The 57,671-nt window shown below is 52.2% G+C and carries 37 protein-coding genes (1 of these 37 running past the window's edge); 25 read left to right on the top strand and 12 right to left on the bottom strand.

Annotated elements, in window-relative coordinates; genetic code table 11:
- On the top strand, positions 1–427 hold the 3' end of the coding sequence (locus BM123_RS20530) for an ABC transporter substrate-binding protein (protein WP_139212004.1). It extends 1,142 nt beyond the left edge of the window; the window shows 427 of its 1,569 coding nt (coding positions 1,143–1,569); its start codon lies off the left edge, out of view; its stop codon occupies positions 425–427.
- A 60-nt stretch (positions 428–487) separates the two neighbouring features.
- Here BM123_RS20530 and BM123_RS20525 read toward each other — a convergent pair whose 3' ends face one another.
- A complete protein-coding gene (locus BM123_RS20525; RefSeq protein WP_090172428.1) occupies positions 488–868 on the bottom strand; it encodes a four helix bundle protein in 381 nt (126 codons plus the stop codon).
- A gap of 244 nt (positions 869–1,112) precedes the next feature.
- Between BM123_RS20525 and BM123_RS20520 the strand changes: the two genes are divergently transcribed.
- On the top strand, positions 1,113–1,952 hold the full coding sequence (locus BM123_RS20520) for a histone deacetylase family protein (RefSeq protein WP_090172427.1): 840 nt from the start codon (positions 1,113–1,115) through the stop codon (positions 1,950–1,952).
- On the opposite strand, the gene manA is transcribed toward BM123_RS20520, so the two are convergent.
- Together manA and BM123_RS20510 are read right to left on the bottom strand one after the other, a co-directional pair.
- Complete coding sequence (gene manA / locus BM123_RS20515; protein WP_090172425.1) at positions 1,953–3,155, bottom strand: mannose-6-phosphate isomerase, class I; 1,203 nt, start codon at positions 3,153–3,155, stop codon at positions 1,953–1,955.
- A 42-nt stretch (positions 3,156–3,197) separates the two neighbouring features.
- A complete protein-coding gene (locus BM123_RS20510; RefSeq protein WP_090172423.1) occupies positions 3,198–4,472 on the bottom strand; it encodes a metal ABC transporter permease in 1,275 nt (424 codons plus the stop codon).
- Between the two features lie 147 nt (positions 4,473–4,619).
- Between BM123_RS20510 and BM123_RS20505 the strand changes: the two genes are divergently transcribed.
- Together BM123_RS20505 and BM123_RS20500 are read left to right on the top strand one after the other, a co-directional pair.
- Positions 4,620–4,862: a hypothetical protein gene (locus BM123_RS20505; protein ID WP_090172422.1), complete on the top strand. Its 243-nt coding sequence runs from the start codon at positions 4,620–4,622 to the stop codon at positions 4,860–4,862.
- Positions 4,863–4,957: 95 nt separating this feature from the next.
- On the top strand, positions 4,958–7,981 hold the full coding sequence (locus BM123_RS20500) for an aminotransferase class III-fold pyridoxal phosphate-dependent enzyme (protein ID WP_090172420.1): 3,024 nt from the start codon (positions 4,958–4,960) through the stop codon (positions 7,979–7,981).
- A gap of 163 nt (positions 7,982–8,144) precedes the next feature.
- Here BM123_RS20500 and BM123_RS20495 read toward each other — a convergent pair whose 3' ends face one another.
- The gene (locus tag BM123_RS20495) at positions 8,145–9,950 is read right to left on the bottom strand and encodes a hypothetical protein (RefSeq protein WP_090172418.1); all 1,806 of its coding nucleotides are present in this window, start codon (positions 9,948–9,950) and stop codon (positions 8,145–8,147) included.
- A 315-nt stretch (positions 9,951–10,265) separates the two neighbouring features.
- Here BM123_RS20495 and BM123_RS20490 point away from each other — a divergent pair, with 315 nt between their 5' ends.
- The 4 genes from BM123_RS20490 (at position 10,266) to BM123_RS20475 (ending at position 16,694) form a co-directional block, all read left to right on the top strand.
- A complete protein-coding gene (locus BM123_RS20490; RefSeq protein WP_090172416.1) occupies positions 10,266–10,838 on the top strand; it encodes an RNA polymerase sigma factor in 573 nt (190 codons plus the stop codon).
- On the top strand, positions 10,835–11,629 hold the full coding sequence (locus tag BM123_RS20485; protein WP_090172415.1) for a tetratricopeptide repeat protein: 795 nt from the start codon (positions 10,835–10,837) through the stop codon (positions 11,627–11,629). Before BM123_RS20490 ends, BM123_RS20485 begins: the two co-directional genes overlap by 4 nt.
- Positions 11,630–11,844: 215 nt before the next feature.
- Complete coding sequence (locus BM123_RS20480) at positions 11,845–14,004, top strand: S8 family peptidase (protein WP_090172413.1); 2,160 nt, start codon at positions 11,845–11,847, stop codon at positions 14,002–14,004.
- Positions 13,977–16,694 carry a CHAT domain-containing protein gene (locus BM123_RS20475; RefSeq protein WP_090172411.1) on the top strand — a complete coding sequence of 906 codons (2,718 nt, stop codon included), beginning with the start codon at positions 13,977–13,979 and terminating at the stop codon, positions 16,692–16,694. The genes BM123_RS20480 and BM123_RS20475 overlap by 28 nt, the downstream gene beginning before the upstream one ends.
- Positions 16,695–16,805: 111 nt before the next feature.
- On the opposite strand, the gene pheS is transcribed toward BM123_RS20475, so the two are convergent.
- Complete coding sequence (gene pheS / locus BM123_RS20470) at positions 16,806–17,888, bottom strand: phenylalanine--tRNA ligase subunit alpha (RefSeq protein ID WP_090172409.1); 1,083 nt, start codon at positions 17,886–17,888, stop codon at positions 16,806–16,808.
- Positions 17,889–18,146: 258 nt separating this feature from the next.
- Here pheS and BM123_RS20465 point away from each other — a divergent pair, with 258 nt between their 5' ends.
- The 6 genes from BM123_RS20465 to BM123_RS20440 all read left to right on the top strand — a co-directional run bounded on the left by BM123_RS20465 (position 18,147) and on the right by BM123_RS20440 (position 27,111).
- A complete protein-coding gene (locus BM123_RS20465) occupies positions 18,147–19,391 on the top strand; it encodes an O-antigen ligase family protein (RefSeq protein ID WP_090172407.1) in 1,245 nt (414 codons plus the stop codon).
- 150 nt (positions 19,392–19,541) lie between these two features.
- Positions 19,542–20,141 (top strand): TetR/AcrR family transcriptional regulator, encoded by a 600-nt coding sequence (locus BM123_RS20460; protein ID WP_090172405.1) that lies wholly within the window; start codon positions 19,542–19,544, stop codon positions 20,139–20,141.
- 65 nt (positions 20,142–20,206) lie between these two features.
- Positions 20,207–21,241: an efflux RND transporter periplasmic adaptor subunit gene (locus BM123_RS20455; protein ID WP_175489490.1), complete on the top strand. Its 1,035-nt coding sequence runs from the start codon at positions 20,207–20,209 to the stop codon at positions 21,239–21,241.
- 3 nt (positions 21,242–21,244) lie between these two features.
- A complete protein-coding gene (locus tag BM123_RS20450) occupies positions 21,245–24,322 on the top strand; it encodes an efflux RND transporter permease subunit (RefSeq protein ID WP_090172401.1) in 3,078 nt (1,025 codons plus the stop codon).
- A 5-nt stretch (positions 24,323–24,327) separates the two neighbouring features.
- A complete protein-coding gene (locus BM123_RS20445) occupies positions 24,328–25,671 on the top strand; it encodes a TolC family protein (RefSeq protein WP_090172399.1) in 1,344 nt (447 codons plus the stop codon).
- A 291-nt stretch (positions 25,672–25,962) separates the two neighbouring features.
- Positions 25,963–27,111 carry a DUF3095 family protein gene (locus tag BM123_RS20440; RefSeq protein ID WP_090172397.1) on the top strand — a complete coding sequence of 383 codons (1,149 nt, stop codon included), beginning with the start codon at positions 25,963–25,965 and terminating at the stop codon, positions 27,109–27,111.
- 100 nt (positions 27,112–27,211) lie between these two features.
- Here BM123_RS20440 and BM123_RS20435 read toward each other — a convergent pair whose 3' ends face one another.
- The 4 genes from BM123_RS20435 to BM123_RS20415 form a co-directional block, all read right to left on the bottom strand.
- A complete protein-coding gene (locus BM123_RS20435) occupies positions 27,212–27,511 on the bottom strand; it encodes a putative quinol monooxygenase (protein WP_090172396.1) in 300 nt (99 codons plus the stop codon).
- 144 nt (positions 27,512–27,655) lie between these two features.
- The gene (locus tag BM123_RS20430) at positions 27,656–28,252 is read right to left on the bottom strand and encodes a hypothetical protein (protein ID WP_139212002.1); all 597 of its coding nucleotides are present in this window, start codon (positions 28,250–28,252) and stop codon (positions 27,656–27,658) included.
- Positions 28,253–28,497: 245 nt separating this feature from the next.
- Positions 28,498–29,616, bottom strand: a complete 1,119-nt coding sequence (locus BM123_RS20425) for a TonB family protein (protein WP_090172393.1) — start codon at positions 29,614–29,616, stop codon at positions 28,498–28,500.
- Positions 29,617–29,912: 296 nt separating this feature from the next.
- Entirely contained in the window at positions 29,913–31,688 is a 1,776-nt protein-coding gene (locus BM123_RS20415) for an ABC transporter substrate-binding protein (protein ID WP_175489489.1), read from the bottom strand.
- A 212-nt stretch (positions 31,689–31,900) separates the two neighbouring features.
- On the opposite strand from BM123_RS20415, the gene BM123_RS20410 reads away from it, so the two are divergent.
- Entirely contained in the window at positions 31,901–33,010 is a 1,110-nt protein-coding gene (locus tag BM123_RS20410) for a TRAP transporter substrate-binding protein (protein WP_090172387.1), read from the top strand.
- A 146-nt stretch (positions 33,011–33,156) separates the two neighbouring features.
- Here BM123_RS20410 and BM123_RS24645 read toward each other — a convergent pair whose 3' ends face one another.
- On the bottom strand, positions 33,157–33,339 hold the full coding sequence (locus BM123_RS24645; RefSeq protein WP_245748635.1) for a four helix bundle protein: 183 nt from the start codon (positions 33,337–33,339) through the stop codon (positions 33,157–33,159).
- On the bottom strand, positions 33,296–34,240 hold the full coding sequence (locus tag BM123_RS20400; protein WP_090172383.1) for a TerC family protein: 945 nt from the start codon (positions 34,238–34,240) through the stop codon (positions 33,296–33,298). Before BM123_RS20400 ends, BM123_RS24645 begins: the two co-directional genes overlap by 44 nt.
- A 166-nt stretch (positions 34,241–34,406) precedes the next feature.
- Between BM123_RS20400 and BM123_RS20395 the strand changes: the two genes are divergently transcribed.
- The 9 genes from BM123_RS20395 to BM123_RS20350 all read left to right on the top strand — a co-directional run bounded on the left by BM123_RS20395 (position 34,407) and on the right by BM123_RS20350 (position 52,489).
- Positions 34,407–36,620, top strand: coding sequence for a DUF6851 domain-containing protein (locus BM123_RS20395; RefSeq protein ID WP_090172381.1), 2,214 nt, complete (start codon positions 34,407–34,409; stop codon positions 36,618–36,620).
- Positions 36,621–36,716: 96 nt separating this feature from the next.
- Positions 36,717–37,583 (top strand): DUF4846 domain-containing protein, encoded by an 867-nt coding sequence (locus BM123_RS20390; RefSeq protein ID WP_090172452.1) that lies wholly within the window; start codon positions 36,717–36,719, stop codon positions 37,581–37,583.
- Between the two features lie 132 nt (positions 37,584–37,715).
- A complete protein-coding gene (locus BM123_RS20385; protein ID WP_090172379.1) occupies positions 37,716–38,246 on the top strand; it encodes a hypothetical protein in 531 nt (176 codons plus the stop codon).
- 381 nt (positions 38,247–38,627) lie between these two features.
- Complete coding sequence (locus BM123_RS20380) at positions 38,628–45,446, top strand: DUF4347 domain-containing protein (protein WP_090172377.1); 6,819 nt, start codon at positions 38,628–38,630, stop codon at positions 45,444–45,446.
- A 293-nt stretch (positions 45,447–45,739) separates the two neighbouring features.
- Positions 45,740–47,437, top strand: coding sequence for a UvrD-helicase domain-containing protein (locus tag BM123_RS20375; protein WP_090172376.1), 1,698 nt, complete (start codon positions 45,740–45,742; stop codon positions 47,435–47,437).
- A 340-nt stretch (positions 47,438–47,777) separates the two neighbouring features.
- Positions 47,778–48,161 carry a GxxExxY protein gene (locus BM123_RS20365; protein WP_090172372.1) on the top strand — a complete coding sequence of 128 codons (384 nt, stop codon included), beginning with the start codon at positions 47,778–47,780 and terminating at the stop codon, positions 48,159–48,161.
- 333 nt (positions 48,162–48,494) lie between these two features.
- Positions 48,495–49,853, top strand: a complete 1,359-nt coding sequence (locus BM123_RS20360; protein ID WP_245748633.1) for an MFS transporter — start codon at positions 48,495–48,497, stop codon at positions 49,851–49,853.
- Positions 49,854–49,926: 73 nt separating this feature from the next.
- Positions 49,927–50,688 carry a Stf0 family sulfotransferase gene (locus BM123_RS20355; RefSeq protein WP_090172370.1) on the top strand — a complete coding sequence of 254 codons (762 nt, stop codon included), beginning with the start codon at positions 49,927–49,929 and terminating at the stop codon, positions 50,686–50,688.
- A 46-nt stretch (positions 50,689–50,734) separates the two neighbouring features.
- On the top strand, positions 50,735–52,489 hold the full coding sequence (locus tag BM123_RS20350) for a PKD domain-containing protein (protein WP_090172368.1): 1,755 nt from the start codon (positions 50,735–50,737) through the stop codon (positions 52,487–52,489).
- 48 nt (positions 52,490–52,537) lie between these two features.
- On the opposite strand, the gene tyrS is transcribed toward BM123_RS20350, so the two are convergent.
- Positions 52,538–53,854: a tyrosine--tRNA ligase gene (tyrS, locus tag BM123_RS20345; RefSeq protein ID WP_090172366.1), complete on the bottom strand. Its 1,317-nt coding sequence runs from the start codon at positions 53,852–53,854 to the stop codon at positions 52,538–52,540.
- A gap of 365 nt (positions 53,855–54,219) precedes the next feature.
- On the opposite strand from tyrS, the gene BM123_RS20335 reads away from it, so the two are divergent.
- Positions 54,220–57,671, top strand: a 3,452-nt coding sequence (locus tag BM123_RS20335) for an HYR domain-containing protein (protein ID WP_139211998.1), incomplete at its 3' end; no start/stop codon positions are given.

Raw genomic sequence — 57,671 nt, 5'->3', positions numbered from 1 at the left:
CGGGCGCAGCGTTGCCGTTTATGGCCTGCCGCAGTGGAAGGACTTTACCCGGATCAACTTTGATTATTACGAAGGAACGAACGTACACATCAGTAACAGTGTCTTTATCGACCGCCTGAACCCCGCCGTCCGTGCCTTCCGCCGTAATTTCTACGAGCGTTTTGCTGCACTGCCACGGGATGAAGCTTACGTTGGTTACGACGTTACCCGCTATTTCCTCCGCATGGCCGCTGAGCACGGTACCCGCTTTCAGTATGAACTGGAAAAGAACCCCGAAGACCTGCTGCACACCCGATTCCGCTTCGAACCCGTTGCCGTAGTTCCCGCTAATGCAACCAGCTTCGAGAACGCTACCCTTGACCGCTTTGAGAACAAGTATGTCAATATGCTGCGGTTTGCTGATTATAGCTGGAAGAGAGTGAATTAGTATGATAGTCGGGTAGTAGTGGTAGTATGATAGAAGCGTGAGAAAGGCGTAGACCGGTAACTATTTCCGCTTTCTGGTAGCATAGTGCTCCGGGTGAAATTCCATGTAGGAAAGTAGCTTGCCGACTTCTTCACTATCCTTAATTAGTTTTTGGTAAGTTTTCTTATCAATGTATTCTCTGTCTATGGCAAAGTCTAACCAGACTTGCGTTTCGTAGTTCTCTCCGCTGGCATCAGAAATCTTTGAGATGAAGTGCTTCGGGTATCTTCTTTTGGCAAAGCTCTCCCCCAGGCAACTGCACACTGACCGGGAAGATCGGGTGATCTGATCCGTCAACTTATACTTTTCTTTGGGTGGGAATTCTTCTGCAATTATTTCTATGTTTCGGGCCAGAATGAATCCCTTGCGATAGGCTGCCCACGTTCTAAAGTATGATGTCATATCTTTCTTTTTTTGCTAGGGCCAAACCTAAAGTAAGCGTAAAGTGCTAATCGTATTTTAAACGTATACTTACGTATATAAACGTTTACATACGGCTAGATCAAAACAGAAATAGCAATTTCTAGGTTGATACTACCATACTACCATACTACCATACTACCACTACTACCACTACTACCATACTATCAAGATCGCCTTTTCTCCCATCTACCGATACCAACTCCCGCCGAAGCACCGCTTCCCGATGGAGAAGTATACCCTGCTGCCAGAACAGTTGCTATATGAAGGGACGATCTCGGAGTCCGTCTTCTTCGCCCCCGAGCCGCTGCCCGAGGCAGCGATCCTGAGAACCCACACCCCCGGGTACTGGCATAAACTCAAGACGAACACCCTGGACCGAAAAGAAGCCCGCGCCATCGGCTTTCCCATGCGGCCAGAACTGATTGCCCGTGGGCGCGTCATTGCCCAGGGAACGCTGGACTGCGCCCGCATTGCCTTCCGGGAAGGCGTTGCCCTCAACATCGCCGGAGGCACGCACCACAGCTTCGCTGAGCGGGGGGAAGGCTTTTGCGTCTTCAATGATATTGCCATTGCGGCCAACGAACTCCTGCACAGCGGTGAAATATCTAAAGCCCTTGTCGTTGACCTCGATGTCCATCAGGGCAATGGTACCGCCAAAATATTCGAGCACGAGCCACGGGTATTTACCCTTAGCTTCCACGGGGAAAAGAATTATCCTCACCGTAAGACGACCTCTGACCTGGACGTTGGCTTTCCCGACAAAACGGGGGATGCGGAGTATCTGGCCCGACTCTACGAAGTACTGCCCAATGTACTGGACCGGGAACGCCCGGACATCGTTTTCTACCTCAGCGGCGTTGACATTCTCGCTACGGATAAGCTCGGCCGGCTCGCGTGTACGCTCGATGGCTGTAAGGAACGCGACCGCTTCGTTTTTCAGACCTGCTACGACCGTAACCTCCCCGTCGCCGTCAGCATGGGCGGTGGCTATTCAGAGAGACTGGCGACGATTATTGAGGCGCATGCGAATACTTACCGGGTTGCGGAGGGAATTTTCGGGTGATCATTCCCCCACCTCCGCCAAATAAACCACTGACTCCGACGCCGGCAGAAGGGAAAACTGAAGCCCCGCCGGGACGAACGCTATCCGGTCCTGTTCCGTAAGGGTAAGGGGGCCGTCTTGTTCCTTCACTTCACCGCTGAGGAGTAAAATAATGGCGGGCCCGGCTGTGGTATCGACGCTAAGCGTCTTGCCCGTTGAAGGCTTAGCTACCCGCAGTCGGAAATCCGGCGCCGGGGTAGGGTAGACGGACCATCCATCAGCTTGTTCCTGGGGTAACAGAACATTGGGGGTGACGGAGATGGTGTTCGTCAACCGAAGTAACTCTGGTACGTCGATGTGTTTAGGGGTAAGGCCTCCGCGTAGCACATTGTCGCTGTTGGCCATTAGTTCAATGCAAACGCCTTCGAGGTAGGCATGCGGGATGCCTGCGTCCTGAAAAATACCTTCTCCCGGGCGCAGGTGAACAACGTTGAACCAGAAAATGGAGAAGATGCCCCGGTCTTGATGGCCATCCTTTGCATACTGTTCAACGGCCCTGGCGGCCCAGAACTCAGGCTGATACTTTTCGTATTCGCCGCCGGCGAGTTCCATCAGGACCGGGGCAAGTAGTTCATCAACCGTCTCTTGATCTGCCTCCATTACGTGGCGGTAAAGACCGCTGACGCCCAGTTCATTAAAAATGGGGAGTAAAGCATCCCAGCCGGGTATTTCTACCAGCGTTTCCCGAATGGAGTTCTCGGACCGGAAGCCGTGCAGAAGGTAAAAGTCGGTCAGTGCCACGCCGAGTTCCGGCTTGTGGTTGTCGTCGCGGTAATTACGGTTGGGCGCGGAGCGCTCAGGGCCGGAGGCTTCTTCCTGCGCGAAGCCCCTTTCCGCGGAGGCCTTATCCGGGTGAACCTGAATGGAGAGCATCGCCTGAACATCCAGTATCTTGAACAGGAAGGGGAGGCGGTTGTCAAAACGGGATGCTACCCGTTCACCTAGTGTTTCTACAGCCGTGTCAGTAATGAGTTGGTCTAAGGTTTTGTCCGCACCATTAATTTGGGCGGGGCCTTTGGGGTGAGCTCCCATCCAAAGCTCCGCCATGGGCTCATTCTCGGGGTTCGTCTGGTGCAGGAACTCAGCCAGGAAACGATTCCCTCCCCAGGCGTAGGGTTGGATTACTCCTGAAATAGATAAAGGGGAAGCAGCGTCTGCAGGCATAGAGGTACGTCAAATTATTGGGCACAAAATACGGCAGTTTTGCTACACGCCCAGCTCCCCTCGTGGTATACGACTTCCGTGGGGGTCACTTTCCGGATAGCCCAGCTCTTCATCCACCCGTTCGAGCATTTCCGGTGTAAGCAGGTGTTCCAGCCGCTCGGCTTCTTCGTGGATTTGGTCCGGGGATAGCCCCACTTCTTTATTCAGGTAGGTTTCCCAGAGGCGGTGAGCCCTTACCATGCGCAGGGCCAGCAATTTCCCGGCATCGGTTAACCGTAGCTCGGATTTATCCATCAGCCCCTTTGTACGTAACCGCGCCAGCTGGCTGTTCCAGGCTCCGCTTCCCAGCTCTAACTGCTCGCGAATGATACCTGCATCCGCCACGCCGTCGCGCTGATTTTGGCGAAAGACCCGCTTGAGGATGTCTTCCCGAATGGTCTGTTGCCGGCGTTGCCGGCGAAACCAGGCTTTCGCCACCAGGCCCCGGCTGGGGGAAAAGACGACGGTTAGCCCATAGATGGCAGTGGCCACCAGCGCCATGGCCGGCCCGGGAGGCGTGTTGAGCCAGACGGCTACAATCATTCCCAAAATGGCGGATAACATGCCGATGCCACCAGCAATAAAGAGGACTACTTTTAAGCGTTGGCTCAACAGCAGGGCCGTAGCCGCTGGCGTAATGAGCATGGCAACCACAAGGATGACGCCTACCGTTTGCAGACTGGCTACTACGGCAAAACTCAGTAGTAACATCAGAAAGTAGTGCAGCACCTGTACGGGGATCCCCATCGTTTCGGCAACAACGGACTGGAAGGTAGACGCAAACAGATAGCGGTAAAAGACCGCTACGGAGAGGAGTACATACACCATGACGAGCCCGGTAAGCAGCAGGTCCGTGTCCGAAACACCCAGGGCGTAGCCAAACAAAAAGTCTTTCAGGTCCAGGTGTACCCCGTCATTGCGGCTAATGTGCGAGATCAGAATAACCCCCAGCGAGAACATGGACGTAAATACGATGCCGATGGCAGCGTCATTCTTGGTTTTTACCCGCTGCTGAATCCAGGTAATACCAACAGCAGTCAACAGGCCCGCCACTACCGCTCCGGTAAAGAAGGCCATCGTGCTGTAGCCCACCAGCATAAAGGCCACCACTACACCGGGGAGAATGGCGTGTGCCAGCGCATCCCCAACTAGAGACATGTTCCGCAACACAATGAAACAGCCCAGAACTCCACACATCAACCCCACCATGCTGGAAGCAACGATGGCCCGTATGGCCCATACTTCGGATAAGATTTCAAATAAGGAGGATTCAGTCATGCGTATCTGGGTCAAGTAACTCCTGCTCCGAGTTTCCAGCTACGAAGCAGTGTGTGGCTTAAAGTTTAGTTTCAATCTCAAAGTTAGACTAGTCTAACTTTTTATCCTAATTTTGGTTTCTTTATCTTTAAGGGAAACCCAATTGTTATGAAAGTGCCTTCGAAAAAAGTTATCTTCTCTGCTCTTTATTTCGGGCTTAGCATGTTTTTACTTGACCATTTTCTTATCGGAACTACCTCTGCAGGAAGTGGAAGGGCTCCCTGGTTCTGGAATTTAGCGATATGGCTCGTAGCTGGTGCATTTGTTGCCTGGTCGACCGAAAGGTCGGAGACCTACATAGAACGCAAAAACGCCCGCTGGAAAGCCCGCAAAGAAGCGAAGAAAGAGTAGGTTTGTACCGCCGAGTGCGCTTCGCGTCTGCCTGGGGCGATCAGTCGGCGAAATCAGGAAAACGCTGGCTGAAGCCAGCGGTACAAACACCCGCTATGCGCCACCATTACACCCCGGAATCGATCCATCAACTTGCCGCTGACCATTTCGGTGTTGTTCCTGCTGAGGTCAAACCATTAGCCGGGGAAGTCGACCTCAATTACCGCATTACTGACGCTGAGAGCCATCGCTACACCCTCAAAATATCTGCCCCTGGCGCAGATCGTTCTGCCATCGACTTCGAGGCGGCGATCATGCAGCATCTGGCGGCAAAAGAACTTCCTTTCCAGACACCGACCCCCATCGGTGAGATCGTTGAACTTCCCGAAGGACGTCTTCTCCGGCTCCAAAGCTGGGTCTCCGGCCGGATGCTCGACGAGCTCAACCCCAGAACCAAAAGCCTCCGCCATGAATGGGGGCGAACCGCCGGCCGGCTCAGCGCGGCGCTGTCAGACTTCAGCCACCCGGCCACACCTACGGTCTACAAGTGGAACCCGGCCAGCAGTAGCGATTACCGCCACCTGGCAAAGTTTCTGAGCGAAGAGGAAAGGGAACTCGCCAACTTCTTCTGGGACCGCTTTGAGCGGGATGCCTTACCTAAGATCAAAGACCTCCGCTACGGCATTAACTATCAGGACGCCCACGAGCAGAATCTGCTGGTTGACGACGAGGGGCACATCTCCGGCGTCATTGACTTTGGCGATGCGATGTACGCCCCTACAGTCTGTGAGCTGGCCGTTACCTGCGCCTACGCAGGCATGCATCTGCCCGATCCCCTTGGCGGAATGGCAGAGGTGGTCAGGGGATATCAGGAAGTATTTCCCCTTGAGGAGGAAGAGATCAGCGTCCTTTTTGACCTCATCATCGGGCGGCTATTGCTCACCGTGGCTACCGCAGCGGAGAACCTGCATCGGGAACCGGAGAATGCCTATTTGCAGGTTTCCGCTGCGCCAGCCTGGGCATTGCTCAGGAAACTGCGTACCGTCCCGCCGGAACTGGCACGGGTGCTGTTCGGCGGTTCAGTATCACCACTGAAGTTCACCAAACCTCCCCATTCAATTGTTGCTCTGGCGGGTAAGCAGCTTATGACAATGGATCTTTCCGTCGGTAGCCTGGACTTGGGAAACAACGCTAACTTTGAAGACCTGGGGCGCTTTACGACGCACATCCGGCGGATGCTGGAGGACAATGACGCCGATTTCGGCATCGGCGGCTACGGCGAAGTGCGGCCCATTTACACCACCGACGCTTACGCTCAGGAAGGCAACTACGGCCCGCGCTGGCGAACGACGCATTTGGGACTCGACGTTTGGGGGCCGGCGGGCACGCCGGTTTATGCTCCTTTCGATGGCGTGGTGCACAGCGTCGCCATCGATCCGAACCCCGGTACCTACGGCCCGACGATTATCCTGGAACACGAGGTAAATGGGCAGCGGTTTTATACGCTCTATGGCCATCTTTCTGAGGATAGCTTAGACAAATTTGGGTCCCGCAGTACTACGGGACAGGTGCAGGCAGGAGACGAAATCGCCAGGTTTGGCGCTGACTACGAAAACGGCGGCTGGCCGCCGCACCTCCACTTTCAGGTCATGACGGATATGTTGGGTTACGTGGGAGACTTCCCGGGTGTGGCCTTCCCGGAAGAGGCGGAAACCTGGCTGAATATTTGCCCGGATCCATTGGCCTTTTTTAACCTCTCTCCATACCCTTTTCGCTTTGCAAATTCTCCGATTGATTCTCGGGGGGCGAAGGGGAGCGCTCTCCTCCAAAAGCGCAAAAATCAACTGGGCTACGGCCTCTCCGTCTCCTACGCTCATCCCCTGCACATAGTCCGCGGAAGTAAGCAATATCTCTATGACACCAGCGGCCGTCGTTATCTGGACACTGTCAACAACGTCGCCCACGTTGGGCATGAGCATCCGAAGGTGGTAGAGGCCATCCAGCGGCAGGCAGCGGTACTCAACACGAACAGCCGTTACCTGCACGAGAATATTCTGGCTTTCGCCGAAGAGCTGACGGCTACGATGCCGCCCGGGCTCTCCGTGGTCCACTTCGTCAATTCCGGCAGCGAGGCCAACGAGCTGGCCCTGCGGATGTGTGAGAACTGGTCGGGCACCCGCAATATGCTCGCCGTTGAGGTCGGTTACCACGGTAATACGGGGCGGACGATTGATGTCTCCGACTATAAATTCAACGGTAAGGGCGGGCAGGGCGCGCCGCCCCAAACCACAGTATTGCCGATGCCGGATGTCTTTAGGGGACTCCACCAAGGCTCCGCTACACCGGGTAAGGACTACGCTGCTTATGCCGCAAGGGCCATAGTTGAGGCGGAAGGTGAAGGCAAAAAGTATGGCGGCTTTATCTGCGAGAGTATTATGAGTTGCGGCGGACAGATTCCGCTTCCGAAGGGTTACCTGAAAGAGGTTTATGCCAGTGTCCGGGCTCACGGCGGGCTGTGTATCAGCGATGAGGTTCAGGTCGGCGTAGGCCGGGTCGGAGCCCACTGGTGGGGATTCGAAGGGCAGGGCGTGGTGCCAGACATCGTCACCATCGGTAAGCCGCTGGGCAACGGGCACCCGCTGGGTGCCGTCGTCTGCACCCCCGAAGTAGCCGCTAACTTTGCCAACGGCATGGAGTACTTCAATACCTTCGGCGGTAACCCGGTGAGCTGCGCGGCTGGCCGCGCGGTGCTGGATGTCGTTCGTTCCGAAGGGTTAATGGAACACGCCCACGAGACCGGTAGCTACCTCAAAACACTGCTGCACCAACTGGCGGAGCAGCATCCCCTGATCGGCGACGTCCGTGGGGAAGGTTTGTTCCTCGGCTTCGAGCTGGTTCGACCTACCCCTGCACCTGCGGCTGCGCCTCATTCCCTTCATCGTGGAGGCTACCATTCAGCAGTGAAAGAAGCCAAATATCTAAAGGAGCGCATGCGCGAACTTGGCTTCCTGATGAGTACCGACGGGCCGGATGAAAACGTGATTAAAATCAAACCGCCGATGTGTTTTGACCGGAAAAATGCCGACCAGCTCGTCGGATATCTGGATCGGGTCTTTCAGGAAGACAAGATGCGGAGATAAGGGACTGTTGCGAGGACTTTAATCCATTTTTAGGGAGGAGGTTATACGGGGCGAGGCCGCAGGTGCAAGGGGAAGATTAAAGAGCTTTGTTGCCCCTCAACCTTCCCCTGCACCTGCGGCCGCGCCCTACACTTCACGTTTGGCCGGCACGGCAGGAAGCGGATTAGAATCTATACCAACGGATGCTCTTGCCGTGGATGACGTACACCTGGTTTTTCTCCGGGTCCAGCGTAAACTGGGCATTATCATAGATCATTCGATCCTGCATCACGAATTCTCCGCTGGCCTTTTCAAATACCGCCAGCAGTGGCATTCTGTATTTCTGGGTAACGGGGGTGCCCAGCAGAACATGGACCTTGGCGGGCGAGGCAGGATATACCGCTGGCGCAAATCCTTCCGCTTTTGCTTCATTGTAAAAGACATAATCTCCCTTGAGGTAACCAGGTACTTCGGTCAAATCCTCTTCGTCGGAACTGCCACCAAGAAGCCGGCCAATTCTTTTCGCCGTCTTGGCACCTTTCCGCTGGATAGCGTTGAATTTGTAGGTAACGTCATGCACGAGCTCACCGAATTCAAGGTTTGCCGTAAGAATGGTCAGTCCGTCATGGCTGTAAGCAATCACCCGGTCGCCGATGACCTCCAACTCGGCCATGCCAGAAGAGAAGGCAAAGCGGCCTTCCATGGTCACCTTAGACTTGGTTGTGATGTCGTAAGCCTCAAAGTCGTAGTAGTAGACCTCCTTTTTCAGGTTGGCATTGGTTTCGTTTACCTTAGCCGTAACGATCATTTTCCTGGCGGCGTCAAAGGCAATCTGAGAGAAGAAAATCTGCTCACCATCGATTTCGATCTTGTTAGAGCCCCACATTTTTACCTCTTTACCCGCAAAGTCAAACACTGCTTTCGGGGCTGCTCCAGCGTAAGGTTCCCGGTCGAGCTTTTCGGGTTTTTTCGTTTTAGCCTTTCCCGTGGCGGGGTCAACCATCATCTTCTTGTTCTTGTAGTAGATGGCCATTTCACCGTTGGTCACCTCGAAGGAAGAGATGCCGCCTTCGGCAAAATCCTTGCTCCAGCGGCCTTCTCCACTGTCGTCATAATCAAAGATGTTCATCCCTTTGGTGTGCACAATGGCCAGGCCTCCGTCGTAGGGTTCGATGGTCTTGACGGCTCCATCCAGTTTGACGCGTTTTTTGGTCAGTGGTTCTCCCGTTACCATGTCCAGGAGGTGAAACTCTTTGCCATAGTCGGCCAAAGAGATCAGCCCCGGAGGGAAGAGCAGCAGCAGGTTTTTGCCGTCGTTTACGACGCGGGAGTCATAGACCTTGCCGTCATATTTCCAGTTGATCTTGCCCGCAGCGAGGTCAATGTGGTAAAGGTTTTGAGCATCGTAGTAGAGGATGTTGTCCCGATCGAGGATAACGGGATCTTTGCCCGATTCGGCAGCTCTGTTGCCGGCCAGGTTGTCCAGGCCTGGCTTCAGATCCGTCTCAACAGCCATCATCCGCTTGCCGGAGGCGACTTCGAAGGCATAGAGCCGGATGCCTCCCTTCAGGCTTACCTCAATGAGACACACCCCTTCCTCTTCAAAGAAATAGCTGGCCCGGAAAAGCTTGACGTTCTCTGACTCGTCAATGAGTTTTTCCCCTGATCGAACGTCCACTAAAACGCCGTTTACAAAGATGTAGGGAACGTCCGGAATGTCAACCACATCAGTTGCTTCGTCATGGTCGTCGCTCATTTTTTGAGCAATGCCCGACAGAGCTTTTCGCTCGACGGACCAGAGGGAGTCTCCGTTCATGGGGTTGAGGCCCACGAAGCTGTACTGTTGGATAACGATGGGGGTGCTGGTGACGTCCTCCAGAAGAATCTGGAGCGGTAAGCCGTTGAGGTTGACGGAGTCGACAAACTGCTCCGCCTGTGCGGAAAGGGTTACTCCCAGACAAAGGGTAAGTAAGGTAAAGAAATAGCGCATATGAGTAGGATTAGAATGAATTTGAATCGATGTTGAAAGAGTGTTTCCCCTTCCGATAAGGCAAAGTTAGGGCTAAAAAGTGATATTTTTGACACTTATTTGGTGTCAAATAGCAAAAATGTTAACTTTTTAATTATTTATTTGGTCTCTGTACGCTTAAAGTGGTCATATCGTCTGAGCTATTGAGTCTGACTCCTTTTTTGGTCCTTGAGGGCAAAGGGTTATGCGTTGTGAGCTCGGGGAGTCGATCAATTTCAGTTGCTTCATTTTTTGCCTGTTTCTTTATCGATGGAATTAACGTATACTTGTCAGGCTATGTCCCCACACCCCGATCACGATTTGATTCTGGCGCTGCGGGGCGGAAATTTTTCCGTCCTGGATGATGTCTACCGCAACAATGCGGCAACGATTACCAGCTGGATCACTAAAAACAGCGGAAGCCTGGCTGATGCACAGGATGTGTTTCAGGAAGGCATCATTGCCCTGCATCAGAAGGCTAATGACGTTAACTTTGTATTGACCTGCCCACTAGGAGCCTTACTGTTTCGAATATGCCAAAACAAGTGGTTATATCATTTGCGAAAAAAAAAGCGGGAGGCGGAGGTAAGGTCTTTAGCTCCGGTGCAATCAGAGCCTGAAGGGAATGTGCATGAGATGCTGGAAGCGGTGGAAGAAGAAGACCTCCGTCAGCGCCAAATGCGCGAAGCCTTTGTGCAGTTAAGCGAATTATGTCAGCAGCTGTTGCGGCTGCTGGCCACCGGAATGCCGGGTGCGGACATTGCTAAGAAATTAGAGATGACCAGCGCAAGTACAGTCTACCGCCGGCGCCACGCCTGCGGAGAGCGGTGGCGGACTTTGTATGAGAGCAATAAAGGTGTATTGTCATGAGGGAAGAAGACGACGTGCTCATCAGCCGCTACCTGGCTGGTGAACTGACAAATGAAGAATTTCAGGCGTTCGAGGATCGGCTGCCTCGTGACCCCGGGCTGAAAGCAGCTTTGCGGGACCGACGGCAGGAAATGACCTTCCTGCGCTCAGAAGCCCTGCGGCCGGATCTGGACGCGAAGATGGCGGAGTTGGCTGCGGCGCATTTTGCCGCATCTGAGAGCCCGGCGGAGAACGCTCCACCGGAAAAGGAAGTGGCAAAAGAAGCGCCTGAAGCCAGGATTCGCCCCATGCGGCGACGCACCTGGTGGGCGGTAGCGAGCGTAGCTGCTGCGGTAGTGCTGGTGCTGATGCTCTGGAACCCTTTTGCGGGCATCGGGGAAGACCCTTACCGACAGTTTGCCAGCTATCAGCCGGTATACCTGACGGAAAAAAGCAGTGAGGTGGTTTCTTCGGCTCAGGCGGCGGAGACGGCCTTTAATGGCGGCGACTACGCCGCCGCCTACAACGAACTGACCAACTACCTCCGGGAACGCCCGGAGGACAACGAAGCCCGCCTGGCGCGCGGCATCGCCGCCCTGGAAACGGAGCGGACCGACGAAGCCATGGCCATCTTCCGCGAACTCGCCGAAGGCAACACCAGCTTCCAAACGGACGGCCAGTACTACCTCGGCCTGGCACAGCTGAAAACCGGTGACCTGGCTACTGCCAAAGCCACTTTTCAGGCTATCCCCATCGACGACCCTGACTACGGAGCGCGGCGGCGGGCGGTGCTGGGGTGGTTGGAGCGGTAGGGGGAGGCGGGTTGTAGGGTGCAAGTTGCAGGGTGCAGGGTGCCGGTTGCCGGGTGCAGGTGCCTGGGGAGTTGGATTCTTAGGAGTCTGATAGGATTTTTAGGATTACATCTTACGAATCCTACTAGCATCCTAAAAATCCAACTCTCCCGGCCCCGGGGAGACCAAAATTATAACCCACACCCAATTTTGAAAAACGCTAGAACAAACCCAAGATGAAACACTTACTAACGGCACTCCTCTTTTTTGCACTCTCGCTGACCATGGCGGCGCAGACACCTCTGCGGCCGGTCGTCACCTTCGACGGCACGGAGCAGAATAACTGGACTTTTTCCGCCCGCACCGCTATCAGCATGAACGGAAAGGCCGACGGTACACCAAATTGGGCTGGTCGGCCGGCAATTGCTTCCGCCTCCGGCAATCAAGCGCTGCTGATGGAGGGGCAGGGTGGGGAGGAATTGACTTTTCTTACTTCTCCTTTCCTCAATTTCCCGGCGGGGCAAAACGTCTTTCTGCATTTCCACCAATACTACCGGAATTTCCGGGGGGTGACGCGAATTGACATCCTCAATGACGGCCAACTTCTGCGGACTATTCCCATTAATGACCTGTTGGCAGAAGGCGTGGAGACGGCTCATTTTGATACCCTGCAATTTGACCTGACGACAGATCTGGCCGGGCAAGCTAACCGCCAGGTCAGATTCACCTACACAGGGCAGAGCTACTTCTGGCTCCTTGACGACATCGGCTTTTATGATGCGCCTCACTTCCCGGAAACATCCCCGGCCGATACTATGGGAAACTACCTGGCCGCACAAGGCTACCCCTACAAAGTCGACTCCGCTGGCTGGGCCTACGTGCCCAACGAGCTGGTGGTACAGTTCAGCGCGGATGCCACCGAACCAGAAAAAGAGGACATTCGCGAAGAATTCGGTGCATTCGTCAAGGATTCCTGCGCCTGTAACCAGATCGAGCTGTGGGTCATTGATGGCTCCCGCTTCCTGAGTCAGGGAGGTCGGGTTGATATTGGCGGCAGTACCAACATTCAGAGTAACGGGCTGGGCGTCAAGAAAAAGACCAAGATTGACGGAGTCGACCTCAACTACTACAACGGCACCATCCTCGAACCGATGATCCCAATCCCGAATGATTCGCTGACCACGGATTCTCTCCGGGGGCTTCCTGCCAGCAAAGACGATGCCCTGCGAATTGCCATCCTGGATACGGGTATTGATTATAAACACAGTGACCTGAGCCAATACGTCGCCGTCAGGCAGGACGGGCTTAGCCCCGACGACGATGCCGACGGCAACTGCCTGGAAAACGATCCCATCGGTTGGAATTTTATCGACGATAATAATAACCCTTTCGATGATAACAGTCACGGAACGCACGTGGCGGGCATCATTGCGGGTACGCTGGAACGGTATGCCAGCAACGACTGTAATTTTGAGTTCGTACCCTACAAAACCCACGATTACAATGGTGTGTCCACGCTCTACAGCGTGGCCTGTGCAACCTTCCAGGCTAGCATCGATGAGATCGACATCATCAACGACAGTTGGGGCTTCTTCGGGGATTCCAGTACGGTGTTGCGAAATGCAATTGATACGGCGGAGGTAAACAACATCCTCATCGTTAGTGCAGCGGGCAATGACAGTATTAATCTTGGTAATCAAGCTCAGTATCCAGCCTGCTACTCGGCGCCTAATCTGATTACGGTTGGTGCACTGCGAACAGATGGCGGATTCCCCGGTAACGGAGGGCCATTGCGAGGTGGCGCGCGGCTGGAATTTTATTCAGAGCCAGCACTCTTTACCAACTTTGACGACAACTGTGTCGATATTATGGCACCCGGGACGGACATTGAGAGCACGGTTCCCGGTGGAGGATACGCGGAAAAAGATGGCACTTCGATGGCCACCCCGATGGTGGCTGGAGTAGCGGCTGCCGTATTATGCCAGTTATCATTAAGTGGAGAGAGGACGATTGGCTACGCTGAAGTTCGAGACACCATACTTGATGCAGCTGAGCCCAATACCTTTTATGAGGATTTCTCAACTAATGGGAGACAACTTCGGATACCGGATACCTTGTCGGTTGCCATCACCAACCTGGCTCCGGAAGCCGGCTTCCGGGCCTTCCCTAATCCTTCCGCCGGAGAACTGGTGATTGAGTCTTTAGCCAGCAGAAAGGCGGAAGCGGTGTCTTTACTGACCCTCGATGGCCGGGAAGTATTCCGGTCGGGAAATCTGAACTGGATTTCGGCCGGTGACCAACAAACGCTTACCTTACCTGAACTTCCGGCGGGAATTTATTTCCTCCGAATACTAGGCAAGGATTATCAATGGACGCAAAAAATTATACGGTACTAAATACAGGGAAAAAGAGCGTATGGGGCCTACTTGTATTACTTTGTTTTTCCGGTGCCATTGCTGCGCAAGACATGAGGGCGCGGCCGCAGGATGCATTGAAAGCTGAAGCGGATAGTAACTATCTCCGCGCCCTTGATCTGTATAATGCTGACGCCTACGACAGTGCCGCATATTGGTTTAAAAAAGCAGTGGATATACGCGAAGAGCTCTACGCCGGTAACCCGACCGTAGAGCTTGGTAAGGCGAACAGTAACCTGGGCTCCAGCCTGTTGCTGAACGGAGACTATTTTGCTGCTGAACCGCCTTTGCGAAGGGCCATTGAGGTATTTCAGCAATTGGACACCGTGCCGGAGTTTCGGGTGGCCAGAGCGAGAAACGAACTGATCTCCGCCTGGACAGAGCGTGGGGACTTCGACCTCGCCGAAAGAATGGCCCAGCTCGTTTATCGACGGGCGAAAGAAGAAGGCGACCTCGAGAATACGCTCTCCGGTCTGCTCAACCTCAGTAACCTTTTTTTACGTAAGGAGGCTTATGAAGCGTCCAAAAAATCCTCCCGGGAATTACGCAGCTATGTAATCAGTCTGATCGCACAAGCCTCACCTGCGGAGCGGGAAGATTTCTATCTTGACCTCTATCTGGCTTACGCCCACCAAAACCTGGCACTAGGCCTGACGAAAACGGATAGTCTTTCTCAGGCCGAAACCTATTATCTGATCGCTATTCCCACCTTAATGGCCAATGGAGACGTCGCTAATCTGCAGATCGCCCGCAACAATCTGGCGCTGGGGTACCTGCGGACTAACCAATTGATGGCCGCCAAACAGTCCATTGACATCGCCCGGGATCTGCAACAGTCCTTCTACGATCAGCGCAACCTCTCCGTTACCGAAGATCACTACGGAGAGTATTACCTAAAGCAGGGAGAGCCCGCCAAAGCTCTGGCGGCTTTCCAGCGCGCGCAGGCCGCGCTGATCGAAGGCTATCAGCCCACCGCTCCGGGTGATGTGCCACCTGATGAAGCCCTGCGGAACTCTCCTTTCCAGACCGACCTCTTTATTTACCTCGGTGACCAGGCCCGGGCGCTGGAGGCGCTTATTGAAACGGGTAAAGATTACGAAATACCACAGCTTAACGTATATCGCACTACTGATCGGCTGATCGATTTCATCCGTGAGAACCACAGCGGTGGGGCCACCAAGTTGTTCTGGCGCCAGAAAGTAATGCCCGTTTATGAAGCTGCTATACGCCGCTGTCATGCGTCCGGCCGGACAACGGAGGCTTTCCACTTTTTCGAGAAGTCTAAAGCCGTACTGCTCTACGAAGCACTGGCGGGCAACGATGCCCTGAGTCGTCTGCCCGATAGCTTGCGGATGCACTACAATATCCTCTCTCAGCGGATTACCGATGCGGAAGGAGATACACTGGCTTACCTGAAGGCCACTGACGAACGCGCTGCCTTCCAACGACAACTGGAGCAGGATTACCCTGCCTACCGCCAGGCCGGGATGGAGCTCTCCGTCATCGAGCCAATGGCGTTTTACGAGCGTCATTTACGGCCGGAGGGCAAAATATTGGTGCACTACCTTTTTGGTCTGCAGCGGACTTACGCCATGACGCTGGACGGAGACGGCGTTCACACCTTTGACCTCGGGCGGAGTGACAGCCTCTCCGCCATTGCACAGAAGATGGTGGAATACTTTGCTACTTCGTCGGAGATCGTCAATGACCCGGCGGGCTACGCCCGCGCCGCCCACGCCACCTACCTGGCCTTTATCAAACCTTTGCACCTGCCACCTGGCCCCCTCCTCCTTATTCCGGATGGCCCCCTGACTTATTTGCCCTTCTCCGCGATGGTGACGGAAGCCGTAACGGACGTTCGCTTAGGACAGCTTCCATATCTGCTGCAGCGGCATCCGGTTTCCTTTATTCACTCTGCCAGCCTCCTTGATCGGGGTCGTGCAGCAGCACCGCTAACGGACCCCGTTACCGCTTTCGCGCCCTTCACCGATGGCAGCGCTACCCCGGACTATCCCGTTCTTCCCTTCGAACAAGATGAGCTCAGTGAGCTGCAAAAACACTTCGCCATTGATCTGTTTCGGGATCAACAGGCGAGCCTTAATCAATTTGTAGAAGAAGCGGCGTCGGCCAGGATTCTCCATCTTTCCACCCATGCTTTTTCGACGACCGGTACGGCTTCCCCCCACATCGCCTTTCACGATAGTCTGCTCTATCTGCGGGACCTTTATCACCAGCAGATCAGTGCCGAAATGGTGGTGCTCAGTGCCTGCCAGACTAACATCGGCCAGCTGGCCAGTGGTGAAGGCGTCCTTGGCCTTGGTCGGGGATTTTTGCGGGCAGGCGCAGGGAGTATTATTGCCAGTCTGTGGAATGTGAATGCTTTCGGCAGCGGCCACATTTTGCGCGGCTTCTATGATCAACTGGGGCAGGGCAGTAAACGGGGAATGGCGCTCCATGAAGCCCAATTGGGGTACCTGGCAGATGAGTCCATAAGCCAACGAAACAAATCCCCCTACCTCTGGGCGGGCTTTACTTATTACGGCCCGGATGAAGCCTTACAACTGGAACCCTGCAGTGGGGGATGGGGCTGGCTTTGGTTGGCAGTGGCTGGCTTGCTGTTGCTGGTTGGCTGGTTGGTGTTGTCAGGCAGTTTATGGGCAGAAGACGCCTGACGAATGGTTTCTGCCTGACGCAGTCGGCAGAAACTTCGTCCGACGACTTTGGTCCACGACCTTAGCCATTGAACACGCTCCATTACAACGACTATCGGGCTTTCCGATCTCTTACAGCACTCCGGAAAACTGCTTGAGGAAGCGTACGTCGTTCTCAAACATCAGGCGAATATCGGTGATGTTGTAAAGCAACATGGCCTGCCGTTCGATGCCCATGCCGAAAGCATAGCCGGTGTACTTCTCGGGGTCGATGCCACAATTGGTTAATACCTGAGGGTCTACCATGCCGCAGCCCATGATCTCCAGCCAGCCGGTCCCCTTGGTAATACGGTAGTCGTGCTCACTCTCGAGGCCCCACCAGATGTCCATTTCGGCGCTGGGCTCGGTGAAGGGGAAGTAGCTGGGGCGCAGGCGAATCTTCGTCTTGTCACCATACATCTCACGGGCGAAATGGAGCAGGGTGGCCTTCATATCGGCGAAGCTCACCTTTTCGGCAATGTAGAGGCCTTCTACCTGATGAAACTGAGCGTGGCTGCGGGCGGAGATGGTTTCGTTGCGGTATACCCGGCCCGGAGCGATGATCCGGATCGGAGGTGCCTGCGACTCCATCGTACGGGCCTGCACGGAGCTGGTGTGGGTACGAAGGAGCATATCCGTACCACCGCCATTTTTGGCGAAGGAGCTGGGCACACCGGCGGGCATACCCTCGGCTACGTAAAAGGTGTCCTGCATATCCCGGGCGGGGTGATCCTCCGGGGTGTTCATCGCGCTGAAGTTGTGCCAGTCGTCTTCCACTTCCGGGCCTTCGGCTACGGTAAAGCCAATGCGTTCGAAGATGGAAATAATGCGACGCATGGTTAAGGCAATCGGGTGACGGCTACCGAGTGGCATAGGTTCGGCCGGCGCCGTAAGGTCAAACTTTGCACCTGCGTCCGCGCCCGCTTGTGTGGCCGTGGCTGCCTGCAAGGCCTCCAACTTTTCTTGCGCCACCTGCTTGGCCCGGTTGACCAACTGGCCAAAGTCTCGTTTACGCTCGTTAGGGATGTTACGCATCTCGCCCATCAGTGGCTTCAACACGTTCTTACTGCCGAGATAGCGGATTCGAAAAGCCTCCACCGCGTCGGGGGTGGTCGCCGTAGCGGATTCAATTTCCTGGATCAGCGCTTCTACGCGCTCGAATACTTCGTTTGCCATATGGGGCAAAGATAGTCAAGGAGTCAAATAGTCAAACAGCATTTATTGGGGCTTTCCGGGCGATTGTTAATGTTAGGTGGGCGCCGGTGCGCAGGTGCATGGGGAGTTTGTAAAGAGAAGACATTCTCTCTCCTGTTCTCCCTCGCCTCCGCGTGAGAATGGAAGTCGCGAAGCGACTACTCCGGAGCCACGAAAATCGATTACAGACCGTCACTATAAAGCAGAGCAGACTATCTTCCGCCCAAAGCAAATGCCAGCATGCCGCTATTTTCCCGCGCTCAAACCGAAAAAGCCCGCCTTTATCTGACCCTGCTCATGCTGGCCGGGATATTCTTCGGCCTGGTTTTCTCCCCGCCATTTTTGTCCGTGGGGCTGATTGGTCTGGTGGTTCTCGGTTGGCTGGATCCGATCAGCGGCATCAACCCCCGCTGGCGGGAAAACATCGGAGCCGCCGTTCGCAGCCCTTTTTTCTGGGCGATGACTTCCCTTTACCTGTTGCTACTGGCGGGCTTTTGGCAGACGGAAGACTGGAATTATTACGTGGAGCGGCTTCGCATCAAAGTGCCCTTGCTGGCACTACCACTCATTTGGCCGGGCCTGCCGGATCTCTCGGGGCGGGAAGGAGGGTGGCTGCGGGGGGGCTTCGTCTTGTTTCTGGCGGGCGTGCTTGCGGCCGTGATGGTCAACTATGCCCTCCACTTTGAGGAGATTAACCTGCTCATCGGGCAGGGGCAGGCCATGCCCGTTCCCCGTAATCATATTCGATTTAGCTTGTTGGTAGCGCTGGCTACTCTGCTGAGTGTTGATGCTTACCGCCGGGAGGTTTTTGGTTGGGGCAGACTTTGGTGGCTATTGGGTGGTGGACTCTTTATCGGTCAGCACTTCCTGGCCGTCCGTAGCGGTCTGGCCGGTGCTTACGGCGGCATCGGGGTGTTGATTCTGGCTCTGTCCTGGGGGGCGGGCCGCTGGTGGCCAGCAGTCGTCGCCCTGGTCGGGTTGACCCTGTTGCCTGTATTGGCCTACGTGGCTGTGCCAAGCTTTCGCACCAAAATCCAGTACGCCCGCTACGAGCTCTTTCACCGTAACCCCGCCGAAGATACGGGGGACTACAGCGATGAAGGCCGTCTGACGAGCCTTCGCCTGGGATTACGGGTCTGGCAGGATAATCCCTGGCTGGGCATCGGCCCCGGAAACCTCCGGCAGGAAATGGACGCCCGCTACGCCGTGGCATTGCCCGGCGCGGAAGGCAAACGACCTCATAACCAGTTCATCAGTGCACTGGCGGGCAGTGGGCTGCTGGGGGGACTGGTGACGCTGGGGGCTTTTTTAGTTCTCGGCTGGTCAGGCATCCGCCAGCGAGCACCTGTCTTTCTGGCGGTGTGGACGGTCTTCCTGCTCTCTTGTCTGGTGGAGAATACGCTGGAGAACTCGGCGGGAGTGTCTATGTTTTGTGTGTTTTTGCTGTTGCTTTTTGAGAATGGAAAGGCGAAGGAGAATCTGTAAAAAGAATGGAGCTTTAGTAGATCGGTCCGTTACTGGTTTATCGATGACATGCTTTTTATTTTTTCGACCAAAAAACTTTTTTGGTCGAAAATTTTGATATTGAGAAACTCCGCTACTACCTTTGTCGTTACGTAGCAGAAACCAGTTTCAATGAAAAACGAAGAAGAGGTAAAGGATGAGATATTAGCAGCAGCCAGAGAATTGATTCAGCAGTATGGAATCGATAAGACGACTATGAGAGATGTTGCGCGGGTAGCATCTAAAGGAAAAAGTACGCTCTACTATTATTTCAAAAATAAAGAGGAAATCTTCGATGCCGTCATCAGGGACGAACATGATGAACTTTACTTAAAAGTAAAAAAAGCTGTTGATAGCGAAGATACGATGGAGGAGAAGTTGAAAACTTACCTCATATCTAAGATTACTACCCTGGTGCAAAAGCGGAAGCAATATGCATTCTTAATTGAAAATGAGTCTCATCACTTCAACATAAAAAACTTTTTCACACTAAGTTTTGAAGTAAATGGTGAAAGAGAATTGGCTTTTATACGGTCCATTCTGTTGGATGGGGCTAAAAACGAGGGGTACAACTTTGATGTTTCCGGAGTGATAGGAATCGATGTCCTTTCTGATGCCTTCATGACCTACCTGAGAGGAGTTGAAATTGAAGTGAGCCTAAACAGGGGTTTTGAATCAATAAATGAGAAGGCTGATCTGATGGTGAAAATTTTATTAAAGGGCCTGAAGTAGGTTCTTTTTTTGTCTAAAATTGGACCAAAATCCCTTTTTGGTCCTAAGTTCTAAAGTAAATGATAATGTACAGAGTAATTGTAATGCTACTCTTTTTAGTCGTGTTTGCCGGGTGTAACGGGCACGAAGAAGAGAAAACAGTACTTGAGGCTACCCCGAAGGTGATTAATGTAGAAACCACCGTGGTGAAGTCCTTTAGCGGGCAGACTGATCTTTCGTATTCCGGATTAGTTGAAGCCAAAGAAACGACCCCTTTGAGTTTTAAGACTCCGGGAAGTGTGGTACAGGTTTTGGTAGACGAAGGGGAATTTGTTAAGAAAGGCAAATTGCTGGCCACTCTTGACGACACCAATTCAAAAAGTAGTTATGAACTGGCGCTTCAGAGTAAGCAACAAGCCCAGGATGCCTACGATCGGATGAAACCGATGAAGGAAAACGGTACACTTCCTGAGATTCAATGGGTAGAAGTTGAAACGGGCCTGAACCAGGCTACGATAGTAGCTGAAATGGCGGAAAGAAGTATTGAAGACAACAAGCTATATGCACCTAAGTCAGGCGTTATTGGCGACAAAAATATTCTTCCAGGGGTCAATGTATTACCATCGGCCACTGCTTTTGATTTATTGGATATCAATAGCGTCTATGTAAATATCCCCGTTCCGGAGCGTGAAGTCGGTCAATTGAAGAAGGGGCAGCTGGCGGAAGTAAGAATAGCTGCGACGTCTCAATCCTTAGTCGGGAAAATAGATCGGATAGGGGTTGAAGCCAATGCTATTTCTCATACCTACCCGGTGAAAATACTGGTTAAGAACGAGGGGTGGAACATTAAGCCGGGTATGGTCTGTGATGTCGTGCTGAAAACTGACCAGGAATACAATGGAATGCTGCTTTCAAGTAAAGCCTTACAGTTGGATGTTAACGGAGACCAGTACGTTTACCTGGTTGAGGGCGATGTGGTCAAAGCCAGGCCGGTTAGCGTGACAACGCTTACTAAGAACGATGCCGTAGTTCAGGGGCTCGAAGAAGGTGACGTGGTTGTGCTCAGCGGGCATAACAAGTTGAGAAATGGAGCGAGCGTAAATGTGGTCAATAAGAAATAAAAGATGAGCAACAACAAAGGATTTAATATTGTCGAACTGGCTATGAAGCATAAGCAAATAGCCATTATCATTACGGCTGTGCTTTTTGCTTTTGGGATATTCTCTCTGATGGTTATGCCCAGAAATGAGTTTCCAGAGTTTACTATCAGGCAAGGTTTAGTGGTTGGTGTATATCCTGGCGCTACATCTGAGGAAGTAGAGGAGCAGTTGACTAAAACAGTGGAGGAGTTCCTCTATGGCTTTAAAGAAGTGAACAGGGAAAAAACCTACTCGATCTCTAAGGAGGGCACCATGATTGTCTTTGTGGAGGTTAATAACAATGTAAAGGATCCCGATGCTTTTTGGGATAAAATAAAATTCGGACTAAACCAGTTGAAGGCCCAGCTGCCTCCGCAGGTGCTGGCACTTATTGCGAACAATGATTTTGGTGATACTTCCGCTTTACTACTAACGATAGAGTCAAAGGAAAAAAATAAAAAACAATTAGAAAAGCAATTAGAATTTATTGAGGCCGAATTGCGCAAAGTAACGACCGTCTCAAAAGTGAAGCACTTTGGGCTCCAAAATGAACAGATTACCATAAACTTTGATAAGGATAAGTTAGCCCATTATGGTGTTAATCTGACATCTGTTCTGGCTGCACTGCAACTTGAAGGCTCTATTTATTATGCTGGCGAGATAGACAACAGCGAATTGATTACTCCGATTCACGTTCCTACGAGCTTTAGATCAGAAAGGGAAATTAAGAGTCAAATCATCTATGCCGACCCTTTGGGAAATATAATCAGAGTCAGAGATGTAGCTGAGGTAAGCAGGGGGTTTGAAGAGCCATCTTCTTATATTCTCAATAATGGTTCCTCGGCGATACTCGTATCCCTGGAGATGCAGGGAGGTAACAATATTGTACAATTTGGAGAAGACGTAGAACTTGCCCTGGAAAAAATCCGAAATAATATACCATCTGATGTAGTGATTAATAAAATCGCTAATATGCCAGAAGCAGTTGATCATTCTATTCAGCATTTCCTGAAGGAGTTTTTCATTGCCATCGGGGCAGTTATTTTGGTGACCTTACTTTTTCTTCCGTTTCGGGTATCGGCTGTTGCCGGGATAACGATACCTCTATCTATATTCATCACCATCGGCATTTTGTACATACTTGGCATTGAATTGCACACTGTGTCACTTGCCGGTTTGATTGTTGTGTTGGGGATGGTAGTAGATAACGCCATCGTAATCATTGATAATTATGTAGAGAAATTAGATGAGGGAATGGACCGGTGGAATGCCGCAATTCAAAGTACAACGGAACTGTTTGTGCCTGTTTTTGCCGCCACCTTGTGCATTATTGCTACCTACTTGCCGATGCCTTTTTTTCTGTCAGGGCAGACGGGGGATTTTGTGAGCTCTTTACCGGTAACGATTAGTATTGCGCTTATTGTTTCGCTCTTGATTGCTACTTTGTTAGTGCCCTTTATGTGCTACTATTTTATTAAGGAAGGTGTACACAAAGGTGAGGAAGAAGCTAGTAAATTTTCGTTACTTAACTTGTTGCAGGCCGGGTATAACAAGACATTAGACTGGGCTTTTAAAGTGTCCGCACTAACAATTTTTTTGGGCATAGGCTCGATTGTGCTCGGAGCATTCATAATGAGTATTGTGCCTCGGCAGCTTTACCCCAAGGTAGAGAGGAACCAATTTGCGATAGAAATCTATTTGCAGGAAGGGGCAACGCTTAATCAAACGGCTTTTGTTGCTGATAGCCTTCGGGCTATGCTTTCGAAGGACGAGAGGGTAGAGAATGTGGCTTCCTTTATCGGAGAAAGCTCTCCGAGATTCCATACTACTTATGCGCCTAAGTTTCCGGGTAAAAACTATGGTCAGTTATTAGTGAACACACAAACTGACGATCAGGCCATTGAAATTTTGGCGGAGTATGAAGTGAAATACAGAGATGCTTTTCCTAATGCATACGTAAGGATGAAACAGCTGGATATGCAGTCTACTGAAGCTCCTGTCGAACTCCGGATATCAGGTGATGACCTACCAACGTTGAAGGCAATGGCTGAACGGGTAAAGGAAACTATGGAGGACCACCCTGGTGTCATTTGGGTCAGAACGGATTATACAAATCCTCGACAGGGAGTCAGGATAAATGTGGACGATGAACAGGCCAACCGATTGGGTTTGACGAGGGGGGCGATTGCTGCTTCTCTTGGTGCAGGCTTTTCAGGCTTTCCCGTTGGTACGGTATGGGAAGGGAACTATCCTATTCCCGTCAAGGTGATCAACCCGGAGCAGGAGAGAGACGATTATGATGATATAAGTAACCAAACGGTGACTTCTCCCTTCGCAGCAACCCCGGTGGCTTTACGTCAGGTAGCTACGATCAACAATGATTGGAGCGAGGGGCAGATTGTCCGACGTAACGGGATCAGAACCATTACCGTTCGGGCAGACCTGGAAAGAGGGGCTCTGGCATATAAAATACTGGCAGACCTGAAGCCGCAAATAAACGAATTGGAAGAGGAGTCAGGCGCTGGCTTAACCTTTTCGTATGGTGGAGAAGAGGAAGCTGAAGTTGAGAACTACATACCGATCGGGAAAGCGCTGGGGGTGGGAATAGTCATTATCTTTTTTGTGCTTCTGTTCGAGTTCAAAACGATAAAGCACACGCTATTAATCATGACCACCATGCCTTTGAGTATTCTGGGGGCTGCATTAGGAATACTCTTAACTGGATACGCATTTGGGATGACGGCCTCTTTAGGGGTTATGAGCCTTATGGGTATTGTTGTCCGGAATGGAATCATACTGGTGGACTATGCGGAAGAACTACGGCATGAAAAGAATATGAACGTAATCGATGCTGCTATGGCGGCAGGGAAGAGAAGAATGCGACCCATATTCCTGACTTCATTCGCTGCAGCCATGGGAGTAGTCCCAATGATTGCCAGTGGTTCAACATTGTGGGGGCCACTGGGAGCGGTAGTTTGTTTTGGACTGATTGTTTCGATGGTATTGACAATTTATGTTCTTCCGGTTTTGTACAGCCAATTTTTCAAAAACGCGACAATTTAGATTCAATGAAAAGTATAATTGTAATACCGCTATTATTAGTAAGCTTGTCTGTTTTTAGTCAGCAGCATATAAGTTTGGAGGAGGCCCGGCGAGCGGCAGCTGAAACCAATATGAAGTTGATAAATAGCAGACTGGAAACCGAATCGGCTATGGAAGTAGCTGCCTCGGTAAAAAACAATTACTACCCGAGTGTCAGCCTTGATGTAGGACTAATGCATGCGATTAATCCTTTATTAGAAATCAGCAGCCCGGGAGGAAATCTTCCTGTCTACGATGGCAATCCTGCCAATTTAGGATCTGCATCAGAGTTTGCTTATATCCCTGCTTCAACCACTGGGTTGTTGCAAAAGCTAGGGGCCGCATCCTTATCCGTTACTCAACCGATTTACGTTGGGGGTAAAATAAAAATGGGAGATGAATTGTCCCAAATGGGGGTAGATGTACGTAGGAAACAGGAAGTGCTCTTTAAGAATGATGTCTTGTTGGAGACTACCCGGCAATACTGGCAGATCGTTTCACTACAGGAAAAAGAAAAAACCATAGAAAAGTATGAAGCTTTACTTGATCGGTTGAGCATTCAGGTGAATGACGCTTACAAAGCAGGACTGATTATTCAGAACGACGTTTATAAGTTGGAATTGGAACAAAACGAATTAGCGCTCAATAAGAGCAAGTTAGCAAATGGCAAGCGCCTTGCACTATTGCAGTTCGCCAATACAACGGGTATTCCTTTCGATAGCTCAATGCATTTAATTGAAAGCGTGGATGAATACGAATCACCGGAATACTATAAATTAATGGATGGTGAAGGTTACTTAGACAGACTATCTGAGGTGCAGCTTTTGGAAAAGTCTATTCAAATACAACAGCTCCAAACAAAATTGAAGGAAGCTGACTATTTACCAACCGTAGCGTTTGGGCTGAACGCGTTTTACTTAAGCCAGTTTGAAGAAAACACGGGGGGACTGAATCTTTTTGGTTTTCTATCCGCAAGTGTACCGATCTCCTCACATTGGTCCGGAAAACATGATGTACGAGAGATGGTCATTAAAGAGGAAATAGCTCGAAATAATCTGGAGGACACCAAAAAATTATTGCAGCTTAGATCGGAAAAGTCATGGGTGGATCTGGTAGAAGCGTATAAGCAGGTACTGATCATCGAAGACCGGATAATCGCTGCTAACGAAAATCTGCGGGTGAACCAATCCAGCTACGATAGCAGCGTGGTTACACTTTCTGACTTGCTGGAAGCAAAAGCATTGCAAACTCAGGCTTTGGATGATTTAATAGAAGCTAAAGCTAAATACAAGGTGGCTATTGCTGCTTATTTACAGTATACGGGGAAATAGCTGACCTTTCACCTGGGAAAATAGTGAATGTCACCCCTCTTTCGTACTTGTGCCAGGGCCTAAATGACGAGACGATGCTCTAAAGGCGGGCATCAGGAAGCCGCTGAAAGCAAATGAAATATTTATATGAAGTACAATTGTCCCTCTTGATCCGGATCATCGTGATCGCTCCTTTTGATTAACTCAGCTACTGTTTTAAAGTAGTCTTAGGTTACTGAGTTGAAGCTGCAACCCACATTTGTGAAGAAGCCTACTCAACTCCATGATCAATAGAACGTTATCACCCTAATTATGTCAACCTTCTACCGGGATCTCCCCGTCTACCGCCTTCCTTTACACGAGCTGATCGGGAAGCCGGAGTACTTCGTGCCCGTTGCCGGGTCGTTCCACGTTATTGTGGTCGACGTGGAAGGTTCTACCATTGCCGTAGGCAAGGGGCGACACCACGACGTTAACCTGGCAGCCACCGGCGCTATCATCGCCGTGCTGAACCGTTTGCGGGAGTGGAAAGAGGAAGGTACGGTCGCCTACTTTTTTGGTGGCGACGGGGCTACCTTTCTCGTGCCCGGGCATCGCTGCAGCGAGCTGCTTCAAACCCTGGAAAGTTACCGGCATCATGTTAGCCGGACGCAAGAACTCGTCCTGCGGGTAGGTTCTATACCGGTCAGTGAGGTCGCCAGCCGTGGCAACCTCATCCGGCTGGCCAAATGCCAGCTCAATGAATTTCTGGCCGTGCCCGTCGTGCTGGGTAATGGGCTGAAAACGGCGGAAGCCCGGATTAAAGCCGAGTTTGTCCCTACTGCCGAGGTGAGCATCAAAGCCGTTAATCTGGAGGGTATGCAATGCCGTTGGGATGAGATCCCACCTCCGCGGGACGAAGAGCAAATCATCTGTCTGATCATCAACAATGACGACGAAAAGAAGCAACCGGAGGTCTATCGGCGCGTACTCGCCAAGATGGAAGATATATTCGGTAAGCTCGACCAACGGCAGCCCATTTCGGCCACTCGCCTGCGCCTGAGCGTTGCCCTGAGTACCATTCGGCGGGAAATGCGGTTGCGACTTGGACGTTTTAACCTGCGATACCTCCTCCAGAATTCCCTGATGATGTTATATGGTCCGCGTTGGCTCAGGAATTCAGCAGCGGGTAAAGAATATCTCAATAAGGTAAGCCTGCTCTCTGATACCATTATGATTGATGGCTCAATCAACACCGTCATCTCCGGAAGAAAACAACAGGTAGAGGCTTTATTGAGCTATCTGAACAAGCTGGAGAAAAGAGGCGACCTGATCTACGGCGTACATCGGACGCACGCTTCGGTTATCTCCTGTTACGTGCTGGATCACGACACGGATCACCTCCATTTTATCGACGCGACGGAAGGAGGATATACCTCTGCGGCCAAAGTTTATAAAGCCAAGTTAAAGGCCAGGCGGTGACCTCCAAAGTGTAGCAGCCTGTACCACCTATAAAATGCGGTAGCCTCCAACACCTATAAAATGCGGTAGCCTACCAGACTACCGAACTACCAGACTACTCCTACTCCATTCCCATCAGCAAATCCGCTTCCATCACTTCGGGGTCTTTCCGGAAGAGAGGCTTGATCTGCTTAAAGAAAGCATCGTGCTCTTCGTCCGCAACGTGGGCCTCGAAGTCAGCGTAAGTGTCCCAGCATTCCATAGTGGCAAATTTGCTGGGGTCTTCCCGGTCGCGAATCAGGTAAAAGAACAGGCATCCTTCTTTGCGGCGGCTGTCAGCGGCATGCTTGGCGAAGATGGGGGCGAATCGGTCGGCTTCATTGAGCTCGAATTTTGCGATGAGGTAGAGTTGCTTGGACATGTACAGACGTTAAAAGCCGCTTGCCGGAAATGGGCAGCCAGCGTACTGGAAAATAGAAACTGACACTGGGGCTTCTGGTTCATTCCTGCACCGCCTTTTCCTTTTTACTCTCTTCTCCCTTTACTCCCTTACCCCTTTTACCCCTTACTCCGGAGGAGAGAATAATCTCAAAGAATCAAAGAATCGGTCGGCGGATTTATTGACGCCCGCGGCCGTCAGGGAAAACACCTTGAGTTCGTAGTAGCGGTTACCGGCTACTACGGCCAGGGTCCGGGCACTGGCACGGCCTCCGTTATAATCGATGCGCCATTGGCGGGCGGGATAGCCGGTCAGGGTTTTGTCGGCAGCATAAATGATGTTTCCACCGACGGCAACAGCGGCTTCTTCTTCGGTATTCAGCAGAAATTCACTGACGAGCTCCAGGCTGTCGTGGTGCAGAGATCCGGCCGGATAATCGACGTAGCTCAGCGCGTAAATAATATTTTCAGCACTGTTTTTATCGGGAGCCTGTAGGTGGAAAGTATGAAAGGCCTGCATGCCCAGGGCCGTCTCTACGGAGTCGACCTTATGCCGCAGTTCTGTAGGCGCCAGTAAGCGAAAGCGACCATCAATTTCATTCAGCTCCTGCCAGCGCTGAGCCTGTTCCCAGCTTCTTTCCAGTTTGGTGGCCAGCATGGGCGTTTGGGCGCTGACGCTGGTGCAAAGGAAGACCAGTAAGAGCAGTGTATGGAGTCTGTTCATGCGTCAAAGACAAGGATCAACGGTCAACGGTTGGATGCCGCTAAAGACTTAGTGAATTATTAACGACCCGGGGTGAGGACTGTGGACAGTACCTCATCCGGGGACTGCATTGCTCCTTAAGAAAACACCATTGCACCTGCGTCCGCGCCTTCTTAATAGTCGGGCAGTCGGTAATTTGGTAGACGGTAGTGTTGTAGACGGTAGAATCTACCCAACTACAATTCTACCGTCTACAACACTACCGCCTACTCTTCTTCTTCCACCTGCCGGCAGATCAGCGGCAGCACTGAGTCGTACCAATCGATGAGGGATATCTGCTTAGCCATCGTAAGATCTTCGCAGGCACCCAGCAGCCGGTTATTGTCCATACGGGTCTGGCCCCGGACGATACGGAAGCGGCCATCGTTGGGAAAGTAAGCCACTGCGCGATCCATCTTCGCCAGGCCCGCCTCTAAAGTTGTGCTGTCCTGCACGAGTTGTTGACCCTCATTAAGTAGTGCAATGGCCTCATTGTAGGCCGTTACCGTTTGGGCGCAGGCTTCAGATTCAGGTGCAAAGGAAAAGCTAACGTTGTAGGCAGCCGTTACCGGCCGGCCATTGTATTCGGCCGGGCTCCATTTGCCATAAGACTGGGTTGCTACGTTGATGGCTTCAAAGGTGAATTCGGTACCCAGGTCATTATAATCGATGATGTCTTGCACGTCCACTCTGCCGTCAGGGTGAACGAGCAGCTGCAGGTCCAGCTGACCGGTCTGGCAACTATCTTCCCCGATGGCAGGATACTTAACTTTTTCGGTAAGGTATTCCCCCAGCTTGCCGTCATTAGCCGTAAAGGCCAGGGCTTTGGTGAGTTCGGTATAAATGGTGTCTTGCCCGGAGAGTACGTAAGGCTTTGGCTCCTCCAGCCGGAAACGTATGGGGAGCACAAAATTGAAGCGCACCGGCTTGCCGTCTTTTATGGCCGGCCGCCAGCGCACCTGGTTGGCCATACCAATTACACTCCGTAGTGCTGCCAGACCCAGATTGCCTCCCGGGTCGCGCAGAATGCGCGCTTTGGAGATGATGCCATTGGCTTCAACGACGAAACCAATCACGGCCATTCCACTGATTTCTTTCTCCCGGGCTTCGGCGGGGTAGAGAACCCGGCGGTTGATGTAATCCAGCAGGCCAATCTGAGCACATTCAGATTTTGCCGCAGCGGTAGTATCCAGCGTTTCGCATGGGGTCGGGAAGCGGGGCGCTTCATCCGCAATGTCGTAGATCGTGGTGTCAGGGGCTGCTTGAGGAGCGGTGCTTGCTGCTGCATCGTCCTGCGCCAACAGGCAGAGGGGAAGACAGCAAAGAAGTGTCAGTAAAAGTTTCATACGAAAAGTAGAGTAAGTACTTGGGGATGTGGAATAGTTCGAAGGGGCACTCGTGTCTGTTCCCGCAAAGATAGATTTTTCGCAGGGGAGGACGTTGTCGTTAACTTGACTTTAAGGGGGGAGGGGGCAAGTTGCAGGGTGGAAGTTGCAAGTTGCAGGGTTCAAGTTGCAAGTTGCAGGGTTCAAGTTGCAAGTTGCAGGGTACAGGTTGCAAGTTGCAGGGTGGAAGTTGCAACCTGCACCCTGCAACCTGCAACCTGTAACCTGCACCCTGCACCCTGCACCCTGCAACCTGATCACTCCTTCTTCTCCAAAGCATTAAAGTCTACGTTCGGAGAGATGGAGGACGGTTCAAAATCGAATCGTTTGGAAACGACTACACGGTCAGCGGGTGAAAAGAGGAAGATCATCGGCTGATTTTCGTAGAGGATTTCCTGAAAGCGGCGGTAGAGCGGGTCGCGGTCACTTTCCTTAAGCGTTACTTTAATTTGATTGATCAGCTTATCTGCCTCTGCGCTGGCAAATCCGCCCCGGTTAGTGCCATTGGGAGGCACGGAGGTAGATGCCCATACCTGCGTGAATTCATCCGGATTTGGCGTGAAGCCCTGCCCAATGATGGCCAATGCGAAATTACCCTTATTGAGCTCACCATAGAGCGCCCGGAAGTCCTGGCGAACGACCTCCACTTCAATGCCTGCTTCTCCCATCCATTCGCTCACCAACGCACCGACGGCGTCACTGGTAGGAGAGGGGAAGATCAGAAACTGGAAGGAAAATTCCTGCCGGCTACCGTCTATTTCCTTGTCAAGGGTCCCGTCTCCGTTAGTGTCTTCCCAGCCCGCACTCTTCAGCAGCTCACTGGCTTTTTCGGGGGAGTAGGGGATTTCCGGCAGGTCTCCGTTGTAGTATGATTTTCCGGGCAGTACGGGGCCGGTGACCCGGTTGGCCAATCCGTTGGGGAACAACTGATCAATGATGGCGTCTACATCCACCAAATGGGTAAGTGCCCGGCGGGTGCTGGCATCTTTAAACAACGGGTGCTGCTGATTGAACAGCAGGCCAAAGTACTTGAGACTTTGGATGGTACCAAACTCATAGCGGGCGTTGAGGTAATCATCGTCCCGTAGTTCTTTGAATTGGTCTACGCTCATGTCAACGACTACGTCAACGGCTTCGTCACGAATCGCATTGGCCATGGTGCCATTGTCTGAGATAATTTGGAAAATGATGGATTCTGGTTTGGCTTTCAGCCAGTTATCCCGGCTTTTACTGCCCCAGTACTTTTCCCGGCGGTCGAGGGTAAGTTGTTGGCCGGGTTCCCAGCTAACGAGCTGGTAGGGGCCGCTGCCAACGATCCTTTCGGGATTATTAGCCAGGTCCGGATCAGAAAAGGCTTCAGAGAAGGTTTTTAGTTCTTCGCTGTTCTTCGCGAGGCGCTCAGCGCCGGCATCAGTCGTCAGGTCACCCAACCGGATTTTGCGTAACAGGCGATCCGGGTCGTAGGCATATTCAGGGTAAATGACGAGACTGCCCAGAGACTCCTGAGCGATTAGGTAGGGGCGTTTACACATCACCTTGAAGCGACGTTCATTGTTGGGGCTGGTCACCACACTGCTAACCATATCGTAGTACGGCCGGTAAGCACCGCTGGCAACGAGCGGATTAAGGACCAGTTTGAGGCTGAAGATGACGTCGGCCGCCGTTACCGGAAGGCCATTGGGCCAGGTAGCACGTTCGTCAATCAGGTAAGAATAGGAGACTCCTCCACCTGGTTCTTTAGTAATGTCAGGGAGGCTGGCCAGTAAGGGGACTTGCTCGAAGTTGTCCGGATCCATGCTGTTTAGCGTCTGGAAAATCATTTCCCCTACATAGCGGGAAGCGGCCTGAGTGGACAGCACGGGGTTAAGCCCGGGGGGCTCCACCCGTAGTGCAATGCGGGCGGTATTATCCGTGTTTTTAAAGCTGATGACGGGGGAGTCACTATCGTTGTCAGTAGCGGTTGGGGCACTATCGGTTTTACACGCGAAGAGGCCTCCCGCCAGTAGCAGACAGAAGAAAAAGCGTAGGAACATGGGAAACATTGGTTGGTAGTAGAAAAAAAGCTCTCGGCGAAGATACAATTATGGAGGCTTTTAGCGGGAAATCTGTTAGCGGTCACTAGGATTCAGTTGCCGGAGTAGTACTTTAGCCAGCGCGAATAATGCGACGTAATTAGCGTCTTGCCCGAGCTGAACCGGGCGCTCCGGCATTCTGACCTGGGTGCCGAACCAAATTATCCTTCCTTATGAATCGGTCTACTTTTTTTAAATCTCTGGCTGCCGGAACCATCGGTCTTCCTGTTTTTCTACGTTTGATGGGGGGTAAAGGGCAGGCCCAAAGCCGGTCTCAAACGGTAAGCGGAGAGGTTTTTAACTGGAAGATGGTCACTACCTGGCCGCCGGGCTTTCCCATCCTTGGAGAAGGTTGCCAAATGTTGGCAGATCTGTGCCGCGACATGAGTGGGGGCCGGCTTAACATTACCGTCTATGGTGGAGGCGAACTGGTGCCGGCGCTCGAGTCTTTTGATGCCGTCAGGCAGGGCGCTGCTGAAGTGGGCAGCGGAGCTGCTTACTACTGGGCGGGTAAAGCTCCGGCCGCTCAGTTTTTTGCCGGCTTTCCCTTCGGGCTAAACGCTCAGCAGATGAACGCCTGGCTGTTAAGCGGGGGAGGGATGGAACTTTGGCAGGAGTTATACGCGGACTACAACCTGGTTCCCTTTGTCGGGGGTAATACCGGTGTCCAGATGGGCGGTTGGTTCAACCGGGAAATTAATACCATTGCTGATTACAAAGGCCTGAAAATGCGGATGCCCGGCCTCGGCGGCCGGGTACTGGAAGCTCTCGGCGGCACTCCGGTGCTTCTCCCCGGTGGAGAACTTTACACCGGCCTGGAGCGGGGAATCATTGATGCTACGGAGTGGGTGGGGCCCTACCACGATTACATCATGGGCTTCCACGAAATTGCCAAATACTATTACTCTCCCGGCTGGCATGAGCCAGGAACGGCCTTCGAGTTTTTTGTTAATAAAGACAAATTTGAAGGCCTGCCAGCGGACCTGCAGCGAATTTTTGAAGTAGCGACCCATTACATTAATATGTACACCATTTCAGCTTTCGAGGCGAAGAACGCTGAGTACCTGGAAAAGCTGAGGGAGGTGCCGGGCCTGACGATTAAGTCTCTTGCGCCAGAAGTAATTGACGCCGCCCGCATTGCGGCCGATGAAGTAATTGCTGCCTACGCCGAATCCGACCCCTTTGCGAAAAGAGTTTTTGCCTCCATTAGAGAGTTTCAACGAAAGGCAGCCCCATGGGCTGCCGTAACGGAGGCGACGTATTACCGGGATATGATGAGTTAGGAGGGGCGGCGGGTTGCCGGGTGCGGGTTGCCTGGTGCCGGGTTAATTATGTTCTCCAGTTTTTTTCAACGTAGCTCATATACTTATAAAGCTTCGCCCCTAAAGAATCATATTCAGCAGCTAAGGATTTGGCTTCCTCCAATAGTTCAGGGGTACAGCTTGGCAATCTTAACGAGGTGGTTTAAAGTCTCGTCGTTACTGCTATGGGAATAGGTGAGGAACCGGATATAATCTTTCTTATATCTACGTCTTCCGTATCCCTCAACAATATTGGAATTAATACTGTCAGACGATCTCCTTACCTTCCGGCGGCATAACCAAAGACACAACAACCCCTCCGGTCAGCAGCACAAAGATGACTACTAAAGATACCCAGTCAGGCGCATGCCATACCTGGTGTAAGAGCATCTTTACGCCAACGAAGACCAGAATCAGCGCAAGGCTGTATTTCAGGTGGCCGAACTTGTCCATCATGGAACTAAGGACGAAGTAGAGAGACCGTAAGCCCAAAATGGCCATGATGTTGGAGCTAAAGACAATGAACGGGTCCGTCGTGATGCCAAGAATGGCAGGGATAGAGTCAATAGCAAAAATCACATCCGTTGTTTCCACCATCATGAGGGCGATGAAGAGAGGAGTCGCGGCGCGGATTCCCTTGCGTTTGATCCAGAAGTGATTGCCATGATAGCTCTTAGTAACGGGAACCAACCGGCGAATAAAGACAATAATGGGGTTCTCTGCCGGAGGCGTATCGTCTTCCTGTCCGAACAAGTTGGCCGCACTGTAGAGTAAGAGCAAACCGAAGACGTAGAACATCCAATCGAACTGCTCTAGTAAGTAGACACCGGCCAGAATCATCAAAAGCCGGAAGACGATGGCTCCGAGAATTCCCCAGAAGAGGACACGGTGCTGATATTTAGCCGGTACTTTGAAGTACTTGAAGATGAGCGCGATAACGAAGACGTTATCCATACTCAACGATAATTCCACGAGGTACCCCGTCAGATAGTTTATCGTCGCCTGTTGGGGAGAGAGCTCAGAGGCGATCCAGCCGTTTCCGTAGGCGAGCCAGATAACGGCACTAAAGCTGAGCCCGATGGCCGTCCACATGGCCGTCCATTTTAGTGCTTCGCGGGTACGTGGAACATGATCCTCTTTGTTCAGGACAAAGAGGTCGAGGAAAAGTAGCAGAGCTACAAAGACAATAAAGCCAATCCAGAGTGTGGACATATGGGGGGAAGATATACTACAAAAACGGAAAGGGGGAGACGATGGTTCGGGAAAAGGTTTGTCGGGCAGCTTCTTAATCCTTTGTGAAGAGGAGGCTAAAGAGATGTTTTCCGTTCATACCGCATTATCTTTGAGGTGATCCCAAACCTTGAAAACGACTATTAAAATGCGTACCGGAATTTTACGTTGGCTTTTCCTTGCTTTTTTTGCCCTTTCCCTTGCACCTGCGGTGAGCGCCCAGGAAGAGCAATCAGTGGCCCGCCAGTGGAATGAGCAATTGCTGGAAGCCATTCGGCGTGACTTCGCCCGCCCGGTGGTCCATGCCCGCAACCTGTACCATATATCTGCGGCGATGTACGATGCCTGGTCGCTAACGACTGAAAGAGGCCGCCCTTGCCTGATGACCAGTACCCAGGGTGAATTCACCTTACCCATCGATCAATGGCAGATCCCCGTTTTTGAGGATACGGATGCGGCCGCCAGGGAAGCCGTTAGCTACGCCGCCTACCGCCTGTTGGTGTATCGCTATCAGGATACGCCCCGCGGAGAACTGATCGTGCAGGATGCTTTTGACCTGATGATTGAGCTGGGCTATAACCCCGGCTATTTCGGGACGGATTACAAAGGCGGCACCGCCGCCGATCTGGGTAATTATATCGCCGAACAGATCATTGCCTTCGGTCAGCAGGACGGCAGCAATGAGGCGGGAGACTATGCTAACGTTGACTATCCTGACCCGATCAACCCGGCCCTGCAGTTTACTAACCCCTTTTCTGTTTTCCGGATTCTGGACCCCAACCGCTGGCAGAGTCTTCAGTTTCCGGGCACGGTGATTGATCAGTCCGGTAACGTATTGGGCAATGCTATTCTGCCCTTCCTGGGTGCCGAGTGGGGGAAAGTAAGACCCTTCGCCCTCAGTGAAGAAGATATGACCATGCCGCAGGCCGGTGCTCAATATGGCAACAGCCCGATTTACCACGACCCGGGCCCTCCGCCACGCTGGTCCAGTAACGGAGGCGAAGATTTTGACATGTACCGCTGGGGATTTGAGCTGGTGCTGAAATGGTCTGCTCACCTGGACCCGACCGACGGCGTGATGTACGATATATCCCCGGGGGCAAGAGGCAATTTCCAGGGAGATTACCCCACCGATTTTGCGGATTATCCGGAATTCTACAAAGAACATGAAGGAGGTACCTTCGGCGCTAACGGCCATCCACTCAACCCGGTAACGGGAGAGCCTTACCCGCCGAACATAGTGCCAAGAGGGGATTACACACGGGTGCTGGCCGAGTTTTGGGCGGATGGGCCGGCCAGCGAAACGCCACCCGGACACTGGTTTACGATTATGAATAAGGTGATGGATCACCCGCTCTTTGAGCGCCGCTTCGCCGGAGAAGGCCCCGTGTTGGATAGCCTGGAGTATGACGTGAAGGCTTACCTTACCCTTGGCGGCGCTATGCACGACGCGGCAATTACCGCCTGGAGTATCAAAGGTGCCTACGATTACATCCGCCCCGTCTCGGCGATCCGTTGGTTAGCCAAAAACGGCCAGGCCAGCGAGACGACTGACCCGAATTACAATCAGTTTGGCATGAAGTATGACTCAGGCTACATTGAGCGGGTTACCGACTTCGCGGAACTGGAAAACAACACTACACTGGCGCTGGTGAAAGCCAAAGCCTGGATCGGACCGGATGCGATTGATGATCCGACAACGGACGTAGCCGGGGTGGGGTGGATCAACCCAACGATGTGGTATCCTTACCAACGCCCAACTTTCGTAACGCCTAATTTCGCAGGCTACGTTTCCGGCCACTCTACTTACAGTTCTGCCGCAGCGACGGTATTGGAAAAACTTACCGGTACGCCCTATTTCCCGGGAGGGGTAGGGGAGTTTGTTGCAGAAAAAGATTCCTTCCTGGTCTTCGAAAAAGGGCCAAGCGTGGATGTCGTTTTGCAATGGGCGACTTACCGGGACGCCTCTGATCAGACGAGTCTGAGCCGTATCTGGGGTGGTATTCATCCGCCGGCGGATGATGTGCCGGGGCGCATTATCGGTATGGAGATTGGAGATGATGCCTTCACGCTGGCGAGCGACATCTTTGCTGATAACGTCAGTAGCGTCCCGACGGTGCCGTCGGCAGTCCGGATCAAAGCCTTCCCCAATCCGGTTCAGCGGGGTGCGGCCGTTCGCTTAGACCTCCCGGCTGAGAGCCGGGGTGTAGACCTCATGGTCTATGACGCTACTGGGCGTCAGGTATACCAGCTTCGCAGCCAGGGCCAAAGCACAAATGTGCCTACTGATAAGCTGGTTTCCGGTTTGTACTTCCTGCGGTCAGTTGATGGTCGATTTGGTAGTGTGCTGCAGGTGTTTTAAGCGACGGAAGTTGAGGCGCGGCCGCAGGTGCAGGCTAAGGACGTAAGAAGCAAGGTCATAAGACCGTTATATCTCCGAACCTGACCCCGGATGGATATGCGAATGCTATGCCTGCTGTTTTCCTTACTTACCCTGATCGCCTGCGGGGAAGCGCCCGCTCAGGGTGAACTTCCGGAGTCCCTGCCTACGGAGAGGGAGCCCTTTCGCTGGATAAATACTGAAGGAGCCACCATTGCTACCCGATTTTCCGCTCCGGAGAGTTTCGTACGGAGGGGCTTAGAGGAAAACACTTTCGGTCATTACCTGCGCTTTCAGCCACTTAAACCTGACGGTACTGAAGTCCACCTCTTTAGCGGAGCACCGAAGGCTAACCAAACCGCTCATGCTGCTGTACTGGACCTGGACGTTGGCCAACGAGACCTCCAGCAATGCGCCGATGCCATTATGCGTCTGCGGGCGGAATACCTTTTCGCTGAAAAGCGATATAACGATATCCATTTCAACTTCGTAAGCGGCTTTAAAGCCGAATACAGCCGCTGGCGCGCCGGTGAACGGATCTCGGTAAAGGGCAACCGGGTGAGCTGGACCGCTTCCCGCGGAGCGACGCCAGGCTATACCGCTTTCCGGAAATACCTGACGATGGTCTTCTCTTATGCCGGAACTGCCTCCCTGGTACATGAACTAAAGCCTAAGCCCGTGGCGGATATTCTGATCGGGGATGTTTTTATCCGGGGCGGGAGCCCCGGGCACGCGGTCATTGTTGTCGACCGGGTGGTACAACCGGAGACGGGAGAAGTCCGCGTGCTGTTGGCCCAGAGTTATATGCCGGCGCAGGATATTCACGTGTTACGAAATCCTTCGGCACAAGACGGTAGTCCCTGGTATACTGTTGCGGATTTTGGGGAAGGGGTGCTCACGCCTGAATGGCGTTTTCGGCCGGATGAACTGCGGACTTTCCAGTAACTCTCCGGTGGCGTAAATTCCCAAACAAGCTCTAAGAAAGTGTTAAACGTCAGGCAGGAACGACACAATGATGGTTCGTTAGTCGTCTGGGTACTATTGTAATGATGCAATAATCGCCTAAACACCTGACTCATGCGTTTTTTATGTCTACTCCTATTCAGTGCCCTGATTTCAACTGCTGCTACTGCTCAAACGAATAGGGAGATCGGCGTACGCGCTACGGGCATCGATAATGTAAGCTTACTCTACAAGCGACAACTCGCCAGCGGAAATTATATGCGCTATCGACTGATATTCTCCAACATTAGTCTGCAAACAGCCGGAGCAAATACTATAGCCCGGTTCAATACTTCCCTGGCTGTTGGAGTTGAGAAAAGAAAGCCCCTGGCAGAAAGACTGACGCTATTGTATGGCCTTGAGCCCACTCTTGGCCTATCAGTGAGCAGTACTACTAATTTTTCTTCTCTCACCATTAATGCCGGGCTAGGTTACGTAATTGGTGTACAATATACCCTTTCCGATCATTTTCATATTGCTCTGGAGACGATACCTTCCGTTAATGTATTTATGTCGGTAAACAGTAGTGTAAGTCAGTATGGGGTGCTGGCGGGATTTAGTAATAATAGTCTGGCAGTGAGCGGTGTTTACCAGTTTAGCAAGTAGTTGTTGGGAGCTCGCTTTGCGAGCGCAGGCGGGAGGGTTGAGCTCGCAACAGGCTTAAAGATAGCCTTGTATCTGCGCCCTCAATTGATGGCAAGATTCTACCCAAATGAAAGTTATCTGCTTTGAAATGCTTTGTCAAACCGTTGGATTTTTTATATTTACATACTGATTGGACCAAAAAATGCATGTTCAATCAATGCGCCATTTAGAATGGCTGGTCATCATTCACCTATTAGATTTCCTTTAAAATGATTCGAGGAAATTTAGAAAGCTGTTGAAAGACAGCTTAAATTCAGTTGACAACTTAAGTTTTGCTGTCCGGTCAACCTGAAGATGTTTATAGCTTTTTCTAATTTATTTGTTCGTTTTATTTAGTCTCTCATGATAAAAGTTACCTTTTTCCAAAAGGTAAGCCTGCAGGCTTACTTTACATTTATCGATATGTCTGATCTGCCAGGAAGGGTTATTTCCCGTTCTTGGCTGGTAGCAATAGTACTAACTGGTTGTCTCTCTTTTGCGATGCCAAACCAGTTGGTATCCAGTACTTTAACGACATTTTCCGAGCCGGGTACTACCCGCTGTTTTGTTGACAGCAGTGTCTCGAATTCTGAGGTACTGTCTAATGCTGCCGGATATGCTTCTGGAACGGACTTCCATCTGTTTTCCCACGGTCGTTCCGGGGAACTCTTCCTGGACGGAGAGTGGCGCGCCCCCATGGCCGTTGCAGCATGGCTGATGGAAGGTAATTATCTCATTGGAGTAGATCAGCTCAATATTTACGGCTGTTCGTTCGGCGAGGGGCAAAGAGGCCGTGCTGCGGTAGCACAACTTACGACGGCTCTGGGCATTCCCGTTGCCGCCTCCGATGATATTACCGGGCGTGACGGGGACTGGGAGCTGGAAGTTGGCTCTGGTGGGAGTGCGCTGGCCTTCCCTGCTTACAAGCACAACCTGCAGGGCTTTTATGACTGCGCTTCGATTCTGGAGATTCCGAGTTCTGACATCTTCACGGAGCCTGCCCGCTACAGTCATACCAAAATCGTCGATGGCACAACCTATGTTGTTCAACTGGTACAAGATCCGTACAACCTGCCGATTATTAACGGTAGTCCTTCAAATAGTACTGGATTCTCTGAGGTTTATATAGCCATTTTTGACGAAAACTGCAATCAGACCTTAGGAACCTTCCTGCCCGGAAGTTCAGCTAATGAGTTTCCAATGGACATGACCGTTGATGCCGACGGAAATATTCTCGTGGTTGGCGTAACAAATTCAAATGGTCCGACTCCTATCCCAACCACCGACGCTACGCAAGCCAGTGGTGAGAACAGGTTAAGTGCTTACTTGAGCAAGGTCACCCCTACCGGGAATCTTGTTTTTCAAACCCTGGTTACTTCGGATGTGGGCAATGTCACCCCTATTTTCGGTAACTTCGACAGCCAACATATAGCTGTGGGGGACGACGGTTCTGTATTTATTTCCCTAATTGGGCAGACGGGGGCATCCGGAATTCTCACCACCGACGGCAGTACCCCCGGGGCGGGGGAGCAATTCATTATTGCCAGGCGCTATGATCCGAACGGGGGGCTGATCTATTCCAGAATCATCGATTATAGCGGTCGTGAATTGGTCTCGGGTATGGTTGTAACGGGAACCAGTATGTGGATTGGTGGAGATACACGGTCATCAGATTTCATGACAACGGACGGCACTACCTTCGCAGGAGGGCCGGATGATGTCTACCTCATTAAGCTCAACCCTGACGGAACAACTGCCCTAAGCACTTTAATTGGTGGTAGCGGTGATGATGCGCCACCTTTTCTCATTACTGACGGGAGTGCCGTTTATGCTGTTGAAGAAACCAACTCCAGCGATTTCGTAACAACGACCGGCGTAACCTATGACGGTGCAGATGACTCGTTCTACGCTATCAAGTATAACAGCGATGGTACCCTTGCTTACACTACTTTGATTAATGCCGATCAGGATGTCTCCTTCAGCGGCACTTCAGGATTATTTGTGCGAGACGGAGCTTTGTACTTCTCCGGCCAGGTAAACGGCGACCCGGGGGCGCTCTTTCCCACTAATGCTTGTACTCCTTTCGTGGGAAGTGACCCTGCGGCAGCCAATACGGCAGTTGTGAAGCTGGACGTAAACGGCAACGTTGCCTACGCCAGTTTGCTGGGGGGCGCTGACGCAAAAATTTTCGTAAATGCCGCTGGTGAGGCCTTCATCCTCTCCGAAACGGGTGATATCACCAACAACTTTACCACGGACGGCTCCGTAGGTCGATCGGGCACCGATGATATTTACCTGGCTAAGTTGGACGCCAACGGCTGTATTTGTCTGGGTAGCTACCTCAATGATTTAGGGAGCGGTGATCCGGGCGGCAGGGCCAACAATTCCGACATCTACGTTGACGACGAAACCGTTTATTTCACCATCCTGGACAGTGATCTAAGTACGGACGGAACGGTGAGCTTCCCCGATCAGAACAACCCCGCCCTGATCAAGTACAGTTTCTGCCCGCCAACGCCTACCTTGACTCCCAGCCCACTGACCCCAGATAACCAGTCAGTTTGTATCAATGGCTTAGTGGAACAAATCCTTGCAGCCCCCCACGAAATTGATGCTTCCGGAGAAGTTCCCATTTTCATAAATGGCGCACGACGGAGCCAAAGCGATATCCCTCTCGTTTACCAATGGCAATTTGCTCCGGGCCCGACAGGCCCCTGGTCTGATGTTGAGGGGCCGCTGGGGCTGGGACAGAACTACTCGCCGCCGGTCACTGGTCTGGACATCTACTACCGGAGACTTACGAGCAATTTCGAATGTTGTGGTGGCGAAGTAATATCAATCAGCGAAACTGCATCGATTCTGGTCGGTACTGACGAAGCCCCCGACGTCGATGCAGGCGGTGTATTCTACACCTGCCCCGGTACGCCGGTAATGATCGGAGGAGCACCTACTGCCTCGGGTGGCTCGGGAGGCGGCTACGTTTATGATTGGAACGATGGTGCCTTTACAATAGCAAACCCAACGGTGAGCCCCACGGAGAGTACAATCTACACAGTCAGAGTAACCGACGGAGCTGGTTGTATCCAGGCAGATCAGGCCACAGTTGTCGTTTATACCGCAGATGCCGGAGAGGATGAGGGCATCTGTAACGGTGAATCGGTTACTATTGGAGGCCCTGCAGTGATGGGCCTCACGATAGTGGATGAAGGCAACCCTGTTGCCAATGAATACAGCATTGCATACACCTGGACGGGAAATACCGCAACCCTTAGTTGTACAAACTGCCCTAACCCCGTTGCCTCACCGGGAGATGGTACCACCGAAACCTATACCCTGACGGTGACCCTGTACTACCCCAATGGAACCTCATGTTCCTCTACGGATATGATGAGCGTAACGACTACTGAATCAACAATTCCATCCGGCTTTGCGGGTCCGGACATCGTCGCTTGTGTGGGGGAAGAAGTAGTAATTGGCTCCGCCGCAGAGCCTGGCTATACTTACTCCTGGGCACCAGGTGTTTTCCTCTCTTCAACCAGTGGAATGCTGGATCAATCTATGCTGACGTTTAGTGTTCCCATTCCGGATGATGATGATCCAACCCTATTTCCGGATGATATTCCCAACCCCATCACCTATACGGTTGCAGCAGAAATCAATGGCTGTGTTACCTACGACCAGGTGTCGGTTTACGTGATTGAAGCACGCGCTGATGAAGTGATAGAGAGCGACACGATGTGTGGACCGAGAACGCTGGGAGAAATTGACCGTACACCTGATATTGACGAAACCTACAGTTGGCGGGTCATCTCGTCTACTGGGGACAACAGTATGTTTTTAGGCCCTACGGATGGCCCGCGGGTTCCCGTTTCAGGTAACAACGCAGGAATGACGGCTTACGAACTTACCGTAAGTTATACGTCTCCTTCAGGTGCTATGGGAGTATGCCGTGACACTAGTTATGTTCCACCTTGTGGGTGTGTTGTTGAGGCTGAAGTAGAGAACGGAGGTTGTGCTGACTTTGACTCCGGAAACGTAGGTATACTCGCTTATGCGTCTTCTTCAGCCGACGGGCCCGGGCCCGCAGATTTTGATTACACCTGGACACCGATGGCGGGCCTGAACCGCTATGACAGTAGTTACGTAGAACTCACGGACAATGTAGCGAGAACCTACACCGTTCAGGCCGTTAGTAAGACAGATCCTAATTTCAGTTGTACCGTGGAGGTTCCCGTCAATCAGGCGAATTTTGCAACACCGACTTTTAATGCTACCTCTCCCGTAACGAGCTGTCCGAATGAACCGTTGAATATTGGTGACCCGGCGGCTCTTCCTGGTCTCCAGTACCAGTGGTCTCCTTCCCAGGGCCTAGATGATCCTACAAGTGCAAATCCGGAAGCAACGCTTACAGTAAGTACTGAATACACCGTAACCGTGACCGACGCCCTTACCGGCTGTGAATTTCTGGACACTGTTTTTGTCGAAGTAGGCCAGGCAGCTGCGGCAGGTGGAGACATTTATGTTTGTGATAACGGAGTCGTTACCCTCGGTACAAACGAAGATCGCTCTGCTGAAGGGTATTCCTACAGTTGGACACCGATCCTTCCAGCAGGAGATTACCGGAACGGAACCAATCAAAACAGTGCTCAGCCCGAGGTATTCATAACGACTAACCAGACCTTTACGCTGACAGTTACCGGGCCGGCACCTACCAGTTGTATGAGTACAGATATGGTAAACGTTATCGTTGAGCCAACTCCCGGTTCGATAACTTTATCGGACATAGAATTCTGTCCATCCAGCTCAAACATAGTTTTGGGATACACGGGTGGGGCCACATCCGGCACGAATGAAGTACCCACAGGCTTTGGCTACCAGTGGTCTCCCGGAGCATTGCTCAACGATCCTACCTTGAGAAACCCGACGGTAAATTCTCCACTGCCTTCCAGTGACATCACATTTACCCTGGAACTGAGGTCCGCCAGCGGTGGTTGCTCGTCCGAAGCAACCCAACAACTTCTGCTGTCTTCGTCTATCGTTCCACCCGAAACGACAAATGGCGTTGTTTGTGTTGATGAATCAATAAGCATAGGTTCTGCGGCTAATACTACCGGTCCAGGTATCAGCTATCAGTGGTTGCCGAACGATGGCAACCTCTCTGATCCGAACTCTCCAAACCCAAGCTTTTCCAGTTCTACCACAGGTAGGTTTACCTATACTGTTACCCGAAACGACAACGGATGCGCTACTACGGGTGAGGTAACAGTCAACGTAGTGGAAGTGAATGCACCACCGCTGCAAAATGAGGTGATTTGCCAGGGCGATCCTGTAGTACTGGGTCCAGCCATTCCTGAAGCAGGTGTATCCTACGAATGGTCTCCCGCTACCGGGCTGGATGATCCGTTCATTGCCAACCCGACATTCACCGGTACTATGACAACCACGTTTACTTTAACGGTTGTCAATTCCCAGGGATGTACTGATGAAGCAGTCGTTACGGTAGTCGTCAATCCTCCTCCCACCTTTATGGTTTCCCTGCCGGACACCACTCCGGTGTGTGATCCGACTACAACCACCAGCATTGTACTGGACGCATCCGTAGACCCTGCGGGAGATTACGCTTACCGATGGACGCCAACCAACAACCTGAGCAGCGCCAGCGTATTGAACCCTACTTTCTTCGTGCCAGGACCTGGCCAATACGAATACGTACTGGAGGTAATTGATAACACAACAGGATGTTCTATCAGGGACACTACGCTGATTCTGACCGATGCCAGTTTCATGACCCCAATGGCCACCATTAATGACCCTGATGATCAATGTGTCAATGGAACCGACATGGCATTCGTTGGCGGCCCCGCAGTGGGTACTGTTGCTGGTGATATGGGCGTATTCAGCGTAAGTCCTGCTACAGCGGCATTTACCGATGCCGGCGATGGCACAGCGATTCTTGATGTAAGTGCTGCCGCGCCCGGAACCTACCAGGTCAGCTATACTTACTTTACCGAAAGTGGTTGTGATGACGTAGCAACAAGCACTGTGGAAGTATTTGGTCTGCCCACCGTTACGCTCAATGATCCCGCCGATCAGTGTATCGACGGAACGGATATGACTTTCATGGGAACCCCTGCCCCCGGCACAGTTATTGGTGATATGGGCGTGTTCAGTATAAGTCCTGTCACGGCGGCATTCACCGATGCCGGAGATGGTACAGCAACCCTCGATGTAAGTGATGCCACCCCGGGAACCTACCAGGTCAGCTACACTTACACCAACGAAAACGGCTGTGACGACGTCGCCATGAGTACCGTGGAGGTCTTTGCGCCCCCTGTCGTTACCCTCAATGATCCGGATGATCAGTGTATTGACGGAATGGACATGATCTTCACCGGTAGTCCCACTGTTGGTGCAGCAATTGGCGATATGGGCGTATTCAGTATAAGCCCCGCTACGGTAGCATTTACGGACGCCGGAGATGGTACAGCAACCCTCGATGTAAGTGCGGCAGGCGCCGGAGCCTACCAGGTCAGCTACACTTACACTAACGAAAATGGTTGTACTAGTGTGGCGATGAGCTCAGTTGAGGTCTTCGCGCTGCCCGTGGTCACCCTCAACGATCCCGACGATGAGTGTACTGACGGAACCGACATGACCTTCACGGGTAACCCTGTGGTAGGTACTGGAGCCGGCGATATGGGCGTATTTTCCGTAAGCCCCGAAACGACGGCATTTACCGATGCCGGAGATGGAACCGCTACCCTGGACGTAAGCGGTACTGCCCCCGGAACCTATCAGGTTACCTATACCTACACTAATGAGAACGGCTGTGAAGGCGTGGCAACAAGTACGGTGGAGGTCTTTGATCCACCAGTTGTGACCTTAGCTCCTCCTGCATCGATCTGTAGTACACAGCCCATTGATCTGACGGTTGGAGCCTCTATTTCGCCGAACACATTAGGGGGAACCTGGAGCAGTTCTGGTAACGGGAACTTTACCTCGGGAACCGATTTTGCTACGGCAACTAGCTACACTCTTGGTTCAGATGACATTGCAGCGGGTGAGGTTACGCTAACTTTAACGAGTGATGACCCTGACGGACCATGTGGAACCAGAAGTGAATCAGTTACCTTCCAGATTCTTAACGTAGACTGTGGGCAGTTTTTCTGGGACGGAAATTAAAGTAATAGATGCATCAACTGCAGGTTGGTACCCAAACATGCTTTTAGACTGACAGTAGCTCATTGCCCCCCTCCCGCAACCTCTTCCGCAGGGAGGGGGGCTTTGAGGTGCTATCATTTCAACGGGTTACAGCCAGGTCTAATGCTGCAAGCAAAAGCTAAAGGCCCACTCCACAATGCTTTTTTTAAAAATACACCTTGCACCTGCGGCCGCGCCTGAAAACATTTTTTATTATTCAAAATAACATTTTTTGTTTTTATTGCTACCTTTAAGCCCGCAGCAGACCTCATCCTTTGAAATTTACCCGAGAACAACAGGCTATCTTCAAATTCGTCCGCGAGGGGGAAGGGCACGGTATTATTGACGCAGTAGCCGGTGCGGGGAAAACAACGACGATCATGGAGTGTGCCCGCTTTGCGGCGGAGCCCGCCCGGGTGTTGTTCTGTGCCTTTAATAACAGTATTGCTAAGGAGATCGGGCGCCGCTTCCGGGAAAAAGGAATGCCTGCCGTAGCGGTAAAGACGATCCATGCCCTGGGCTTTCAAATCCTGCGGGAAAACAGTGACTATGGCGACCGGCTCCAGCTTAACGAGCATAAATACCTGACCTTGTTCAAAAGCGAAGCGATGCAGAAAAAGCTGCAACCCGATCTTCGCTCGCTGATCGAACTCAATGGGCTCAACCCCGGAGACAAAGATGATAGTCGGCAAACTTTTGCCATAAAGAACCTGCTCTACCGGGTACAGAAGCGCTTGCTGAATATTAACCAGAAGCACCGGGCCGTACTGAACGGACCCACCTACGAAGCTTTCGAGGAAATGGTGCGTCACTTCGGCATTTTTACCCATACGGAGGAGAACAGCAAAATCTTTCACGATGAACTGGAACTCTACCACCGGATGCATCGCCTGCTGCTGAAGGAAGGAACCGAGATGGCGGCCCGGAGTTACATCATTGACTTTACAGATATGATCTACCTGCCCTTTGTCTGGCAGTTGGGCTCCTCGGTGAAATACGATTGGATTTTTATTGATGAGTGCCAGGATCTCAGTAAGGCCCAGTTCGCCATAGCGGCCAAATACGGCCGCCAGGGCAGCCGGGTACTCGCCGTGGGAGATCCCCGCCAGTCAATTTACGGCTTCACCGGTGCTGATGTGGAGTCTTTCGCCCGCGTAAAACGGATGACACGGGCTACGCAGTTGCCCCTCACGACCTGTTTTCGCTGCCCACAAAGAGTTATCGAGCTGGCCCGGGAAATTCGCGAAGACATCGTTGGGGCTAAACGTGCTAAGGGCAAAGTAAGCACTATCGGTGTGGAAGAGGTTTCCGATGTTGCCCGGCCCGGTGACCTGATCATCAGCCGTTTCCGCGCCCCGCTTTTAATTCTTGTTTTTGAGTTTATTGACAAAAACGTAAAAGTACAAGTCGCCCCTGACGAGGCCGCTGAGTTTATCGGTGAGCTGAAGGTACTCTTCAAACAAGGCGAGCGACAGGCCAACATCAAGGCTCGCTATCGTGATTTTGACGCGCTAAAACAACAGGTCTTCAGCCGCAATATGTGGGTCATCCGGCAAAACGCGCAAAAGATTGCCAAAGCCTCTGACCGGGAAGTGTACCTGCAGGTAGAAACAGAGTACCTCGAAAAACGACTCGAGTTTCTACACAAAAAGCATGAGCTCTGGCAGAAGGACTGTTGTTCCATTTCCACTATTCTGGAAAGGATCAAAGCCTTCGTTTCCGCTAAGGAAAACGCTATCCGTCTGTCTACCATTCACCGGGCCAAGGGCCTGGAGGAAGAACGGGTTTTTATCATTGATTATGACCAGTTACCCGTTTCCCGCCAGGGGCAAAAAGACTGGGAGAAAGAACAGGAAACCAACCTGAAGTATGTTGCCATTACGCGGGCGATGAAAACGCTATTTCTGGTGGAGTCGGCTGATCTGGAAGAGATGGAGGAGGAGGGGTCTTTGTTTGATAGTTTGCCTTTTTAGAGGAAGGGCTGCTTCGCAGCTGTGGCGCGGGTCTCACGCGGAGGGAGGGGAAGGATGCAGGGAGGGCTGCTTCGCAGCTGTGGCGCGGGTCTCACGCGGAGGGACGCAGAAGGAGGGGAAGGACGCAGGGAGGAGGGCTGCTTTGCAGCTGTGGCGCGGGTCTCACGCGGAGGGACGCAGAAGGAGGGGAAGGACGCAGAAGGGGCTGCTTCGCAGCTGTGGCGTGAGTCTCACGCGGAAGGAGGGGAAGGACGCAGAGAGGGCTGCTTCGCAGCACAGGGAGAGGAGGAATGAAGGAGTTTTGGAAAAATTATTCAGATAAATATTTAATAACTACCCTATGACAGAGAATGAAATTACCTACATCGTCCGGAAAGTTCTATTGGATGTTCATCGGCAATATGGCCCGGGCTTGTATGAATCGGTTTACGAGAAAATTTTGATGGTTCGCTTAAAACAAGCTGGTTTATCGCCCCAAAATCAGGTGCCGGTATATATTGACGAGGACGGGCTTCGGGATACGGTCGCCTTCAAAATTGATATCCTGATAAACGAGAAAGTCGTTCTGGAATTAAAGGCCATCAAACAGCTCACCACCATCGATTTTAAGCAAATCACCACCCAGCTGGTACTCTCGGGCTATAAACTTGGCCTGCTGATAAATTTTCGCTGTGAGAGAATTCTATATCCCCCCGGCTTTAACCGGATAGTGAATAAGCTATAACACATTAAAAGCCCTTCTTCTGCGTCCTTGCAGCTCTCTGTACGAACCCCATCGCGCAGCGATCCCCCTCCGCGTGCCCCCCATCGCGCAGCAATCCCTCTCCGCGTCCTTCCGCCCCTTCTGCGTCCCTCTGCGTGAACTTTCTAATCGCGCAGCGATCCCCCCTCCGCGTGCCCCCCATCGCGCAGCAATCCCTCTCCGCGTCCTTCCGCCCCCTCTGCGTCCCTCTGCGTGAACTCTAATCGCGCAGCGATCCCCCTTCCGCGTTAACCCCAATCGCGCAACGATCCCTATCTTCCCCATTCCACATTCCCGATCAGCAAAACGCCCATCATGCCTTCCAACAATCTCTCCCGTAGCCAATACGCCCTATTGTCCCTGCCCGCCACCGCGATGGGCTTTGCCCTATGCGTACAAATTTCGGCTCTGAGTTGGATTTTAAACACCCAGTACGGTCTCAATCTTGAAGAAATCGGCTTAGTCTGGCTGGCTGGTCCCCTAGCGGGAATTTTGGGGCAGGTGATTGTCGGGGTGGTGAGCGATAACGTTTGGTTTATGGGCGGTCGGCGTCGGCCATTCATTGTTATTGGAGGTACCATTGCGGCGCTGATGATCCTTGCCTTACCGTTTCTGGATGTTATCAGCGAAGGGATGGGCGTCGCCGCCATTGCCACGGTAGCCCTTACGGTGGCACTGACGCTCGACCTGGCCATCAACATCAGTTTCAACCCCGCGCGATCGGTTATTGCAGACGTAACGCCAGAAGGAGAAGCTCGCACTAAAGGCTTCACGATCATGCAGACCATCTCCGGGGCCTTTGGTGTCGGAGCTTATCTGGTGGCCGTGATCTTCAATAATTACGCCCTGATCTATCTGGGGGCCATCATTGTCTTTCTCTTTTCCGTGATTCCGCCCTTTTTTATTACGGAGCCCCGGAGCCTGGACGCTGCGGCGGAACAAGAGGCGGAGGGAATGTCAGCTGCTGCAATGGATAGTACGATCGATGATGTCGCAATCCCGAAGAATTCAATGAAGCTGAACCGGGGAACTGATTGGCCCGAGTTTCTGAAGATCTGTTTCGCACACGCCTTCACCTGGGTAGGAGTACAAACCATGTTCATCTACACCTTCGGCTATATCAAGAGCAACATCATGGGCTTTGACGTTAACGCAGAGCTCGATCCGGAGACGAACGACCTCATCGGTAAACAGATCGGAATCGCCTTTGCGGTGCTCAATACTGTCGGGTTTCTACTGCCAGCCCTGGTGCTGGAACCCATTGCCCGTAAAATCGGCCGGGTCAAAACCCACGCTATTGCCATTGCCATCAGTGCGGTTGGTTATCTGCTCATTGTACTGTTCGGCTATACCTCCATTTATGCCTTCGGAGCTCTGATGGCCGTTGTCGGTATTGGCTGGGCGGCCATCGTCAGCCTTCCTTTTGCCATCATGACCGAGACGGTCGATCAGCGTAAAATGGGCCTCATGATGGGACTGTTTAACCTGTCAGTGGTCTTACCTCAGGTTGTGGCTTCCCTGCTGGGTGGGTACATCGAACATGCAGCCGATAAATCGTTGATTTACATGATTAGTACCGGCACACTGGCCGTAAGTGCAGCTCTCTGGCTTTTGGTGCGTGAGCAGCACAGCGGAGTTGTGGGCGCGGCCGCAGGTGCAGGGGGAAGTCATTAACAGCAGGGAAGGGAACTGCTGAAACTTTTTGATTCATTCGAACTGTTCTCCAGCCCTAAAATCACCTTCTCTTTTGCAAGTACACAAATCCTACCGCATCTGGATGACCCAGCGAAGCGGCTCCACCCTCCTGTGTGAAGGTTTGTCCCAAACCGGCGTAGCCGGCCTGCCCGGCGAACACTTCAACCTGATGGACGCCAAAAACCTCCGCGAAAAATACGGTCTGGAAACTTACGCCGAACTAAAAGCCGAAATCCACCGGCTGGGAACCGGAGAGAATGGCATTTTTGGCATCAAGCATTCCCGTCACGCCACCATTTATGACGGCTGGACCGATGAATTGAGACTGCTTCAGGGCCTTGACCCTTCGGCCGGAGATCAGGCGGTATTCGCCGACCTTTTCCCGAACTGCCAACACATCTTCCTGACCCGTCGCAACAAAATTCGCCAGGCCGTCTCCTGGTGGAAGGCGATTAAGGACGGTGTCTGGCACCTGAAACAAGGCGAAAACCAATCCTTCAGCGAGGACTTTTGGGAAGACAACTATGTCCCCGACGCCCTCACCCATCTCTACAAGGAAATAATGCTCAAGGAATGCGGCATACAGGAATATTTCAGCCGTTACGATATTCAACCCCTAACGGTGGTATATGAAGATATGCTAGACGATTTCCCCGCCACCATTCAGCATATTCTGGACTACCTTGGCATCGAAGAAGCTCCCAAAATTGTCCCCGAAAAGCTTTTAGCCAGAACGGCGAATGCCGAGTCTGAGAAATGGGTGCAACGCTTTCGAAAGGACATTCAGGAAGGTATAGGGCAGAAAATCTGGTGAATCTTCGCTGGTTTTTGACCATGGCCATTGCTGCTTATCTTTAGGCATGCGCGCATTTCTACTTATACTTTCGTTAGCTCTTTGCCAGTCTCTGGTTGCTCAGGACCGTCGCTACGTGGAAACCATTTTCCCCGGCAGCACGATCACCAGCAATGTGGTGTACGGGCAGGCGCCTTTCCTGAACGCTGTTTATAATAACGAGACAAATACCACCATCCGTGATCTGGTCATGGATATCTATGAGCCAACGGGAGACAGTCATGACCAACGTGCCGCCATCATCTTCGCCCACTCCGGCGGATTCTTCAACGGTAACCGCAGCCACGATGATATGGTCGCCCTCTGTGATTCTTTTGCACGCAAGGGCTACGTAACCGCTACCATTGACTACCGCAAGGGCTTTTACTTCCTCTCCAATGCAGCACTTCACGGCACCCGGGCGGTATACCGCGGAATTCAGGATGGCCGCACGGCAGTCCGCTACTTTCGCGCCAACGCCGCCAGCCTGGGTATTGACCCCGACCACGTATACCTGGCCGGAAGCAGTGCCGGAGGCTTCATCGCCCTGCACAGTATTTACATGACGGAGACCGATGAGATTCCGCCGGAAACCGGCGCGGTTCAGTATACGGACTTCCTTACTCCGCGAATCACCCCTGACCTTGGCCCTCCCGACGCCGGGAGTAACCCCGGCTTCAGCGGCACCCCCAACGGCGTCGTTAACCTCTGGGGCGCCATCTCCGCCGTAGACCTGGTGGATGCTACTGATGATCAACCCGTCTTTCTGGCCCACGGAACGGACGACGGCACCGTCCCCTTCATCACCGGCCCGCCCTTTGGCTTCGGGGCTTTCCCCGATGTGTTCGGCTCCGGGCCCATCAACGATCAACTGGATGCCAACGGTACGGCTCCACACGAAACCTACTTCGTTACGGGCGGAGACCATGAGTTCTACGGCACCAACAACGGCAGCTGGGCTAATGGCAGCGGACCTAACTTTCATTGGGATATACTGCTGCCTATGGTCACTAATTTCCTCTGGGAGCAACACAAGCCTACGGCCGACTTTTCCGTCGCTACCAACGAACTGGAGGTAACCTTTACCGATGCCTCCATTGATGCGGAGAACTGGTTCTGGGACTTTGGAGATGGGGGCACTTCTACTGACCCCAGCCCAATGCACACTTTCGCAGCCGACGGCGACTACGCCGTAAAGCTCTTCGTCTCTGACGACATCCTGAGCTGGGATACCCTGGAGCAAATCGTTACCGTTGAAAAACTCCTCCCGCTGCGGTGGACGACTCCGCTAACGGCCGTTCATAACGGGAAAGAAAACCTGCTCGAATGGTCAGTCGCCGATCAGGTAGACAGCGACTATTTTCGGGTGGAACACGCCGGGGCAGGAGAACAGACCTTCCGGCCCATCGGTCTGGTAGCGGCGAGTGGGAACTTAGCCGGTGACGCTACTTTTATTTACGCAGATGAGAACCCTGGGGCAGGTACTCACTATTATCGCATCCGGCAGTTCGACTACGACGGGCAAAGCAGCCTGAGCACCGTGGCAACGGTGGAAGTCGCTGATGAATTCTCGGTCTTCCCTAATCCCGCCAAAGAAAACGTTTCGCTTAACGGCTTGCCGGAAGAGGGAGCGGGGGTAGAACTAAGAGACATAGCCGGAAGAATACTAACCCAACGTTGGCTCATGAATGGAGAAAGCTTAAACGTCGCTAATCATCCCACCGGAATTTACCTCCTGCGCGTACCCTCCCTGGAAAAAGTAGCCCGGCTTGCCATCCGTTGATCTCCCTTTACTCCTTTAACCCCCTTTTTCCTTTACCCCTTTACTCCCTTACTCCACAACCACCAAATACCGTCGTTTCTTACCGTTCTCCACCATCATAAACTTATCGTGGAGCAGGTTGTCGGCGGAAACGGTTGCTTCCACGTCGGTGACCTTCTCTTTGTTGATACCGATGGCGTTGCCTTGAATAGCACGCTTAGCTTCTGACTTACTGGCCAGAATTTCGGTCCCCGCCAGAAAATCCATCAGGTTGACGCCGGCGGCGAGTTGGTCTTTGGAGAAGGTGTGCGTGGGAAGTGTCCCGCCCAGGAAGGCAAGTGTTTTGGCGTCGAGCGCGCGCAGGTCATCAGCGGCACCTTTACCGTAGAGCAGGTTAGTGACCCGGATGGCGGTAGCAAGACCATCAGCACCGTGGATGCGCTCGGTGAGCTCTTCCGCCAGGCGCTTTTTCACGTCGTTGATGTCACGGAATTCCGCGCCTTCCTTTTCGATGATGGCGCAGTCGGCCAGAATTTCCTCCTTGCTGCGAAGGCTGAAGTACTTCAGGTAAGTAGGGATGTCCGCATCATCAGACCGTAACCAGAACTGGTAGAAGTCGTAGGGAGTCGTCATGTCGGGGTCCAGCCAAATGTTTCCGGCGGTAGATTTGCCGAATTTGGAACCGTCTGCCTTTGTGAGTAGGGGAGTGGTGACGGCGAATGCTTTGCCCTCCAGGTTGCGGCGCACGAATTCGGTGCCAGCGGTGATGTTTCCCCACTGGTCAGAGCCACCCATCTGTACAGTAACGCCTTCCTGCTCGTAGAGGCACTGGAAGTCGTAGCCCTGCAGGAGCTGGTAGCTGAACTCGGTGAAGGACATCCCTGATTCGAGGCGGTTCTTGACCGAGTCCTTCGTCATCATGTAGCTGATGGTGAGGGTTTTGCCGACGTTTCGGAGGAAGTCCAGCGCATTCATGTCTTTGTAAAAGTCGTAGTTGTTGACGACGGAAAACTTTGCTCCTTCAACCTCCACGGCACCTGCGTTTGCGCCCCTTAGTCCTGCACTCAGTAAGCGCAGCATTTGTTGTCGTTGGTGTTCCAGGTTGCCGTCCAGTTCTTCGTAACTTTTAAGCTGCCGCTCCTTGTCTTTTCCACTGGGGTCACCGATGCGTCCGGTCGCCCCGCCGAATAGCACCACCGGATGATGACCGGCCCGTGCCCAAAGCGTAAGCAACATGATCTGAACATAATTACCGATCGTTATGGAAGGGGCCGTGGGGTCAAAACCGATGTAAGCCTTGCGGGGGGCTTCGGCCAGGTGTTCCTTAATTCCGGGGGTGAGCTGGTGCAGCATACCGCGCCATTCTAGTTCGGCAATAAAGTCCATAAATTTCGAGTGATTGGTTCTTTGATCAACACTGCACTAAGGTAGCAGAGTTGCGGGTGGCTAAGGAAAAAGTGGGGCAAATATACGCGTGCAGTTTTTACCGAAGGGTATTGTTTTGCTCCTTAGTTTTTTCCATCAGCAGCGCTTCGGTATAGAGAAAGAGGGGCGCGAACGCAGGATGCCAGGAAAGCTTTTTAATCGCAAGGGCTGGAGAATGAACAGGTGTTTCTACCTGTTTTTTGCCCTTCTCATGTGTTTTAACCTCTGCGTTGTGACTTCATACGAGCAAATTCAGTAGTTTAATGCTTTGTTTTTGATCGCTTGCACCCACTTTTAGGGTTTTACTTAATCTCAGATTTAAAAAGATGACGACACATTTACACTTTTCGGCCATCGGCCGTAGCCTCCTTTGTGTTACCCTTATCTTATTAGGAGCCACCGGGTTGATGGCACAAGCCTTTTCTTCCCAAGGTTCTTATGGTGGAGCTACGCTGGCCATTCCCGATTGGCCAATTGCTGGCTGCGGTGAGCAATTGACAGATTTGGGGGGTACCACAGTCCTGTCTGCTACGGCTAATGTTTCTGGCCTCCCCGTTGGTGGTAACGTTACTTCCATAACGGTGGAAACGGCGATCAATCATACCTGGGTTGGTGACCTCGATATCTTCGTCGAGGCACCTGATGGTAGTATTCTTCAGTTAGTTGCTGGTGCTGGTGCAGGTACAGCTACTGCTTGTGGAGCGTCGGATGACCTTGTCTCCACTAGCCCAATCACCTTTTCAGATACGGCTCCTCAGTCAGCGGAGACTATGGGAAGTACCACTGGAAGTACTGTTTGTGCAGATGACGGGATATGTGACTATAGCCCAGACAATGATGGAAATCTATTGACTGCCGGAACCAATGGCCCGCAGGTCTTCTCTTTCGCTGATTTTTACCCGCAAAGTGATGGACTCAACGGCAACTGGACGCTCTACATTGCAGATGGCGGAGGTGGCGATACGGGCGATTTGGTGGATTTTACCGTTACGGTTTCAGGGGAAGAGATTGCGTGTGTTGATGCCGCCGCCCCAACCATCGACGACGCTACGGCCCGCCCCGTTTGCGACGAGACCTTCACGATGATGACAGAAATGGATTATGTCTATACGGTTACTCCGCCAAGCGATGGCGTAAGTAGCAGCAGAGATTGTCGTTCGGCAGTCATCTGGCGGACGCCCCGCTTTTCGGATGATTGTGGTGTAGACTCTTTAGCCATCGTTTTCTCAGCGGAAAGCATGCCCGCAGCCACGATTATTCCTGACCCACTTACTTATGGTTCTGGTTCTCCGGAGATTATGGCACAGGAAACGGATGGTTATGTACAGATCATCACACCATCTACTTATTTCTATGGCAGCGGAGCTTCCGCTTCCACGACTACTCGTGTTACTTACGAAGTATTTGATGCGGAAGGAAATATGGAAACCTGTTTCTTCTTCATTGAAGTTGTCGACAACGAAGACCCCATCATTGATGCCTGCCCGGAAGATTTCGAGATTGCCGGTGACGAAACCAGCGTGGGTAACGGGGAAGGTTCTGACCTTGCTTACTCCGAAGTAGAAGTGACCATCACCGAAGCGCAGTTCACCGCAGAAGGTGGTGACATCGACGAAAACTGTGGCGTCGAAACCATTACTTATATTGATGTGCAAGCAGGTACTGATCCCATTATCGTAACCAGGACCTTTACGGTAACGGATTATGTAGGACTAGCGGCTAGCTGCGAACAGACCATTACGATAAACCCATGTATCGTCGAACTCACCTGTCAGGACGTAACGGTATACGTTGATGATGCAGGTAATACCTCCATCACACCCGAAGAAATTCAGGTGAGCGGATCATGTGATAATACCAATTTGAGCCTTTCGCAGGCTGACTTTGATTGTGGTGATGTGGCTAACATGCCTGTTACCGTAACCTTATTTCAAAACGAAGGCGCACAAAACGAGGTGTCTTGTACGGCTGAGATAACGGTCCTGGACACCATACGGCCTGAGGTGACTTGTGTGCCTTCTTTTACGCTTTATCTAGATGATGACGGACAATTTGCAGACCCTAACTCTGCCAACTTCGTTTTTGATAATATTACTATTGATACCTCCGACAATTGTGCAGTATCTGGTACGATCGACCGTACTCGTACCCTTGATGCAGACTGTACCAATACTGGAGAAGATATCATGGTGACGTACGGTTTCCGCGATTTTAGTGATAATGTTACGCAGTGTACGGTAGCATTGATTGTGTTAGACACGACCCCACCAGCTCCGGTCTGTATGGATCTCACCGTTCAGTTGGACGGTGAGGGCAATGGTTCCATCGCCACTGATGACAATACTATGTCTCAGATCGACGGTGGTTCTAGCGACAACTGTGGACCACTGACGTTCTCCGAAGATATTACGGATTTCGATTGTGCTGATATTGGTCCTAATACTGTCACCTTGACAGTTACGGATCCTTCGGGGAATGTTACTACCTGTGACGCGACCGTTACGGTAGAGGATATGGTTCCTCCAACACTTGTATGCCAGGATGTAGCGGTTTTCATTGATGATATGGGCCTCGCAACGGTTATGGATACTTCCCTTGCCATCATGAGCCTGACTGACAACTGTACGGACTCTGCTGCGATTGATATCGCGCTGATCGCTCCTGAGCTTGGCTGCGACGAAACTACCGGGACCGCTACGCTAACGGCTACGGATATTGCGGGTAATGTTGCGAATTGTACAATTGGTCTTATGGCCGTCGATACGATCAGCCCCGTAATGACCTGCGCCAATACGGTGCACTTCGCTGATGAAGATTGTTTATTTCAAGGCAATGCTGGTATGTGGACTAACGGAGATAACTGTGATGGCATTGGACTACTGGAAGAGGAGTATTTCGATGAAGATGGTAATAATTTTCTCAACTTATTCTTTGATTTTTCCGCTAATATCTCTGCCGTACTAGGCAATAACCGAGGTTTTCCATTAGGGGTTAATACGGTACGGCTGACCTTTACTGATGCATCTGGCAACAGCGGAGCTTGTGAATTTACCGTTACTATTGAAGATAATACACCGCCGGATGTAGTAACCACGGACCAGATGCTCACTCTCACCGATGATGAGCCTACGATGACGCTGACGACCGGTGATCTGGCGACGGCTACGGACAACTGTGGAGAGCCCATCACGATCGAGTTTGACCGCTCGCTGACCTTTACGGGGGCTGATATCGGTACGAACGAACTCACCGTAACGGTAACCGATGCTAGTGGTAACGAGACCGTCACGACGGTAACGGTTGTTGTTGGCTTCGAACAGCCGAACCTGGCTTGTGTCTCCGAGATCAACCTGACGCTCAATGATGACTGCCAGGGCTTGCTTATCCCCCGGATGTTCCTGACCGGCAATACAGCGCTGCTGGATGCTTTCCAGTTTGATATCACGGTGGATGACAACGACCCCAGCAACGGCCCAATCGTGGATGGTTGTGGGCGCTTCCGGTACTCTATCTCTCCGGCGAGTTTGGGAGATGAGCCAACGATTGGTTTTACGGGCGACTTCGCCCCGGAGAACTGGACAGAAATTCTGTTTTCTTTCCTTGGCGGAGCTCAGAGCCCCCCCTCTGACGAGCAACTCATAACGGTTGACTTTACGGCTGATGCGATGACCCTGATGACCGAAGCAACCGTCTTCAATACCGGCTCTGAGTTTGGAGCCCAGCAAGGGATTATGTTCAGTGAGAGTGGTGTTGTGGCCTTCGACTATAACTTTAATGG

The sequence above is a fragment of the Neolewinella agarilytica genome, assembly GCF_900110645.1.
Taxonomy (GTDB): Bacteria; Bacteroidota; Bacteroidia; order Chitinophagales; family Saprospiraceae; genus Neolewinella; species Neolewinella agarilytica.
Note: the sequence above shows the minus strand (reverse complement) of the source record. Positions and strands in the feature narration are given on the sequence as shown.

What these genes read in the sequence shown, in the direction of transcription:
- BM123_RS20525 (WP_090172428.1), bottom strand. Translation starts at nt 868, where the DNA reads ATGACATCATACTTTAGAACGTGGGCAGCCTATCGCAAGGGATTCATT.
- BM123_RS20520 (WP_090172427.1), top strand. Translation starts at nt 1,113, where the DNA reads ATGGAGAAGTATACCCTGCTGCCAGAACAGTTGCTATATGAAGGGACG.
- manA (WP_090172425.1), bottom strand. Translation starts at nt 3,155, where the DNA reads ATGCCTGCAGACGCTGCTTCCCCTTTATCTATTTCAGGAGTAATCCAA.
- BM123_RS20510 (WP_090172423.1), bottom strand. Translation starts at nt 4,472, where the DNA reads ATGACTGAATCCTCCTTATTTGAAATCTTATCCGAAGTATGGGCCATA.
- BM123_RS20505 (WP_090172422.1), top strand. Translation starts at nt 4,620, where the DNA reads ATGAAAGTGCCTTCGAAAAAAGTTATCTTCTCTGCTCTTTATTTCGGG.
- BM123_RS20500 (WP_090172420.1), top strand. Translation starts at nt 4,958, where the DNA reads ATGCGCCACCATTACACCCCGGAATCGATCCATCAACTTGCCGCTGAC.
- BM123_RS20495 (WP_090172418.1), bottom strand. Translation starts at nt 9,950, where the DNA reads ATGCGCTATTTCTTTACCTTACTTACCCTTTGTCTGGGAGTAACCCTT.
- BM123_RS20490 (WP_090172416.1), top strand. Translation starts at nt 10,266, where the DNA reads ATGTCCCCACACCCCGATCACGATTTGATTCTGGCGCTGCGGGGCGGA.
- BM123_RS20485 (WP_090172415.1), top strand. Translation starts at nt 10,835, where the DNA reads ATGAGGGAAGAAGACGACGTGCTCATCAGCCGCTACCTGGCTGGTGAA.
- BM123_RS20480 (WP_090172413.1), top strand. Translation starts at nt 11,845, where the DNA reads ATGAAACACTTACTAACGGCACTCCTCTTTTTTGCACTCTCGCTGACC.
- BM123_RS20475 (WP_090172411.1), top strand. Translation starts at nt 13,977, where the DNA reads ATGGACGCAAAAAATTATACGGTACTAAATACAGGGAAAAAGAGCGTA.
- pheS (WP_090172409.1), bottom strand. Translation starts at nt 17,888, where the DNA reads ATGGCAAACGAAGTATTCGAGCGCGTAGAAGCGCTGATCCAGGAAATT.
- BM123_RS20465 (WP_090172407.1), top strand. Translation starts at nt 18,147, where the DNA reads ATGCCGCTATTTTCCCGCGCTCAAACCGAAAAAGCCCGCCTTTATCTG.
- BM123_RS20460 (WP_090172405.1), top strand. Translation starts at nt 19,542, where the DNA reads ATGAAAAACGAAGAAGAGGTAAAGGATGAGATATTAGCAGCAGCCAGA.
- BM123_RS20455 (WP_175489490.1), top strand. Translation starts at nt 20,207, where the DNA reads ATGTACAGAGTAATTGTAATGCTACTCTTTTTAGTCGTGTTTGCCGGG.
- BM123_RS20450 (WP_090172401.1), top strand. Translation starts at nt 21,245, where the DNA reads ATGAGCAACAACAAAGGATTTAATATTGTCGAACTGGCTATGAAGCAT.
- BM123_RS20445 (WP_090172399.1), top strand. Translation starts at nt 24,328, where the DNA reads ATGAAAAGTATAATTGTAATACCGCTATTATTAGTAAGCTTGTCTGTT.
- BM123_RS20440 (WP_090172397.1), top strand. Translation starts at nt 25,963, where the DNA reads ATGTCAACCTTCTACCGGGATCTCCCCGTCTACCGCCTTCCTTTACAC.
- BM123_RS20435 (WP_090172396.1), bottom strand. Translation starts at nt 27,511, where the DNA reads ATGTCCAAGCAACTCTACCTCATCGCAAAATTCGAGCTCAATGAAGCC.
- BM123_RS20430 (WP_139212002.1), bottom strand. Translation starts at nt 28,252, where the DNA reads ATGAACAGACTCCATACACTGCTCTTACTGGTCTTCCTTTGCACCAGC.
- BM123_RS20425 (WP_090172393.1), bottom strand. Translation starts at nt 29,616, where the DNA reads ATGAAACTTTTACTGACACTTCTTTGCTGTCTTCCCCTCTGCCTGTTG.
- BM123_RS20415 (WP_175489489.1), bottom strand. Translation starts at nt 31,688, where the DNA reads ATGTTCCTACGCTTTTTCTTCTGTCTGCTACTGGCGGGAGGCCTCTTC.
- BM123_RS20410 (WP_090172387.1), top strand. Translation starts at nt 31,901, where the DNA reads ATGAATCGGTCTACTTTTTTTAAATCTCTGGCTGCCGGAACCATCGGT.
- BM123_RS20400 (WP_090172383.1), bottom strand. Translation starts at nt 34,240, where the DNA reads ATGTCCACACTCTGGATTGGCTTTATTGTCTTTGTAGCTCTGCTACTT.
- BM123_RS20395 (WP_090172381.1), top strand. Translation starts at nt 34,407, where the DNA reads ATGCGTACCGGAATTTTACGTTGGCTTTTCCTTGCTTTTTTTGCCCTT.
- BM123_RS20390 (WP_090172452.1), top strand. Translation starts at nt 36,717, where the DNA reads ATGCGAATGCTATGCCTGCTGTTTTCCTTACTTACCCTGATCGCCTGC.
- BM123_RS20385 (WP_090172379.1), top strand. Translation starts at nt 37,716, where the DNA reads ATGCGTTTTTTATGTCTACTCCTATTCAGTGCCCTGATTTCAACTGCT.
- BM123_RS20380 (WP_090172377.1), top strand. Translation starts at nt 38,628, where the DNA reads ATGATAAAAGTTACCTTTTTCCAAAAGGTAAGCCTGCAGGCTTACTTT.
- BM123_RS20365 (WP_090172372.1), top strand. Translation starts at nt 47,778, where the DNA reads ATGACAGAGAATGAAATTACCTACATCGTCCGGAAAGTTCTATTGGAT.
- BM123_RS20360 (WP_245748633.1), top strand. Translation starts at nt 48,495, where the DNA reads ATGCCTTCCAACAATCTCTCCCGTAGCCAATACGCCCTATTGTCCCTG.
- BM123_RS20350 (WP_090172368.1), top strand. Translation starts at nt 50,735, where the DNA reads ATGCGCGCATTTCTACTTATACTTTCGTTAGCTCTTTGCCAGTCTCTG.
- tyrS (WP_090172366.1), bottom strand. Translation starts at nt 53,854, where the DNA reads ATGGACTTTATTGCCGAACTAGAATGGCGCGGTATGCTGCACCAGCTC.